The 57671-nt window shown below is 73.3% G+C and carries 48 protein-coding genes and 1 pseudogene (2 of these 49 only partly in view); 24 read left to right on the top strand and 25 right to left on the bottom strand.

The window, feature by feature from the left end; genetic code table 11:
* The 4 genes from ACFY93_RS10725 to ACFY93_RS10710 form a co-directional block, all read right to left on the bottom strand.
* Nucleotides 1-703, bottom strand: partial view of a GNAT family N-acetyltransferase gene (locus ACFY93_RS10725; RefSeq protein WP_391355943.1) — the 5' portion only. 89 nt of this gene lie to the left of the window's left edge; only the first 703 of its 792 coding nucleotides appear in the window; the start codon lies at nt 701-703; its stop codon lies off the left edge, out of view.
* A gap of 376 nt (nt 704-1079) precedes the next feature.
* The gene (locus ACFY93_RS10720; protein ID WP_391355939.1) at nt 1080-1265 is read right to left on the bottom strand and encodes a hypothetical protein; all 186 of its coding nucleotides are present in this window, start codon (nt 1263-1265) and stop codon (nt 1080-1082) included.
* Between the two features lie 66 nt (nt 1266-1331).
* Nucleotides 1332-1895 carry a cysteine dioxygenase gene (locus ACFY93_RS10715; protein WP_391355936.1) on the bottom strand — a complete coding sequence of 188 codons (564 nt, stop codon included), beginning with the start codon at nt 1893-1895 and terminating at the stop codon, nt 1332-1334.
* Between the two features lie 112 nt (nt 1896-2007).
* The gene (locus tag ACFY93_RS10710) at nt 2008-2913 is read right to left on the bottom strand and encodes a LysR substrate-binding domain-containing protein (RefSeq protein WP_391355934.1); all 906 of its coding nucleotides are present in this window, start codon (nt 2911-2913) and stop codon (nt 2008-2010) included.
* 470 nt (nt 2914-3383) lie between these two features.
* On the opposite strand from ACFY93_RS10710, the gene ACFY93_RS10705 reads away from it, so the two are divergent.
* From ACFY93_RS10705 to ACFY93_RS10685, 5 genes are all read left to right on the top strand, one after another.
* On the top strand, nt 3384-4724 hold the full coding sequence (locus ACFY93_RS10705; RefSeq protein WP_391355931.1) for an MFS transporter: 1341 nt from the start codon (nt 3384-3386) through the stop codon (nt 4722-4724).
* 183 nt (nt 4725-4907) lie between these two features.
* Nucleotides 4908-6203, top strand: a complete 1296-nt coding sequence (locus ACFY93_RS10700) for a condensation domain-containing protein (RefSeq protein ID WP_391355929.1) — start codon at nt 4908-4910, stop codon at nt 6201-6203.
* 229 nt (nt 6204-6432) lie between these two features.
* The gene (locus ACFY93_RS10695) at nt 6433-9651 is read left to right on the top strand and encodes an amino acid adenylation domain-containing protein (RefSeq protein ID WP_391355927.1); all 3219 of its coding nucleotides are present in this window, start codon (nt 6433-6435) and stop codon (nt 9649-9651) included.
* Nucleotides 9651-13493: an amino acid adenylation domain-containing protein gene (locus tag ACFY93_RS10690; protein ID WP_391355924.1), complete on the top strand. Its 3843-nt coding sequence runs from the start codon at nt 9651-9653 to the stop codon at nt 13491-13493. The genes ACFY93_RS10695 and ACFY93_RS10690 overlap by 1 nt, the downstream gene beginning before the upstream one ends.
* Nucleotides 13483-16533, top strand: a complete 3051-nt coding sequence (locus tag ACFY93_RS10685; RefSeq protein WP_391355922.1) for a condensation domain-containing protein — start codon at nt 13483-13485, stop codon at nt 16531-16533. Before ACFY93_RS10690 ends, ACFY93_RS10685 begins: the two co-directional genes overlap by 11 nt.
* Before the next feature lie 169 nt (nt 16534-16702).
* Here ACFY93_RS10685 and ACFY93_RS10680 read toward each other — a convergent pair whose 3' ends face one another.
* The gene (locus ACFY93_RS10680; RefSeq protein ID WP_391356238.1) at nt 16703-17344 is read right to left on the bottom strand and encodes an ankyrin repeat domain-containing protein; all 642 of its coding nucleotides are present in this window, start codon (nt 17342-17344) and stop codon (nt 16703-16705) included.
* Between the two features lie 420 nt (nt 17345-17764).
* On the opposite strand from ACFY93_RS10680, the gene rph reads away from it, so the two are divergent.
* Both rph and ACFY93_RS10670 read left to right on the top strand, forming a co-directional pair.
* On the top strand, nt 17765-20365 hold the full coding sequence (gene rph / locus ACFY93_RS10675) for a rifamycin-inactivating phosphotransferase (protein ID WP_391355920.1): 2601 nt from the start codon (nt 17765-17767) through the stop codon (nt 20363-20365).
* 143 nt (nt 20366-20508) lie between these two features.
* Nucleotides 20509-21705: an MFS transporter gene (locus tag ACFY93_RS10670; RefSeq protein ID WP_391355918.1), complete on the top strand. Its 1197-nt coding sequence runs from the start codon at nt 20509-20511 to the stop codon at nt 21703-21705.
* Between the two features lie 49 nt (nt 21706-21754).
* On the opposite strand, the gene ACFY93_RS10665 is transcribed toward ACFY93_RS10670, so the two are convergent.
* Complete coding sequence (locus tag ACFY93_RS10665) at nt 21755-22516, bottom strand: SDR family NAD(P)-dependent oxidoreductase (RefSeq protein WP_391355915.1); 762 nt, start codon at nt 22514-22516, stop codon at nt 21755-21757.
* 104 nt (nt 22517-22620) lie between these two features.
* Here ACFY93_RS10665 and ACFY93_RS10660 point away from each other — a divergent pair, with 104 nt between their 5' ends.
* Both ACFY93_RS10660 and ACFY93_RS10655 read left to right on the top strand, forming a co-directional pair.
* Nucleotides 22621-23469: a LysR family transcriptional regulator gene (locus tag ACFY93_RS10660; RefSeq protein WP_391355910.1), complete on the top strand. Its 849-nt coding sequence runs from the start codon at nt 22621-22623 to the stop codon at nt 23467-23469.
* Between the two features lie 163 nt (nt 23470-23632).
* Nucleotides 23633-25090 (top strand): FG-GAP-like repeat-containing protein, encoded by a 1458-nt coding sequence (locus ACFY93_RS10655; RefSeq protein WP_391355909.1) that lies wholly within the window; start codon nt 23633-23635, stop codon nt 25088-25090.
* A 91-nt stretch (nt 25091-25181) separates the two neighbouring features.
* Here the strand turns inward: ACFY93_RS10655 and ACFY93_RS10650 are convergent, their stop codons facing one another.
* From ACFY93_RS10650 to ACFY93_RS10640, 3 genes are all read right to left on the bottom strand, one after another.
* Complete coding sequence (locus ACFY93_RS10650; RefSeq protein WP_391355907.1) at nt 25182-26468, bottom strand: MFS transporter; 1287 nt, start codon at nt 26466-26468, stop codon at nt 25182-25184.
* Between the two features lie 66 nt (nt 26469-26534).
* Nucleotides 26535-27386 (bottom strand): methyltransferase, encoded by an 852-nt coding sequence (locus ACFY93_RS10645; RefSeq protein WP_391355904.1) that lies wholly within the window; start codon nt 27384-27386, stop codon nt 26535-26537.
* Nucleotides 27387-27500: 114 nt separating this feature from the next.
* A complete protein-coding gene (locus ACFY93_RS10640; RefSeq protein WP_391355902.1) occupies nt 27501-28109 on the bottom strand; it encodes a helix-turn-helix domain-containing protein in 609 nt (202 codons plus the stop codon).
* A 183-nt stretch (nt 28110-28292) separates the two neighbouring features.
* Between ACFY93_RS10640 and ACFY93_RS10635 the strand changes: the two genes are divergently transcribed.
* Nucleotides 28293-29210, top strand: a complete 918-nt coding sequence (locus ACFY93_RS10635) for a zinc-binding dehydrogenase (protein WP_391355899.1) — start codon at nt 28293-28295, stop codon at nt 29208-29210.
* 65 nt (nt 29211-29275) lie between these two features.
* Here the strand turns inward: ACFY93_RS10635 and ACFY93_RS10630 are convergent, their stop codons facing one another.
* The 5 genes from ACFY93_RS10630 to ACFY93_RS10610 form a co-directional block, all read right to left on the bottom strand.
* Nucleotides 29276-29860, bottom strand: a complete 585-nt coding sequence (locus ACFY93_RS10630; RefSeq protein WP_391355896.1) for a hypothetical protein — start codon at nt 29858-29860, stop codon at nt 29276-29278.
* 213 nt (nt 29861-30073) lie between these two features.
* Entirely contained in the window at nt 30074-31198 is a 1125-nt protein-coding gene (locus tag ACFY93_RS10625; protein ID WP_391355893.1) for an ATP-binding protein, read from the bottom strand.
* Nucleotides 31191-31886 carry a response regulator gene (locus tag ACFY93_RS10620; RefSeq protein WP_391355891.1) on the bottom strand — a complete coding sequence of 232 codons (696 nt, stop codon included), beginning with the start codon at nt 31884-31886 and terminating at the stop codon, nt 31191-31193. The genes ACFY93_RS10625 and ACFY93_RS10620 overlap by 8 nt, the downstream gene beginning before the upstream one ends.
* A 67-nt stretch (nt 31887-31953) precedes the next feature.
* Nucleotides 31954-32667 (bottom strand): VanZ family protein, encoded by a 714-nt coding sequence (locus ACFY93_RS10615; RefSeq protein ID WP_391355889.1) that lies wholly within the window; start codon nt 32665-32667, stop codon nt 31954-31956.
* A gap of 222 nt (nt 32668-32889) precedes the next feature.
* On the bottom strand, nt 32890-34149 hold the full coding sequence (locus ACFY93_RS10610) for a PAS domain S-box protein (RefSeq protein WP_391355888.1): 1260 nt from the start codon (nt 34147-34149) through the stop codon (nt 32890-32892).
* A 536-nt stretch (nt 34150-34685) separates the two neighbouring features.
* Between ACFY93_RS10610 and ACFY93_RS10605 the strand changes: the two genes are divergently transcribed.
* Genes ACFY93_RS10605 through ACFY93_RS10595 form a run of 3 tightly spaced genes read left to right on the top strand, consistent with a single transcriptional unit; the run spans nt 34686 to nt 39438 of the window.
* Complete coding sequence (locus ACFY93_RS10605) at nt 34686-36059, top strand: ATP-grasp domain-containing protein (RefSeq protein WP_391355886.1); 1374 nt, start codon at nt 34686-34688, stop codon at nt 36057-36059.
* Nucleotides 36056-38065 (top strand): PEP/pyruvate-binding domain-containing protein, encoded by a 2010-nt coding sequence (locus ACFY93_RS10600; protein WP_391355884.1) that lies wholly within the window; start codon nt 36056-36058, stop codon nt 38063-38065. Before ACFY93_RS10605 ends, ACFY93_RS10600 begins: the two co-directional genes overlap by 4 nt.
* The gene (locus ACFY93_RS10595; RefSeq protein WP_391355882.1) at nt 38062-39438 is read left to right on the top strand and encodes an MFS transporter; all 1377 of its coding nucleotides are present in this window, start codon (nt 38062-38064) and stop codon (nt 39436-39438) included. Before ACFY93_RS10600 ends, ACFY93_RS10595 begins: the two co-directional genes overlap by 4 nt.
* A gap of 74 nt (nt 39439-39512) precedes the next feature.
* Here the strand turns inward: ACFY93_RS10595 and ACFY93_RS10590 are convergent, their stop codons facing one another.
* Together ACFY93_RS10590 and ACFY93_RS10585 are read right to left on the bottom strand one after the other, a co-directional pair.
* Nucleotides 39513-40151 carry a hypothetical protein gene (locus tag ACFY93_RS10590; protein WP_391355880.1) on the bottom strand — a complete coding sequence of 213 codons (639 nt, stop codon included), beginning with the start codon at nt 40149-40151 and terminating at the stop codon, nt 39513-39515.
* Between the two features lie 164 nt (nt 40152-40315).
* Nucleotides 40316-40663: a VOC family protein gene (locus ACFY93_RS10585; RefSeq protein WP_391355877.1), complete on the bottom strand. Its 348-nt coding sequence runs from the start codon at nt 40661-40663 to the stop codon at nt 40316-40318.
* Nucleotides 40664-40831: 168 nt separating this feature from the next.
* Between ACFY93_RS10585 and ACFY93_RS10580 the strand changes: the two genes are divergently transcribed.
* Nucleotides 40832-41818, top strand: coding sequence for an Ig-like domain-containing protein (locus ACFY93_RS10580; RefSeq protein WP_391355875.1), 987 nt, complete (start codon nt 40832-40834; stop codon nt 41816-41818).
* A 20-nt stretch (nt 41819-41838) separates the two neighbouring features.
* Here the strand turns inward: ACFY93_RS10580 and ACFY93_RS10575 are convergent, their stop codons facing one another.
* The 3 genes from ACFY93_RS10575 to ACFY93_RS10565 all read right to left on the bottom strand — a co-directional run bounded on the left by ACFY93_RS10575 (nt 41839) and on the right by ACFY93_RS10565 (nt 43714).
* Complete coding sequence (locus ACFY93_RS10575) at nt 41839-42636, bottom strand: methyltransferase domain-containing protein (protein WP_391355872.1); 798 nt, start codon at nt 42634-42636, stop codon at nt 41839-41841.
* A gap of 69 nt (nt 42637-42705) precedes the next feature.
* Nucleotides 42706-43248, bottom strand: a complete 543-nt coding sequence (locus tag ACFY93_RS10570) for a GNAT family N-acetyltransferase (protein ID WP_391355869.1) — start codon at nt 43246-43248, stop codon at nt 42706-42708.
* Between the two features lie 91 nt (nt 43249-43339).
* On the bottom strand, nt 43340-43714 hold the full coding sequence (locus ACFY93_RS10565; protein ID WP_391355866.1) for a VOC family protein: 375 nt from the start codon (nt 43712-43714) through the stop codon (nt 43340-43342).
* 150 nt (nt 43715-43864) lie between these two features.
* On the opposite strand from ACFY93_RS10565, the gene ACFY93_RS10560 reads away from it, so the two are divergent.
* Nucleotides 43865-44428 (top strand): NAD(P)H-dependent oxidoreductase, encoded by a 564-nt coding sequence (locus tag ACFY93_RS10560; protein WP_391355863.1) that lies wholly within the window; start codon nt 43865-43867, stop codon nt 44426-44428.
* 44 nt (nt 44429-44472) lie between these two features.
* On the opposite strand, the gene ACFY93_RS10555 is transcribed toward ACFY93_RS10560, so the two are convergent.
* Together ACFY93_RS10555 and ACFY93_RS10550 are read right to left on the bottom strand one after the other, a co-directional pair.
* The gene (locus tag ACFY93_RS10555) at nt 44473-44673 is read right to left on the bottom strand and encodes a type II toxin-antitoxin system VapB family antitoxin (RefSeq protein ID WP_391356236.1); all 201 of its coding nucleotides are present in this window, start codon (nt 44671-44673) and stop codon (nt 44473-44475) included.
* 130 nt (nt 44674-44803) lie between these two features.
* Nucleotides 44804-45367: a hypothetical protein gene (locus ACFY93_RS10550; protein ID WP_391355860.1), complete on the bottom strand. Its 564-nt coding sequence runs from the start codon at nt 45365-45367 to the stop codon at nt 44804-44806.
* 36 nt (nt 45368-45403) lie between these two features.
* On the opposite strand from ACFY93_RS10550, the gene ACFY93_RS10545 reads away from it, so the two are divergent.
* The gene (locus ACFY93_RS10545; protein ID WP_391355857.1) at nt 45404-46093 is read left to right on the top strand and encodes a response regulator; all 690 of its coding nucleotides are present in this window, start codon (nt 45404-45406) and stop codon (nt 46091-46093) included.
* The gene (locus ACFY93_RS10540; protein ID WP_391355854.1) at nt 46090-47394 is read left to right on the top strand and encodes an ATP-binding protein; all 1305 of its coding nucleotides are present in this window, start codon (nt 46090-46092) and stop codon (nt 47392-47394) included. Before ACFY93_RS10545 ends, ACFY93_RS10540 begins: the two co-directional genes overlap by 4 nt.
* 6 nt (nt 47395-47400) lie before the next feature.
* On the opposite strand, the gene ACFY93_RS10535 is transcribed toward ACFY93_RS10540, so the two are convergent.
* The 3 genes from ACFY93_RS10535 to ACFY93_RS10525 form a co-directional block, all read right to left on the bottom strand.
* Nucleotides 47401-48219: a CAP domain-containing protein gene (locus tag ACFY93_RS10535; protein ID WP_391355852.1), complete on the bottom strand. Its 819-nt coding sequence runs from the start codon at nt 48217-48219 to the stop codon at nt 47401-47403.
* Nucleotides 48220-48365: 146 nt separating this feature from the next.
* On the bottom strand, nt 48366-49190 hold the full coding sequence (locus ACFY93_RS10530) for a hypothetical protein (protein WP_391355849.1): 825 nt from the start codon (nt 49188-49190) through the stop codon (nt 48366-48368).
* Nucleotides 49191-49690: 500 nt separating this feature from the next.
* Nucleotides 49691-50359, bottom strand: coding sequence for a maleylpyruvate isomerase N-terminal domain-containing protein (locus tag ACFY93_RS10525; protein WP_391355847.1), 669 nt, complete (start codon nt 50357-50359; stop codon nt 49691-49693).
* Between the two features lie 840 nt (nt 50360-51199).
* Here ACFY93_RS10525 and ACFY93_RS10520 point away from each other — a divergent pair.
* From ACFY93_RS10520 to ACFY93_RS10500, 5 genes and pseudogenes are all read left to right on the top strand, one after another.
* Nucleotides 51200-51775, top strand: coding sequence for a dihydrofolate reductase family protein (locus tag ACFY93_RS10520; protein ID WP_391355844.1), 576 nt, complete (start codon nt 51200-51202; stop codon nt 51773-51775).
* A gap of 116 nt (nt 51776-51891) precedes the next feature.
* On the top strand, nt 51892-52194 hold the full coding sequence (locus ACFY93_RS10515) for a hypothetical protein (RefSeq protein WP_391355842.1): 303 nt from the start codon (nt 51892-51894) through the stop codon (nt 52192-52194).
* Nucleotides 52195-52514: 320 nt separating this feature from the next.
* Complete coding sequence (locus ACFY93_RS10510) at nt 52515-52949, top strand: PGPGW domain-containing protein (protein WP_391355840.1); 435 nt, start codon at nt 52515-52517, stop codon at nt 52947-52949.
* Nucleotides 52950-53413: 464 nt separating this feature from the next.
* Nucleotides 53414-54619: an FAD-dependent oxidoreductase gene (locus ACFY93_RS10505; RefSeq protein WP_391355838.1), complete on the top strand. Its 1206-nt coding sequence runs from the start codon at nt 53414-53416 to the stop codon at nt 54617-54619.
* Nucleotides 54616-55537, top strand: a pseudogene (locus tag ACFY93_RS10500) (RNA polymerase sigma-70 factor). Before ACFY93_RS10505 ends, ACFY93_RS10500 begins: the two are co-directional and overlap by 4 nt.
* A gap of 7 nt (nt 55538-55544) precedes the next feature.
* On the opposite strand, the gene ACFY93_RS10495 reads toward ACFY93_RS10500, so the two are convergent.
* Complete coding sequence (locus ACFY93_RS10495; protein ID WP_391355836.1) at nt 55545-55952, bottom strand: DUF6463 family protein; 408 nt, start codon at nt 55950-55952, stop codon at nt 55545-55547.
* A 164-nt stretch (nt 55953-56116) separates the two neighbouring features.
* On the opposite strand from ACFY93_RS10495, the gene ACFY93_RS10490 reads away from it, so the two are divergent.
* Nucleotides 56117-57055: an alpha/beta hydrolase fold domain-containing protein gene (locus tag ACFY93_RS10490; protein WP_391355833.1), complete on the top strand. Its 939-nt coding sequence runs from the start codon at nt 56117-56119 to the stop codon at nt 57053-57055.
* A gap of 10 nt (nt 57056-57065) precedes the next feature.
* Nucleotides 57066-57671, top strand: the 5' portion of a protein-coding gene (locus ACFY93_RS10485; protein WP_391355830.1) for a WYL domain-containing protein. The gene runs 114 nt beyond the window's last position; 606 of the gene's 720 nt are visible here — the first part of the coding sequence; the start codon lies at nt 57066-57068; its stop codon lies beyond the right edge, outside the window.

Here is a 57671-nt window from a genome sequence, read left to right as displayed (position 1 = left end):
CGGTCCAGGCCTCGGCGAATCCGGCATGGTGCAGCGTCCCCAGCGCATGCGCGAGCAGCGCCCGCGCGATGCCGCGGCGCTGCTCTCCGGCCCGGACCGCGAGCAGCCCGATGCGCGGCCGCTTCGCCGTCACCACCCGGATCAGGCCCAGGTACCGGTCCGTTGCGGCGGCCACCGCGTACTTGGCCGGGTCGACGACGGTGTCGCCCTCGTCGCGGGGGATCACCTCCGCCGGCATCGAATGCCACCCGACGGTCGCCTCGACCTCGTCCCGGATCGCGCGGTCCACCGCCCGCAGCAGGCTCTCGTCCGCCCGGCCGGCGGGCACGATCGTCACGCCCGCGGGAAGCTGGACCGCTCCGAGTCCGGTGACCCCCGGGTCGGTCGGTACGACGTACTCCCACTCGCGGCGCCGGATCGCGAACCCCGCCCGTTGCCAGGCGGCCGTGAGTGCGACGTCGGCCTCGTCGACCACCGTGTACAGCGGCGGCGGCAGTTGTGCCGGCATCGCCTCGGCGAGCCGGTCGAAGGCGGCGTCGTGCCAGGCGTCGATGCTGACGAACAAGCGTCCGTCGGGCCGGCGCACCGCGTGTCCGCGTCCGACCACCAGGTCGTCGTCCAGTGCGTGCCATTGCCCGTCCGCGACGCGTGTGATCAGCACCGCGTCCTTGCCCGGGCCAGTGGTGAAAGGTGTTGTGTTCATCGGAGTCTCCCTCCAGGAGTGCCTCGTTCTCAGGCGCTCCTGGCGACACCGAACGTCAGCCGCCGGACCGTGACGGGTTGAGGGAGCACCCACGGGTAACTGCGTTCACGGGGCTCACCTCCATACGCCGACTTCACGGTCCGCCCCCGAAACTAGCAGTGGGGCCCCGCCCCGCTCCAGTCAATTCCTCCCGCACGACCGGACGCCAGCCGGGCCCGGACACCGGTGGTGGCGTGGCCGGATGTACGGAGCCGGTGGCACGGTGGCCGACGGTCGCCGGTCTGCCGGTCTGCCGGTCTGCCGGTCTGCCGGTCTGCCGTCAGGATGGGCCGGGCTCCCATCCCGCCTCGCGGGCCCGGAGTTCGGAGCGGACCAGTTACAGCAGGCGGCCAGTCCAGTTGCGGCCCCGGCCGCCCCCGTCGCCCCAGAAGCCGGAGCGGTCGTCGTAGATCAGGGTGGCGTCAAGAGATCTGCTGGAGCGCCGAAGGGTGAGCATCGCGGGCCAGCTCGGCGAACTGGTGCAGCGGATCGCCGTGGGGGAAGCGGCTCCCCTCGCGGACAATGGCGGGTGATGCCTCCCGGCGACCGGAACCGGAACCGGCTCAGTGGTGTTCTGGTGCGTGGCCGCTCAGTGCTCGCCCTGTGGTGGTTCGTAGACGCGCCTGATGCTGGTGCCCAGACGGGTGATGTCGGCTCCGTAGATGTGCAGGGAGATCGCCTTGTCCGAGCCCGCGTTCCAGACGCGGTGGATGTCGCCGGGCGGCGCGAAGCCGCACACGGCGCCCTGTTCGTTGACGACCTCCCGGGTGGCGACCAGGCGTGACGCGGTCCTTCCGGGCACCAGTTCGTAACGGCGTTCGTCCTCGCGTCCCGTATGCACACCCGTGACGCACCACGAGACGTGGTCGTGGATGGCGGTGCGCTGGCCCGGGAGCCATACCAGGGAGACGATCGAGAAGCTGCCGTCGTCCTCGGCGTGCAGGACGTGCTGGCGGTAGTGGCCGGGGTCGCCTTCGCTCTGATGCGCCGTCAGCAGGTCGCCGGCGCCGAGGTGCGGGGCGAGGCGCTCGCCGACCAGGCGGGCGGTGCGATGGTGGGGCAGGCCGCGCCCGACGATGTCCTTCACCTCGCCGACGAGACGGTCGAGGCGGGTGGTCGCTGCCGTACGTGTCGTGGTCCTGGAAGCGGTCATGACGGCAGCGTCCGGCCCTGCGAGCCCCCACGTCCAACGACGGTTGCTTTGGTCATGCGCAACGAACGCTTATGGAGGGCCGCGCGGCGCCGTGGGCGCGGGCGCGCGTGGATCAGCAGCCGACGCGTCGTTGCGCGACCGCCTTGATGGTGTCGACCACCAGCGCGGTCGCCGGGACCTTCAGGTGATCGCGCAGCACGTACGCCGAGATCCTGCGGCGCAGAGCCGGCTGCAGGGCGCGGCCGGCGACCCGGTCGAGACGGAGGAAGGACAGTACGAGGCCCGGCACCATGGCGACGCCCAGGCCTTCGGCGACCAGCGACTGCACGACGAGGCCGTCGTCGGTGGTGAAGGCGATGTCGGGGGCGAAGCCCAACTCGGCGCACTCGTGGAGGAAGTTGGTGCGGCAGCGTGTGCAGCCGGCGATCCAGCGTTCCCCGGCGAAGTCGGCCAGGCGCACGGCCCGCCGCCGGGCCTGCGGGTGACCGACCGGCATCAGGACCGTGAGCTGGTCCTCCAGCAGCGGGATCTCCACGACCTCGTCCGGCACCGTCTCGTGCGGTCCCGGATAGGTGAAGGCGAGCGTGACGTCGCACTCGCCGCGCGCCAGACGGCCGAGCGAGTCGGGCGGTTCGTCGTCGAGCAGGCTCACCCGTATCCCGGGGTGATCCGCGGCGAGTTGGGCCAGCGTCTCGGGGACGAGGGTGGCGTTGGCGCTGGGGAAACCGCAGAGCCTGACCCGGCCGTTGCGCAGCCGGGTGATCGCCGTGACCTGCTCCTCGGCCACGGACAGGCTCCCGAGGATGGCCTCGGCATGCCGGGCCAGGGTCTCGCCCGCCTCGGTCAGCCGCATCCGGCGGCCGACCCTCACGAACAGCGGGCTGCCCACGGAGCGCTCCAGCGCCTTCATCTGCTGGGTCACCGCCGGCTGCGTGTAGCCGAGAGCCGAGGCGGCCGCCGAGTACGTCCCGGCGTTCACCACCGCGTGGAAGGTCCTGATGTGCCGTGAATCGAACACGCGTCGAATCATAAGCAGAAGTTGGGCGACGGACCCGGAACCGCCGCCGGGCGCGACGACCACCGGGCACAAGGGCATCGGACCTGGACGGCTCCGGCGACCCGTCCGGGCCGTCGGAGCCGGGCCTGCTCCCTTCGCGGGTCCCCTCACGGCGGAGTGCACCGAAGCCGCTTACGTCCCATAGCCGACGGAAGGAACAACTCCGAACCGATGCGATCGCAGATAATTATTTTCGGTCAGGATCGAAGCGATCACTCTGTGTGCAGCACGGCGGCCGACGTCTCCCCTCCCTCTCCCAGGGCACTCGCACGGGCCTGTCCTGCGTCACGTGCCCGGTGACAGGCATTCATGCGGACGTATGCGGATCTGGCGAAAGTTTTCCCGTCTCGATGCCAAACCGACGCAAGATTCGGCCGAAACTGATGTGGATCTTTTGACTCCCGATCGGCCGCTCGGCGAATGTCGCCCACATGTCCGTCACATCCCGAGCCGCCACCGGTGGCCCGCTGCGCTCACGCGACTTCCGGCTGCTGCTCGCGGGAGCCGCCGCCGGGCAGCTCGGCGCCCAGGTCACGCTGGTGGCCCTGCCCCTGGTGGCCGTCCTCGAACTCGACGCCTCCGCCTTCCAGGTGGGCCTCGTCACCGCCGCGGAGACCGCCGGCTTCCTGCTCGTCGGGCTGCCGGCCGGGGCGCTGACCGACCGTATGCGCAAGCGCCCGTTGATGGTCCGCGCCGACCTGGTGCGCGCCGCGGCCATGGCGAGCGTCCCCACCGCCGCTCTCCTCGACGTCCTGACGATGGCTCAGCTCTACGCCGTCGCGCTCGTCACCGGCGTGGCGACCGTGTTCTTCGACGTCGCCCACCAGAGCTATCTGCCGCAGATCCTTCCCCTCGACCAGCTCGTGCCGGGCAACGGCGCGCTGGAGACGGTCCGTTCCACCGCGCAGGTGACCGGCCCCGGTCTCGGCGGCGGGCTGGTCCAGCTCGTCGGGGCGCACCTCGCCGTCGTCGCCGACGCCGTCGGCTACGCGCTCTCCGCCCTGTTCCTCCTGCGCATCGAGCAGCCCGAGGACCCGCCCGAGCCCACCCCCGGCGTCTCCCTGCGCAAGGACATCGGCGAGGGCATCCGCTTCGTCACCGGTCATCCGCTGCTCCGTGTCATCGCCCTCACCACCGCGCTCGCCAACCTCTGTGCGGCCGTGCTCATGGCGACGCAGACCGTTCATCTCGTCCGCGCCGTCGGACTGAGGCCGGGCGCGCTCGGGCTGGTGCTGTCCGCCTCAGCCGTCGGAGGACTCCTGGGCGCCGTGTGCGCCGGGCGCCTGGGCGCGCGGCTGGGACAGGCGCGGGTCATCCTCCTGTCCGTCCTCCTCACCGGGCCGTTCGCCGTGCTGTGGCCCCTGTCCGGTCACGGCGGCCTCGGCGCGGTGCTCTTCGCCACCGGGTCGGCGGTCGTCTCCTTCGGCGCCGTCGTCTACAACGTCGCCCAGGTCAGCTTCCGCCAGGCGCTGTGCCCGCCGCGGCTGCTCGGGCGGATGAACGCCACCCTGCGCTTCCTCATGTGGGGCACACTGCCGCTCGGCGCGCTGCTCGGCGGTGCGCTCGCCCAGTCCTACGGGCCGCGCACGGCACTCGCCTGGTGCGCCGCCGGCTTCCTCGCCGTACCTCTGCCGTTGCTGCTCTCCCCGCTGCGCCGGATGCGGGATCTGCCCGCCCCGGACCGCCTCCTCGCGGGCACCGGCCAGGAGCCACCGCGGGACGGCGCCCCCGCCGACGGCGGCGAGGCGCCCGATCCCGCGTCCGCCCGCTGAACCACCCGGCGGGCCGGGCCGAGGCCCTCGGCGGATCGAGCACCGCCCACAGCTGCCCACCCCACCCCACCGCACCACCACATCACCGCGCCCGTACGGCCGGAGACGCGTCACCCACGCACCCACGCACCCAGCTCGTCCCGCCCCGTCCCGCACGGTCGCGGCACCGACAGAGAGGACCACGTGCCCAGCATCACGAGCCAGTACCTGGCCCGCTACCGGCATCTCACCACCGATGACCGGTCCGGCGCCCTGCTGCCCGTCACCGGGGCACAGCGCCGCTTCGTGCTGGTGCGTTCACTGGACCCGTCGGGACGCCCCGACCTGGTGCCGATGTTCTTCGCCTTCCCGCACGACACCGTCGACCCCGAGCGGCTGCGGGCCGCCGCCCGCCGGCTCGCCGCGCGGCACACCGCCCTGCGCTCGCGGCCCACCGTCGTGCGCGGTACCCCCGTCCTGAGCGTCGGGGAACCGGACGGTCTGGTGATCCGGCCGGCCTCCGCCCCCGGCGAGCGGCCCGCCGACACGCTCCGCCGCGCGCTGGCCGCCTGGGACCCCGAGGGGCCGCCCGTGCGGCTGTTCCTCGTGCGCGACGACGAGGCCCGCGGGGAGGACATCCTCGCCGTCGTCCTGGACCACGCCGTCTGCGACGGCCGCTCGCTGGCCCGGATCGTCGGGGAACTCGCCACCGCGTACGCCGAGGACGCCACCGGGCCCGGTCCCTCGCCCGAGGAGACGGAAGCCGAGCGCGTCGCCTACCGGGAGGCCGTCCTCCTCCAACTCGCCGCCGAGGAACGGGCGGAGGCACCCGAGGCGGTCGCGTACTGGGCGGACCGGCTGCGCGCCGTACGCCCGCAGGCCCCGGCTCCCCGCCCGGATCGCGTACCCGGGGACACACTCCCCAGTGGCACCGCGCAGGCGCGGCTGCCCGGGCACGAGGGCGGCGTCCCCTTCACCGGACTGCTCGACGCCTGCCGTTCCGCGGCCCACGTGCTGTACGGGCCGGGCCGCGTCGTGCCGCTCGGCTACCCGTGGGGCGGCCGACCCGGCGGCGCTGAGCCGGTCGTGGGCTGCTTCCTCAACACCGTCGTCTTCCCGGCCGCCACCGGGCACGAGTCCGCCCCGGAGACGACGGCCGACACCTGGTGGGACGACCTCGACCGCGCCGACGCGCCCTTCGACGCGGTCGTCAACGCCGCCCGGACGGCCGGTTCGGACTGGACCGGCGGCCTCGACGGACTGCTGACGGTGGACGACGACAGCCGCCGCACCTGCCTCGACCTCGCCGGCGTCGAGGGACGGGAGATCCACGTCGACGGCAGACCTGTCCGCGGCCCCTTCGCCGTATCCGTCACCCAGGGGGCGGAGATCCGTCTCCGGATGGTATGGGACCGCGCCGTCCTCGACGACGACCTCGCACACCGGGCGTTCGACGCGCTCACCCGGACGCTGCGCCCACCGGAGCAGGCCGTGCACTGACACGCACCCACCCGAACGCGCCCACGCCGCCCGCTGCCCCGTACGCGCGCCGCCCCGCACCGGCGCACCGATCCGACCCGACCCCGCGCGACCCGCCGTGCCCAGGCACCGCCCGCGCCCCCGCGAAGCGTCACCGCGCGACCCGCGGAGCACGCCCGCACCACCGCCGCCGCCGGCAACGACCGTGACCGGCACCGGAAAACCGCCCCGACGACCTCAGGGATCGCCCATGCTTCCGCTCTCCTCCTCGCAGGAGATCGTCTGGCTGCACGAACAGATGCAGCCCGGCAGCCGCGCCTACAACTTCACCGCCGCACTCGACCTGTGGGGCACCCTCGACACCGAGGCGCTGCGCCAGGGCCTCGCCGCCACTCTGGCACGCCACCCCGGGCTACGGCTCGAACTCGTCGCCCGCAGCGGGTCCTCACCGGCGCAGCGGGTCGCGGAGCGGTGCGGGCCGAGGCTGCGCACCGTCGACCTCTCCGTGGAGGACGACCCCGAGGCGGCGTACGCGCGGCTGCTGCGCGACGAGGCAGAGACGCCCCTCGACACCTTCGAGGCGCCGCTGATCCGCTGGACGCTCGTGCGGCTCGCCGGGCGCCACCACCGGCTCATCCACGTGGAGCACCATCTGATCCACGACGGCCACTCGTTCGCGATCCTCCTCGACGACGTCTTCCGCGTCTACCGCGCTCATGTCCTCGGCGACACCCTCCAGTTGCCGCCCGCCCCGTCGTACGCGGACCACGTCCGGGCCCAGGCCGAGGCCGCGTACGCGCCGGAGTCCCTCGACTTCTGGCAGAACGAGCTGCGCGAGCTGCCCCACGATCTGCCGCTGCCCGGTCTCACCCGCCCCGGCGGCCGACGCAGGCACCACGGCGGCCAGTTGCGGCAGACGATCGGCGCCGATCTCGCCGAGCGGCTGCGCGGGCATGCCCGCTCGCGCGGCCTCACCCCGTTCGCCACGCTCCTCGGCCTGTTCGCCGAACTCCTGCGCCGGCACAGCGGCCGCTCCCGGATGGTCGTCGGCACCGCCGTCGGCAACCGTCCCCGCGGCTACGAGGACGCCGTCGGCATGTTCGTCAACACGATCCCGCTGCCCCTCGACCTGGACGCCGCCGCCCCCGCCCAGGACGCCATGGACGAGGTCACCGACACCCTCATCCGTGCCCTTCCGCACCAGGACGTGCCGGTCCAGGAGCTGACCCGGGCCCTCGGTATGCACACCTTCGGCGCCGACAACCCGCTGTTCTCCGTCATGTTCAGTGCCCACGACGCACCTCTGCCCGAGATCGACGTCCCCGGCCTCGACATCACTCTCTTCGAGGGATTCAACACCGGCACCACCCGCTTCGACCTCGACGTGGTGCTGCTTCCGGACGACCGGCGCGGCGTCACCCCGCGCCACGGCGCGGCCGGCATGACCCTCGTGTGGGACTACGACGCCGACCTCTTCGGCGAGGACGTCGCCCGGCTGCTCGCCGGCCGCTTCCTGCACCTCCTGCGCGCCTACCTGGACGCTCCCGGGGCCGCGCTGGCCGACCTGGCACCGGCGGCGGTGGAACCGGCCGCCGCGCCCGTGCCCGTCCCCCCCGACCGCGATCCGCTGGACCCGGTGCGCGCCCACGACCCGTCGCTGCCCGCCCTGCGGTGCGGCACACGCCACCTCACCTACGGGGAACTCGACGAGCGCGTGACATCGCTCGCGGGCCGGCTGCGCGACGCGGGCGTGGAACCCGGACAGCCGGTGGCCGTCGTCCTGCCCCGGGGGGCCGACGCGGTCGTCGCCCTGCTGGCGTGCCTGCGGACCGGCGCCGTTCACTGCCCGCTGTCCCCGTCCGACCCGCCGGCCCGTCTCGGACTGCTGCTGAAGCGGCTCGCCCCGGCGCTGGTCCTGACCGGCGAGGACGCCCCGGACCTCCCCGCCGGACTGCCCGCCGCCCGCGTCGACGCGCCGGTGCTGCCGCGCGTCCACGACGCCGCCGTACTGCCCGGCACCACCTACGTCATCCACACCTCCGGCTCCACCGGTACGCCGAAGCCGGTCGCCGTCGGCCGCGCGGCGCTGGTGCACCATCTGACCGCCGCCGCCGACCGGTTCGGTCTCACCGCCTCGGACCGGGTCCTCATGTTCGCCCAGCCGTCCTTCGACGTCGCGCTGGAGGAGGCGCTGCCGACCCTGCACGCCGGGGCCTGCCTGGTCCTCCCCGAGCACGAGGTGCCCACCGGCAGCGAACTCGCCGGCCTGCTCGCGTCCGCCCGGGTCACCGTCGCCAACCTGCCCACCAGCTACTTCCTCGCCACCCGGGACGACCTGCGGCCCGCGCTGCGCGACGGGAGCTGGACACCGAGGCTCCTGGTCCTCGGCGGCGAACGCCTTCCCGCGCGGGCGCTGCGCGGCGTCCTCGCCGACACGGACGCCACCGTCCTCAACGTGTACGGCGTCACGGAGGCGGCCATCAGCTCCACGGTCCACGAGATCTCCCGCGACACCCTCACCGACGACGCGGAGATCCCGCTCGGCACCGAACTGCCGGGCGAGCGCGTTCACGTCCTGGACGCCCACCACCGGCCGCTGCCGTCGGGCGGCGTCGGTGAGCTCGCCATTGCCGGGCCCGGCCTCGCCGAGGGGTACGCGGGCAACGCGGAGGCGACGGCCGCCCGGTTCGTCACCGTCGACGCGCTCGGCGGGGAACGCGTCTACCTCACCGGTGACCTGGGCTACCGCGGTCCGGACGGTCTGCTGTACTTCCTGGGGCGGCGTGACCACCAGATCAAACTGCGCGGTCACCGCATCGAGCTGGAGGAGATCGAGGCGGCGGCGTCCGCGGCGCTCGGCGGCCGCTCCTGCGCCGTCGTACTGGACCGCGAGAGTCCCGGCGGGCCCCGGCTCGTCGGCTTCCTCGAGGACGGGCCCGCCCACGCGGACCTCGACGAGAAGGCGCTCCACGCCGAGCTGAGCCGCCGTCTGCCCGGCCCCCTCGTGCCCGCCCGATGGGCGCGGCTGGACACCATGCCCAGCCTCGCCGGCGGCAAACCCGACCGTACGGCCCTGGCCCGCCGGGCGGCGGCGCTCGACCCCGTGGCGGACGCGGCGACGGCGACCGGCTCCGGGTCCGCGCCCATGGCCGCGCACTCGTCCACGTCCACGTCCGCGCCCACGTCCGGGTCCGGGTCCGGGTCCGGCCAAGCCACCGCCGAGCCGGACGACGCGATGACAGTCCTGCTCACGGAGGGCTGGCGCAAGGTCCTCGGCCACAGCCGCTTCGACGCCCGCTCGCACTTCTTCCGCAGCGGGGGCCATTCCCTGCTGGCCGCCGAGCTCGCGGCCTGGCTGGAGCCCCGGCTGGGCGCGCGCCCGCCGTTGAAGACGCTCTTCCGCAACCCCGTCCTCGCCGACCAGGCCGACGCCCTCGCGGCCACCGCCACCCTTTCCACGGAGTCGTGATGACCCAGCTCCCGCCCACCTCCGACACCGCGGTCACGCCCACCGGCACCGCGACCCCGTCCACCGGCACCGGCACCGGCACCGGCACGGCGCTGAGCATCGCCCATGGCCCCGCCGCCGAACCGACCGCCGTGCTCGCCCGCTTCGAGGACTGGGCCCGGCGCACCCCGCAGGCGCCCGCCGTGATCGACGGCGCACGGACCTGGACGTACCAGGACCTCGACACCGCGGCCGCGCGCGTCGCCGCCGCCCTGGGCGACCGCGTACGGCCCGGGGATCTGGTCGGCGTCTGCCTGGACCGCTCCACCGCCCTCGTGGTGACGGCCGTCGCGCTCGCCCGGATCGGCGCCGTCTACCTCCCCCTCGGCCCCCGCCCCGGCGAACGCCGCACCCAGGCGGTCACCGAGGACCTCGACGTCGTCTGCCTCATCGGGGACCCGGACGCCCTGCCCGGGAGCCACCGGACCGGCGAGGCGGCACCCCTGCCCCTGCCCACCGACGGCGTGAACGCCCCCGCCGCGGCGGTGGCGGCCTTCACGGCCGGCGGCCGCGGCACCCGGCGCGCGCCCGAGGGGGCCCTGTACGCCGTCCTCACCTCCGGGTCCACGGGCCGCCCCAAGGCGGTCGCCGTGGCCGAGGCCTCGCTGTCCGTCGCCCTCGACTGGTACCGGGCCGAGACCGGCCTGGCGCCGGGCGACCGCCAGTCCCTGGTCATCGGTGTCGCCTTCGACCCGCATCTGCTGGAACTGTGGGCCGCGCTCACCTCGGGGGCCGCCCTCGTCCCGGCGCCCGACGACACCCGCTGGGACTCGCGTCTGCTCACCGACTGGTGGCGCGACGCCGCCGTCACCGTGGCCGTGGCCGCCACGCCCACCGTCGAACCGCTCCTGGACCAGCCGTGGCCCGAGGACCTGAAACTGCGTCATCTGATCGTCGGCGGCGACCGGATGCGCCGCCACCCGGGCCCCGACGTCACCGCCACCGTCCACAACGCCTACGGGCCCGCCGAAGCCACCGTCGTCACCACCACCCACGCCATGCGCGGCGCCGACGCGCGTGCGGGCGAGCTGTCCCCGCCGCCCATCGGCACCCCGCTGCCGGGTGTCACCATCGTCGTCACCGGCGAGGACGGCCGGCCCGTCGCACGCGGGCAGGACGGCGAGCTGCGCGTCGGAGGGCACTGCCTGGCGCTCGGCTACCTCGACCCCGAGCTCACCGCACACCGCTTCACCGCCCCACCGGAGCACCCCGCGCTGTCCTCGGCCGACCGCCTGTACCGCACCGGCGACCGGGTGCGGATGAACGCCGACGGCAGCCTGGAGTTCCTCGGCCGCCTCGACGACCAGGTCAAGATCAGCGGGGTACGCATCGAACCGGCCGAGGTGGAGGCCGCCTTCGAGCAGGACCCCCGTGTGCGCAGTGCCGTCGTCACCGTGGCGCGCGACGACTCCGGTCACGCGCGTCTGGCCGCACACGTACGGCTCGCCGACGGCGCCGGGCCCACGGCCCGTGACCTGCTCGCCGCCGTCCGGGCGTGGCTCCCCGAGCAGGCGGTCCCCGCCACCGTACGGGTCGTCGACGGGTACCCCCTCGACGCCAACGGCAAGGTCGACCGGGCCGCTCTGGCGGCCCGCGCCTCCGGCCCCGCCTCCGCCGCGACGACCACGGACGACCTCGCCGGCGCCACCCCCACCGAGCGACTCGTCCTGACGGCCGTGCGCGACCTCCTCGGCCGGCCCGGCATCGTCCTCGATGACAACTTCGTCGACGCCGGCGGCACCTCCGTCGTCGCCGCCCGGCTCCTGGTGACCGTCGAGCGCGAGACCGGCGTACGCCCCCGCGCCCACGAACTGCTGCGCAGCACCGATCTGCGCGCCTTCGCCGCCCTCCTCGACCAGCGCCGGCCCCACGACCCTCAGGAGCCCGGCACGGCGCCCACGACCCCGCGCTCCGCCGCCCCGGCGGACCGCGCTCCCGCGGCGCCGGCCGGTGACCGGACCACCGCACCCGTCACGCCGCCCGCGCCCACTTCGGCGTCGGCACCCGCATCGGCTTCGGCGAAGGCCGTGACCGCGCTCGTCGCGCGGCACGCCGAACTCACCCCGGACGCCCTGGCCGTCGTCGACGGCGACACCACCCTCACCTACGGACGTCTCGTCCAGGCCGGCCGCGCCCTCGCCGCACGCCTGCGCGACCACCAGGTGGGCCGCGGCGACCGGGTGGCGCTGCTGACGACCCGGTCGGCCCGTACCGTCGTCGCCCAGCTCGCCCTGTGGTGGGCCGGAGCCGTGTGCGTGCCGCTGGACCCGGCCCAGCCGCGGCCCCGCACCGAGGCGATGATCGCCGACGCGGACGTGACGCTCACCCTCGGCGACGCGAAGCTGCTGGAGGCGGCCGGGCTCGCCGGACCCGTTCTCGCCCTGCCGGAGGAGCCGTTGACCGACGGCGGGTTCGTGGACGACGCCGACCCGGACAGTCCGGCGTTCATCATGTTCACCTCCGGCTCCACCGGCCGTCCCAAGGGCGTCGTCGTCCCGCACGCGGCGGTCGCCGAACTCGTCACCGCCCCGGACTACGTCACCGTCACCGCCCGCGACCGCATCCTCTTCCACTCCCCCATGACCTTCGACGCCTCGACGTTCGAGGTGTGGGGCGCGCTCGCCAACGGCGCCGCGGTCGTCGTCTGCACCGTGCAGCGCCCCTCCCTGGAGGACCTGGCCCGGCACGTCGAACGCCACGGCGTGACGGTGGCGTTCCTCACCACGGCCCTCTTCCACCAGCTCGCCTCGCGCCGCTCCCGCCTCTTCGCCCAGCTCCGCTCGGTCCTGGTGGGCGGCGAGGCGCTGGGGGCCGCGCAGGCACGCGAGGTGCTGACCGCCTTCCCCTGGCTGGAACTCGTCAACGTGTACGGGCCCACCGAGGCGACCACCTTCGCCACGGCCCACCGGGTCACCGAGCGCGACTGCGACGCGCCCATACCCATCGGCAGGCCCATCGCCGGGGCCACCGTGCACGTCCTGGACGCCGACGGCGCCCCCGTCCCGGACGGCGACCGGGGCGAACTGTGGATCGGCGGCAGCCGGCTCGCCCACGGATACACCGGCCGGCCCGACCTCACGGCCGAGCGGTTCGTCGAGCACCCCGCCGCCGGCCGGCTCTACCGCACGGGCGACATCGTCTCCTTCCGTCCCGACGGCGGCCTGGAGTTCCACGGCCGCAACGACGACCAGGTCAAGGTCCGCGGCTTCCGCATCGAACCCGCGGAGGTCGAGCACGCGCTGCGGCAGGAACCGGGCGTCGACGACGCCGCCGTCACCGCCGACCGCGCGGGCACACCCGACGCCCGCCTCGTCGCGTTCGTCGTCGCCGCGCCCGGGCCGGTGCCTCCTGCCCGAGCGCTGCGCGAACGGCTCACCGCCGTCCTGCCCGCGCACCTGGTGCCCGACGCGGTCACCATGGTGGAGCGGCTCCCCCTCACCCCGTCGGGCAAGGTCGACCGGCGTGCGCTGGCCGGCCTCGCCCGGGAGGCCGGGGACGACGCCGACGCAGCACCCGCGGCAGAGATGACGCCGCTGGAACAGGCCGTGGCCGAGGTGTGGAGCCGGGCGCTGGGCAGCGACGTCACGCGCGCCGACGCCGACTTCCTCGCCCTCGGCGGTCACTCCCTCCTCGCCCTCGCCGTCACCGACGACCTGCGCGAGGACCTCGGTGTCGAACTGGCCCTCGCCGACTTCTTCGCCGCCCCGACCGTCGCCGCACAGGCCGCTCTGGTCGAACGCGCCCTGCTGACCACCGACAGCGACCTCCACCCCGAGACCCCGGAGCACAGCGATGTCCACTGACGCCGACTCCACGGCGCGCCCCCGGCAGCGGGAACTCCAGCGGGAACTGCTGCGCCGGGCACGCGCCCGCGCCGGCGCCGCCCGGCGCACCACGGCCACCACCAGTGCCGGTGCCGGTACCGGTACCGGCACGGTCGAGGGCGACAGCGGCCACGTACCCGAGGGCGCGACCCCGCCCGACCGGGGGACGCGGCCCGGCCGCCTCCCGCTCTCGCGCGCCCAGCGCCGCATGTGGCTGACGGAACGGCTCGGCGGCGCCGGCGACTCCTACCACGTACCGTTCGCCACCCGCGTACGCGGCCCGTTCGACCCGGCAGCGTTCGCCGCCGCCCTCACCGCGCTGGTGACGCGGCACGAGATCCTGCGCACCCGCTACGCCGAACGGGACGGCGAGCCCTGCCAGGAGGTGCTTCCGGCGCCACGGATCGTCCCCGTACCCGTCGTGGACGCGGACGCCGCGCACGCCGCGGAGTTGCTGGGGCGGGAAGCCGCCCGGCCGTTCGATCTGGCGGCCGGCGAGGCGGTACGCGCGCTCGTCCTGCGTCACGGATCGCACGACCACACCGTGCTGCTGACGTTCCATCACATCGCTGTCGACGGTGGCTCGCTGCCGACCGTGGCCGCCGAGCTCGCCGCCCTTCACACGGCCGCCACCGGCACCCCCGGCCGGGACGCGCTCGCCGTACCGCCGCAGTACGCCGACCACGCGCGCCGCGAGCACGACGGGATCCCCGGCCTCGAAGCGGAGCTGACCCGTCTGAGCCGCGAGTTGGCCGATGTCGCCGCGCCCCGGCTGCCCGCCCCGGCGGCGGGCGCGCCGCACACCGCGCGGCCTGCGGCGGTGCACACCGTGCCCCTCGCGCCCACGCTGCCCGACGCCCTGAGGGCGCTGGGAACCGAGCGCCGCGCCACGCTCTTCGCGGTGTCGCTGACGGCGGCCTTCGCGGCGCTGCACCGCCTCACCGGCGACGACGACCTCGTCATCGGTGTGGCCGGCACGCATCGCAGCGGCACCGCCATGCGCGGCCTGGTCGGTCTGTGCGTCAACACCCTGCCCGTACGGGTCGACGCCTCGGGCGACCCGTCGTTCGCCCAGCTGCTGCGACGGGTGCGCGACGCGCTGCTGGAGGCCCAGCGGCACCGGCACATCCCCTTCGACCTCCTCCTCGAACGCCTCGGTGCCACAGCACGCGGCACGGACGGCACCGCCCTGGTCCGTGTCACGTCCGACGTCCTCGGCGAACCCACGGTGCTGCGACTGCCCGGGACATCGGCCGAGTACGTCGACGTGCCCACCGGCGGCGCGAAGTTCCCCGTGTCCTACTGCCTGGACCTGGGTGACACCGCGCACCCCGTGGCGCTGGTCCAGTACGACCGGAACGCGCTGGACGACGCCGTGGCGGAGGCGACGGCACGGGACTACGCGGCCCTGCTCGACGCCGCTGCGGCCGACCCGGAACGCGCGCTGAGCGCGCTGCCCGGCCCCGGCGCGCTCCCCGGCGAGCGGCCCGGTTCCGACGCGCGGCCCGGTTCTGGCGGATCGCCTGACCCGCGCGCGTCGCGTCTCCCCGGCGCACAAGACGACCCACGCGGCCTCCCCGACGCTGAGTGCCCGGCGGCACAGGCTCTGCGCGCCCACCCGCAGGTCGTCGAAGCCGCGGTGCTCCAGGGCGCGTCGGGGCCGCCCATGGCCTTTGCGGTGCTGCGCGACGGTGTCGGTCCGTCCGGTCACGAGCTGCTGGGTCTGCTGCGCAGGTCGCTCCCGCCCGAGGCCGTACCCGCCTCCGTCACCCTGCTCGACGCGCTGCCGCGCACGGCGGACGGTGCCCCCGACGGCGCCCGGCTGCCCGGGGCGCCCTCACCCGGCGCCGCGTCCGGGTCGCGGGCCGAGGCCGTCATCGGGGCCTTCGCCGCGCTGCTCGGTCCGGTCCCGTCACCTGATGACGACTTCTTCGACCTCGGTGGTCAGTCCCTGATCGCCGTGCGGCTCGCCGAACGGCTGCGCACGGAGCTGGGACTGCCGCTCACGGGCCTCGACGTGCTCCAGGCCCGTACACCCCGCGCGCTCACCGCGCTGCTCGACGAACGCGCGGAGCGGCAGACCGCCGCGAAGGCCGCGCGCAAGCCGGTCCGGTCCCGGAGCGTCCGGCCGGGCACGGTGCTGGTGACCGGCGCGACGGGCGGCGTGGGCGCGTTCGTCCTGCGGGAACTGGCCGCCCAGGGACGGCCCGTACGGGCGCTGGCGCGACCCGAGTCCGCGCATCTGCTCGCCGCCGAAGGCGTGGACGTCGTCGAGGGCGACCTGAGCGACCTGGCCGGACTGCGGGACGCGGTCACGGACGTGGACGCGATCGTGCACGCCGCCTGCACCTTCACCAGGCCGGAGGTGGACCTGGCCGCCATGGAGGCGCTGACCGGGGCGTGGCGGCGCGGACCGTTCGTCTTCGTCAGCAGCGTCGACGCCTTCGGACACCCCGACACGGACCGGGTCACCGAGCGGACCTCGCCCTCCGAGCCGGTCAGCCCGTACGGGAGGGCCAAGCTCGACTGCGAGGCGCTGGTGCTGCGTGCCGCCGGAACCGAGGGGCGCGGCGGTGCGAGCGCCGTGCGGTCGCCCCTCGTCTGGGGCGCGCACGAGCGGCTGCGGGAACAGTTGCGCTGGGGCGCCCTCGGCGGGCTCTACCGGGCCGCCCGCGACGGCGGCCGGATCGAACTGCCCCGTCCCGGCGCCGGTGGACACGACTGGTACGGGGCCGCGTGGGTGCACGCGGCGGCCCTGGCCCGCGCGGTCGTCGCCTGCGTGGACCGCCCCGTCCACGGTGTCGCCAACGCCTGCGGCGGTCACGTGTCCTGGCACGACCTCGCGCTCGACCTCACGGAACTCCTCGGTGTCCGGGGCGACTTCCACGAGACCGACGAGGTGTCCCGGGACCTCGACCACCGCTGGCACTACGACAGCGCGACCCTGGCCGGTCCGCTCCGGGCGCGGCCGGGCGAGGACCGGCGCACCGTGCTGGCCGAGATGATCGACGGCATGTGACAGGACCCGCGTGACACGCCGACGGGCGCTCGGACCCCTGGGGAGCCGGGCGCCCGTCGGCGCCCTCGTCCCAAACCGGCTGCGGCCGGACCACAGCCCGGGCCGGCGGCCGGCGAGACTCCTGACGGGCGAGACCGCCGCGCGCCGCGCCGCACCGGTGGAACTCGCCTTACTGCTGCGGCGAGTTGTCGATCTCCGCCCATCCCTCCGGGGTCACGCGGTAGTGCTGGCCGTCGCCGTAGTCCATGCGCGAGCCGGCGTTCACCCGCACGTGGTCGTCCTCCAGGTGGTAGAAGACGCCGCCCATCATGCCGATCACCTGAAAGAAGATCTTCAAGGACAGCGTCTCCGTGAGCGGGGACAGCGGCGGCAGCAGGTGCTCGGTCTTCTCGAGGCAGCGGCCGGTCGACTCCCGCAGCAGCGCGTGGAAGTGGTGCTCCAGCGCGTCCGCAGGGGCCGGAAGCGGCCGTACCACGACCGGTTCCAGCAGCTCCAGCAGACGCGTGTGCCCTCGCTCCCGGGCGACGTCGACGGCGCGCCTGCCGTCTCGCGTGCGCTGCGTGCGCCAGGCGCCGTGCGCTATCAGCCGTGAGACGACGGGGAAGTCGGCGCCGTGCCACGCCGCCTGATGCAGCGCGGTGAAGCCGCTGCGGTTGCCGGGTCTGCTGAGGTTGACCCACTCCGGGTGCTTGCCCAGCGCGTGGAAGAGGCCGTGCCAGTCGGCGTCCCGGGCCATGTCCGCGAACCGGTCCCGCTCGGCCAGATACCAGCCGCTGAACTGTTCGCGGTCGGTGATGCCGTCCCACTTCATGGTGATCACCTCTGCACGCTAGCCGACCCGGTCGTGCGCCCCGGGGCCGGTGCTGGCGGGCGAGCGAACCCGGAGGGCGCCCTGACGGACGGGCGGCCCGGGCGGTCGGCGGTCGGGGCAAAAGAGAAGGCGGGGAGAATCTCTTCTCCTCGCCGTACTCAACGTATAGCGCACCGGGGGGCTTGCCGCAAGGCCCCTGTCGTGGCGCAGAATCGTCGGCCGAGGCCACGACCTGCGTCAACGAGGTGTGTGGCGTACGCAGGTGCGCGCCGCCCGACCGGGCGGCGCGGCCGGCGATGTCAGGGGGAAGGCAATCAGGGATGCGTACGTGCGCGACAAGTGGTTCGACGGAGTGGGAGGCCCTGGTGAGCCGATCGGCCACGCGGTGTCAGGGAGTACGGCCGCCTCGGGGGTGTCGCCGTGACTGAGCGGTACGTGCTGGATCTCCAGGAGACCGACGAGGACCAGGCGGCGGTCGTCGGCGGCAAGGGCGCGCACCTGGGCGGGCTGTCGCGGATCGAAGGCGTCCGTGTGCCGGGTGGGTTCTGCGTGACGACGGACGCCTTCCGGCGGACCCTCGCGCACGTGCCGTCGATCGACGGGCTGCTCGATCAGCTGTCGCGGGTGGACCCGGACGACCGGGAGGCGATCCGTACGCTCAGCGCGCGGATTCGCCGCACGATCGAGGAGACCGCCGTCCCTGGCGATGTCGCGGCGGCGATCACCCGGGCCCACGCCCGGCTCGGCGAGCGAGGGGCCTACGCCGTCCGGTCCAGCGCGACGGCGGAGGACCTGCCGACGGCCTCCTTCGCCGGTCAGCAGGACACGTACCTGAACGTGGTGGGGCCGGCGGCGCTCCTCGAGCACGTCAGCCGGTGCTGGGCCTCGCTGTTCACCGAGCGGGCCGTGACCTACCGCCGCCGCCAGGGCATCGACCACCGCACGGTCCACATGGCGGTGGTCGTGCAGCGGATGGTCCTCCCCCGCGCGGCCGGCGTCCTGTTCACGGCCGACCCCGTGACGGGCGACCGGAAGGCCGCCACCGTGGACGCCGGGTTCGGTCTCGGCGAGGCGCTCGTCTCCGGGCTGGTGAACCCGGACGTCTTCACCGTGCGCGACGGCGAAGTCGTCAGCAGGGCGATCGCCGTCAAGGAGCGTGCCGTCCAGGCCCTGCCCGGCGGCGGTACGCGGCAGGTGGCGGTCGACCCGCGGCTGCGGGAGCAGCCGGCGCTGACGGACGCGCAGGTCGTGCGGCTGGTGCGGCTCGGGCGGCGGATCGAAGCGCGCTTCGGCCACCCGCAGGACATCGAATGGTGCCTGGACGACGACGGCTTCCAGATCGTGCAGAGCCGGCCGATCACGACGCTGTTCCCCGTCCCCGAGAGCGACGACGAGGACAATCACGTCTACGTCTCCGTCGGTCACCAGCAGATGATGACCGACCCCATGAAGCCCCTGGGCCTCTCCCTGTGGCGGCTGACGGCCATCGCGCCGATGCGGGAGGCCGGCGGGCGGCTGTTCGTCGATGTCACCCGGCGCCTGGCCTCGCCCGCGAGCCGGGCCGGTCTGCTGGACCTCATGGGGAGAGGAGATCCGCTGGTCAGGGACGCCCTGGAGACCGTCCTCGACCGCGACGGCTTCGTCCCGTCGCTCCCGGACGCGGGTCCCGGCGGGCCGCCGGCCCGTGGCGCGTCCGCCACGGTCGAGACCGATCCGGCGATCGTCACGGAACTGATCGAGCGCAGTGAGGCGTCCGTCGCCGCGCTGGAGCGCGACATCCGGACGAAGACCGGGACGGCCCTGTTCGACTTCCTGCTGGACGCCTTCGCCGAGCACAAGCGGGTTCTCTGCGACCCGTTGAGCATGCAGGTGATCATGGCGGGGATGGAGGCCACCTGGTGGCTCAACGACAACCTGCGGGAGTGGCTGGGTGAGAAGAACGCGGCCGACACACTCACCCTGTCGGCCCCCGGCAACATCACCTCGGAGATGGGACTGGCGCTGCTCGATGTCGCGGACGTGATCCGGACGCGGCCTGAGGTGATGGCGTTCCTGGAGGGCGGCGTCGAGGACGAGGGCTTCCTGGACGCGCTGGGGAAGCTTCCGGGCGGGGTCGAGGCGCGCGACGCCGTGGAGGCCTACCTCGACCGGTACGGCATGCGCTGCGTCGGCGAGATCGACATCACGAGGCCGCGTTGGCACGAGCGGCCCACCACGCTGGTGCCCGTGATCCTCGACAACGTGAGGAACTTCGAGCCGGGCGCCGCCGGGCGGCGCTTCGAGCAGGGGCGGCAGAAGGCGCGGAAGAAGGAGGAGGAGGTGCTGTCACGCCTGCGGGCCCTGCCGGACGGGGACCGGAAGGCCGACGAGACCAAGCGGATGATCGACCGCGTCAGGACCTTCATCGGATACCGGGAGTACCCGAAGTACGGCATCATCAGCCGCTACCTCGTGTACAAGCAGGCCCTGCTGGAGGAGGCCGGGCGCCTCGTGCGGGCCGGCGTGCTCGCCGACCGCGAGGACGTCTTCCACCTCACGTTCCAGGAGTTCCACGACGTCGTGCGCACGAGACAGGTGGACGACCGGCTCATCCGGCGGCGCGAGGAGGCGTTCCGGTCGTACCACGCGCTCACACCGCCCCGGGTGCTCACCTCGGACGGCGAGGCCCTCACGGGCGCGTACCGGCGCGACGACGTGCCGGCCGGTGCCCTGACGGGCGTGCCGGTCTCCGCGGGGACCGTCGAGGGGCGGGCCCGGGTCATCCTGGACATGGCGGAGGCCGACCTCGAGGCGGGCGACATCCTGGTCACGACGTTCACCGACCCCAGCTGGTCGCCGCTGTTCGTCGCCGTCGCCGGTCTGGTGACGGAGGTGGGCGGCCTGATGACCCATGGCGCGGTGATCGCCCGGGAGTACGGCCTTCCGGCCGTCGTCGGCGTGGACCGGGCCACCCGGCTGATCCGGGACGGGCAGAGGATCCGGGTGCACGGAAGCGACGGGTACGTCGAGATCCTGTCCTGACCGATCACGCCGGAGGCCTCCCGCCCCGCCGGGAGACCTCCGGCTCGGCGGGGACGCGATATCCGGGGCCGACGGGTGCGGGCGGTCGGCCTGCGCCTACCGTATGCGTCCGGTGGAACAATGACGGGACGCGGGGAGCATCTTTGAACGTCGGTGTGCAGCGCGGTGCGATCGCGGCCGTGCAGGTGCTCGGTCTCGCCGTCTGGTTCTCCATGTCGGCCGTGGTGCCGAGTCTGCGGGCCGAGTGGGGGCTGACCGCCGGCGGTGCCGTATGGCTGACCGCCTCCGTACAGTTCGGCTTCGTCGCGGGGGCGCTCGCGTCGACCGCTCTGAACCTGGCGGACCGGGTCGCCTCCCCGCGTCTGCTGTCCGTCAGCGCGGCTGCGGCCGCCGCCTGCACGGTGGTGCTGGCCGTCTTCGTCGACGGGTTCGCCCAGGCCGTCCCGCTGCGCTTCCTGACCGGCGTGTTCCTGGCCGGTGTCTACCCCGTGGGCATGAAGCTGATGGCCTCCTGGGCCGGACGCTCCAGGCGGGGCCTGACGATGGGCGTCCTCATCGCCGCGCTCACCCTCGGCTCCACCCTCCCCCACCTCATCGCCGGGGTGGGCTCCCTGCCCTGGCGGGGCGTCCTGCTCGCCGCCGCGACGTGCGGGTTCCTGGGCTCCGCCGTCTCGTCGCTCTTCGTCCGGCCCGGTCCCCACGCGGCGCCGGCCGTCGCCGTCCGCAACCCGCGTTACGCGCTCACGATGTTCACCGAGCGCGGGCCGCGTCTGGCCAACCTCGGCTACTTCGGGCACATGTGGGAGCTCTACGCGCTGTGGACGTGGATCCCGTCCTTCCTGTCGGCCACCGCCGCGGCCGACGAGCTGCCCGGCTCGGTGGAGGTCGCGGTGTTCCTCACCATGGGCATGGGCGGAGCGATCGGCTGTCTGCTCGGCGGCTGGGGCGCCGACCGCTTCGGCCGTCCGCCCGCCGCCCTGACGGCACTTCTGGTCAGCGGCGTGTGCTGCCTGCTCTCCCCTTTCCTGTTCCACGCCGGGCCCCTGCTCCTGCTGGCCTTCTGCACGGTCTGGGGCGCCGCCGTGATCGCGGACTCCGGCGTCTTCTCGACCACCCTCAGCGAGGTCGCCGACCAGCGCTACGTGGGAACCGCGCTCACCGCGCAGACGGCGATCGGTTTCGCCCTCACCGTCGTCACCATCCAGCTCACGCCCCTCCTGGCCGACGCCGTCGACTGGCGTTACGCCTTCCTCCTGCTCGCCCCGGGTCCTCTCGCCGGCGCCGTCGCGATGCGCGCCCTCGGCCGCCGTACGGGGTCCACCGCACCCCGGGGACGGTGAGCGCCGGCCTCCCCCGCGCCTCCCCGGGGTTCGGCAGCCCGGACGCCCGTCACCAGGGCACCTCTCCCTCGTCGTCGAAGAAGCGGCCCGTCGGCCCGTCGGCCGGCACGGTGGCCAGCCGTATCGCGCAGGCCGCGCCCTGCTGCGGGGTGCGCACTCCCCGGAAGCCGTTCAGGTCGGTCGCCGTGTAGCCGGGGCAGACGGCGTTGATCAGGATGTCCGTGCCGGCGAGTTCCTTGGCGTACTGCACGGTGACGGCGTTGAGGAACGTCTTCGACGGCGCGTAGGCGACGGCGATCGGGCCCGTCTCGGCGCCCGGCGTGCTCTGGAGCGTCAGGGAGCCGACGCTGCTGGAGACGTTCACGATGCGCGGCGACGGCGAGCGGCGCAGCAGCGGCAGGAGGGCGTTGGTGACGCGGATGACGCCGATCACGTTGGTCTCCATGACCGTCCGGACCCGGTCCACGTCGACCGTGGTGGGCTCCTGCGGCCCGCCGCCGGTGATCCCCGCGTTGTTGACCAGCGCGTCGAGCCGCCCGGCCCGCTCCTCCACCAGGCGGGCCGCCGCCGCCACGCTCTCGTCGTCGGTGACGTCCAGCGGCACGCCGAACGCGTCGGCCCCGGCCGCGCGCAGCTTCTCCACCGCGGCCTCGCGCCGCTGGCCGTCCCGCGCGCCGACCCCCACGGACCAGCCGAGGGCGCCGAGCCCGGCGGCGATCTCGTACCCGATGCCCTTGTTGGCCCCGGTCACCAGCGCGACGTGCTGTCCGTTCACGATGTCCCGTCCGTTCACGATGTTCGTATCCGTCATGACCTCGATCCTTCTCCCGGGCCCGGCCGGGCGTCCAAGACCGATCGGGTGGGCGGCGATACCGGCCGGGTATCGCGCCTGGCCGGCCCGGTTACGCTGACACCGTGGAGACACGTGAACTGCGGTACTTCGTCGCGGTCGCCGAGGAGTTGCACTTCGGCCGGGCCGCGCGGCGCCTCGGGATCGCCCAGCCCCCGCTGTCGCGGGCGATCGGCGGGCTCGAACGGCGTCTGGGCGCCGCCCTGCTGGAGCGCGGCAGCCGTGGCGTCACGCTGACCGGGGCCGGGGCGGTGCTGCTGCGGGAGGCGCGGGCGGCGCTGGACGCCGTCGAGGCCGCCGAGCGGCGCACCCGTCGGGCCGCCCTCGCCACGGCCGGCCGGCCCGCGGTGGTCCTCGCCGCGAAGGCCGGGGCCTGTGACGAACTGCTGGCGAAACTCCTCGACGCCTACTCCGCCGAGCCGGGCGCCGCGGAGGTCGACGTCGTACTGTGCGGGCCGGGCGAGCAGGCACGGGTGCTGCGCGACGGCCGCGCCGACGTGGCCCTGCTGCACCGGCCGTTCGACGACACGGCCGGTTTCGACACCGAGGACCTGTACACCGAGGGACAGGTGGCGATCCTCCCGGCGGCCCACCCTCTCGGTGTCCGCCCCCATCTGCTGCTCGCCGAGGTCACCGGCCTGGCCGACCTGCCCCTGCCCCGCTGGCCGGGTCCCGACGGCGCCTTCCCCGACGGTCCGGGTCCGCAGGTGCGCGACCACACGCAGCTCACCCAGCTCATCGCCCTCGGCCGCGCCTGCGCGGTCGTCCCGGAGTCGGGCCGCACCGGCCTCCGCGAGGGTCTCACCGCCGTCCCGGTTCTCGACGCCCCCCGCGTCACCACGGTCATCGCCTGGCCCCCGCACAGCCGCTCGACCGCGGTCGCCGGGCTGGTCCGCGCCGCCACCTCACTGTGACCGGCAGCCGGCCCGACGATCACCTCCTCGACGCGCCGGACGTGCCCCGATAGACGCCGGGCGCCGCCTCGTCGGCCTCAGGGGCCACTCCTCTCCCGTACAACCCTTCTGCCTCACCGGACGTCATGAAGTGAGCCAGTAGGTATGTCTCGGAGAGGAACTCATGTCCCCGTCGCGCCACAAGCGTTCCCGGCGTTCCACCGTCCTGGGCGCCACCGTCGTCGCGGCCGCCCTGGCCGGTGGCCTGCTCATCACCCTGCCCGGCGGCGCGAGTGCCGCCACGTCGGGCCTCGCCGACGATTTCAACGGTGACGGCTACCGCGATCTGGCGACCGGCGCCCCCGGTGCTGTCGCGAACGGGCAGGCGAAGGCCGGCGCCGTGGTCGTCAACTACGGGTCGTCGAGCGGTATCAGCGCCGGGCGTCACAAGATCACCTCGCAGAGCTCCTCCGGCGTGCCGGGCGCCTCGGAGGCCTCGGACCGCTTCGGTACCGAGCTCGCGCACGGCGACCTCGACGACGACGGCTACGGCGATCTCGTCGTGGGCACGCCGCTGGAGGATGTCAGCGGCGATGTCGACGGCGGTTCCGTCACGATCCTGTGGGGCGGCTCGTCCGGCCTGTCGGGCGGCACGACGATCAGTGACCCGAACCCGTCGGGCCACGACCGGTTCGGCCAGTCCCTCGCTGTCGGTGACTTCACCGGGGACGGGAAGACCGATCTGGCGGTCGGTTCCACCGGCAAGGACGTGTGGGTCTTCAAGGGCGGGTTCACCCAGTCCGGCGGCGAGGCCGGGAAACTGCGCTTCGACGCGCAGATCGAGTCCGGCGCGTATCCCGACGGCGCCGTCCAGCTGGCCGCCGGGGACTTCGACGACGACGGGGCGGACGACGTGGTCGTGGGAAGCTCCGCGGGCAACTTCGTCTACCGGGGCTCCTCGGCCGGGCCCACTCCGCAGACGGAGGCGGGCTCGGGCTTCGCGGGGGCGTTCGCCGTGGCCGACTTCGACCGCGACGGGCACGACGACCTGGTCGTCGGCAACGACTTCCCCGACATCCTCGAGAGCGCGGCGAAGGGCGGTTCCGTCACCGTCTTCTACGGCGGCGCGGCGGGCGTGGACACCGCGCGCAGCGCCGTCCTCAGCCAGGACACCGAGGGCGTGCCGGGTGCGGACGAGTACAACGACTCGTTCGGTGGCGCGCTGGCCGCGGGTGACGTGGACGGTGACGGCTATCCGGACCTGGCGGTCGGCGCGAACTTCGAGACCATCGGATCCGCGGCCCAGGTGGGCAACGTCTGGGTGGTTCGCGGCGGCCCCTCGGGCCTGACGGGAACGGGTGCCCAGTCCTTCAACCAGGGCACCCCCGACGTCCCCGGCGCCAACGAGTCGTCGGACCTGTTCGGCGACGCCGTCCACCTCGCCGACCACGACAAGGACGGCCGCGCCGATCTGTCGGTGGGCGCGGGCGGCGAGAACAGCGACGACGGCGCGGTGTGGGTGCTGCGCGGATCCACCGGCGGCGTCACGGCCACCGGCTCGGTGAGCTTCGGCGCGACGACCGTGGGCATCGAGAAGTCGGGGGACGACCCCATGTTCGGCGACTCCATGTCGGGCTTGTGAGCGTGTAGGCGGACCCGGCCGGGCGACCGCCGGGGCGGCACCGCGCAACCGCGGCGCCGCCCCCGCCGTCCTCGCGGGCGGGCCCGGCGCCTCACCCGGCCGGTGCTTCGTCGGCCTGGTACTCCGCGGCCTTCGCCGGGGATGCCGTGCCGCTGGGGGCCTCGGCGCCGTGGCTCAGGCCGCGCACCTGCGGTGAGAGCAGGGCGGCCGTGGTGGCCAGGACGAGCAGGGCCGCACAGCCGGCGAGGGCGGTACCGGTGCCCACGGCGCCGGCGACGGGTCCGGCGGCCAGCAGGCCCAGCGGCGCCAAGGCGAGGGAGCCGAACCAGTCGTAGGAGCTGACGCGGGAGAGGGCTTCCTCCGGCACCTCCCGCTGCATGGTGGTGGTCCACAGCACGCCGAAGACATCGCTCGCGACCCCCGCGCCGAACATGGCCGCGGCGATCAGCCACACCGGCGCCGAGGCACTGAGCAGAGCGAGTGGCAGGGCGGCCGGAAACGTGCACAGCACGGCCACCAGGATGGGACGTCTCACCCGCACGCGCGCGGCGAGGCCCGCGCCGGCGATCGTACCCACGGCCTGCGCGGCCACGATGACCGACCAGGCCCGCGCTCCTCCCAGGTGCTGCTCGGCCGTCAGCGGGCCCAGTACGCCGACGTTGGCATTGAGGACGGCGACCACGACCGCGTACTGCGCGACCACCACCCACAGCCACTGCCGCGAGCTGAACTCCCGCCAGCCTTCCCGCAGGTCGGCCCAGCCCGACGCCTTCTCACGCGGCCGCGAGACCACCCGCAGCCGGACCGTCAGCGCCGCGCTGACCACGAAGGACGCGGCGTTGAGCGCGAGCGCCCAGCCGGCCCCCACCAGCGCCACCGTCACCCCGGATGACGCCAGTCCGAGCAGCAGGGAGCTGTTGATGCCCACCCGCATCAGCCCGTTGGCCCGCTGCAGCTGTCCGGAGGGCACGATGAGCGGCACCAGACCGTCCATCGCCGGAGCGAACATGGCCGTCGCCGTGCCGGCCGTCACCGCCAGCAGACACATCGCCGGCAGCGGAGCATGGCCTGTCAGGACCATGGCGGCCAGCCCCGCGTACGCCCCGGCCCCCAGCACATCGGCCACAGCCATCAGCTTCGACCGGGACATCCGGTCCGCGATGACACCACCGACCAGGATGAACAGCAGCTGCGGCGCCGCCTGGCAGGCCAGCACCAGCGAGAGCCTCCCCGGACCGGCTCCGGGAAGCGCGAGTACGGCGAACGCCAGCGCCACTCGCGCGAATCCGTTGCCCAGTACGGAGATCACCCGGGCGGAGAAGAGCAGAACGAACTGCCGGTCCCGCCACAGCGGCACACGGTCCAAGGAGGCTGTCACGACCACGCACCCTAGAGATTCCGGGCGGCGCGGGCCACTTGGGTACGAGGGGATCGGGTGGCCGGGTCAGTTCCTGCGGCGTGCGGCCCAGACGGTGCGTTCGGTGCGCACGGTGAGGTCGTCGCGGCGCAGGACGCCGTGCGGGCTGTCGGTGTCGAGCAGCCGGTCGAGGGCGGCGACGTCCTCGGCCGGCAGGGTGTCCACCGCGGTCTGGCGCAGGCGTTGCAGAGTGCCGAGCGCGTAGGCACCGATCGCCGGGCTGCCGGAGCCCTCGATGTGCACGGTGACGGTGCGCTTGTCCTCGAGGGCGAATCCGGCGGAGGTCAGCATCGGCCCCCAGTCGGCGCCGCGGTGCGGGACGTGCTCGGCGTGGAACCGGCGGCTCGCGGCATGGCATCGCTCCTCTAGGCCGGGCCGGTCCCGCGGTGCGTCCTCCGGCAGGAAACGCGGGAATCCCGCCAGCTCCACCACGGCGAAGAGTCCGCCGGGGGCGAGCAGATCGTACACGTGGCGCAGCGCCTGCTCGGGCCGGGCCATGTGGTGCATCGAGGCGGACGCCCACACCAGGTCCGGGCTGCCGAGGTCGGGCCAGTCGGCTTCGTCGAGATCCGCCGGCACCGTGCGTACGCGATCGTCCACGCCCAGGGCGCGGCTCTTGTCCCGCAGACGCTGAAGGTGACCCGGGGAGGCGTCGGCCGCCGTGATCCGTGCCGTGGGAAACCGGTCGAGCAGTGCGAAGGTGCCCGTGCCGGTACCGCAGCCGAGGTCGACGATCTCGTGTGGGGATGTCCCGACGGGCAGCCATCGGGTGATGTCGGCGATGTGTTCGGCCAGTACGTCCGCGTCGAGGTCGAGGATCTCCGCCTGAGCGTCGGCGTCGGTCCGCTGGTGGGGGCCGTGCACGTGTGCGTGGTTCATTCCGTCACCGTAGGACGGTCATGCGCGGTGGGCACGTGCCCTCCCGGTTCACGCAAGAAGGTGGCCGCGCGCCGTGCCGGACACGCAAGACGCCCCCCGGCGGGCCTACGCCGATCATGTGTCCGGACCGCCCGCATCGATGCCGTCGGCGCGCCGGCCGCCGCTGTCGCGCTGGTGACCGCGGCGGGCGTCCCGGTCGAAGATGCCGAGGATCTCGCACGGTCCTCCCTCCGCGCCGATGGCGTGCGGCAGCATGGTGGGGAACTCGGCGGCCTGGTTGGTCTCGACGCGGAAGCGGCGGTGACCCAGCATGAGGACGGCGGTGCCGGACAGGACGACGAGCCATTCGCGCCCGGGGTGCGCGCGCATCCGGGCGGAATTGTCCGGCGGTGGCTCGGTCATCCTCTGCCGTACGACACTCATCCCGGGGTCGCTCCTGACGGGCCAGCGCATGAGTCCGTGCGCGCTGTCGATCATCGGGCTGGTGACGACGTCGTCCGACGCGGTCTCCACGAGCTGGTCCAGGGTCGTGTCCAGAGCGCGGGCGAGGATGACCAGCTGATCCAGCGCGAGGCGGCGCCGGCCGTTCTCGATGCGGCTCAGTGAGGACTGGCTGAGATTCGCACGGCCGGCCAGCTCCTCGAGCGACCAGCCCTGCGCCACCCGCAGAGCGCGGATCCGTTTGCGTACGAGGCTGTCCAGATCGCCGTCGTCTTGCGTCATGGGCAATATTGTATGCCTCTGCTGCAGTGGGCTGGCTCGGCGCCGTGGGGGCGCGCCCGGGTGGGTTGCACGGGAAGAAGGGGCGTACCCCGCGCGGTTGAGGGCGGTGGCGCGGCCGGTGTGCGGGAACCGATGCGTGGCAGTCCGAGGCTTGTCCGAACGACGAGATGCGGTGATCACTCCGTGAGGGCAGTGCGGTTGCACGAGTACGGCGGGATCGATGTGCTGCGGGTCGAGGAGGTGGAACGCCCGGTGCCCGGCCCCGGACAGGTACTGGTCGAGGTCCGCGCGGCCGGGATCCAGCCCGGTGAGGTGATGATCCGCGAGGGCGAGCGGCACGACCGCTGGCCGGCGACGTTCCCCTCCGGGCAGGGCAGCGATCTGGCGGGCGTGGTGGTGGAGACCGGGCCGCGGGCGCGCGGCTTCGCGGTGGGTGACGAGGTACTGGGCTTCACGCACGGCAGGGCGAGCCACGCGGAGTTCGTCGTGGTCGACGACGTGGCGCTGGCCGCGCTTCCCCGGGGGCTGTCCTGGGACGTGGCCGGCTCGTTGTACGTGGCCGGGACGACCGCGTACGCCACGGTGTTCGCGGTGGACCCGGTGCCCGGCGAAACGGTCGTGGTGTCCGGCGCGGCGGGCGGCGTCGGATCCCTTGCCGTGCAGCTCGCACGGCGGCGCGGCGCCCTGGTGATCGGGCTGGCGAGCGAACGCAACCATGTCTGGCTGAAAGACCGCGGTGTCGTCCCGGTCGCGTACGGGCAGGGCGTGGCCGAGCGGATCCGGCAGGTCTCCGGCGGCGAAGTCGACGCGTTCATCGACACGTTCGGCGACGGTTACGTGGACCTGGCGGTTCAGCTGGGGGTACGGCCCGAGCGGATCAACACGATCCGCGACTGGCAGGCCGCGGCCAGGGTCGGAGCGCGGACCTACGGAGAGGGCGCGGCGGCGTGCGCGGTCGTCGTCGGCGAGCTCGCCCGCCTCGCCGCACGCGGGGAGCTGGAGGTGCCGATCGCCCGCACCTATCCGCTGGAGCGGGTGCGAGACGCCTTCCGCGAACTGGAACAGGGACACACCCACGGCAAGATCGTGCTCCGTCCATAGCCCCGCACCGCCACGCCGCCTCGGCTCCTGCCCGGCCGCACACCGGGCAGGGGCCGCCGGACCGATCAGGTGGGGAAGTAATCGCTCAGGACGCAGCCCTCGACGAGCGCGTCCTCCGTCCGGTGACCGCTCGGCGGCGAGAAGTCGGGGTCGCAGGTCAGCAGGGCGAGCCCGGAAGGGGACAGCGCCTCGATCTGGTCGTCGCCGACGGGCACGACCGCGTAGTTCTTGCCGACGGCGAAGAGGTCGCCGCTCTTCTTGGCCGCGGTCTGGAACTTCCGCATGTCCGAGATCAGGAGCAGCGCAATGGGGTGTCGCGAGTCGTTGCAGACGGCGCGTTCCTTGATTCCCCATGACGGGTCCGCCACTTCACGCGCGCCCCAGGCGGCGGCCGAATCGTCGTGCGAGGCGTCGTACTCGGATCCCGGCTGCACGTCCTTGCAGGAGGTGAAGAGGTCGACGTTGCGGGCGAGGGCGTCCATGTCCGACGCCTCGGGCAGGTCGCCACCGAAGCCCTGCTCGGTCGTACCGGCGCCCGATCCGGCCTCGCCGGCCGGGGCGGGCGAAGCCGGGCCGTCGGCCCTCGACGCGGAACTGCCGCCATGACCGGCGGAGTCGTCGTTGTCGTCACATCCCGCCGAGACCGTCAAGGCTACGAGTGTGGCACCCATCACGAGGGCGCGCTTGAGGTGCATGATGTCCGTTCACTTGTCGGTAGCATGATCGAAAAGACCCTACTCGAACGAACCACGGACGCCGTCGGCGGCTCCACGCCCGTCAGGCGCATCGCCGTCCGACGCCGCCCCTCCTCCCCCGGCCTCCGATCACGTCTCCGGAGGCTGACCTGATCCCGGCTCACCTCGCTACGGCGGCACGTCGCGACGGGCTGCCCCGCGCCGGGACGGTGTCCACGGCCTGCCGGGAAGCCGGACCGTGACGCGGAGGCCGCCGGTGGGGCGGGGGGCGAGGTCGAGGGTTCCGTCGTGGGCGCGGACGATCCCGTGGACGATGGCCAGGCCGAGACCGACGCCGGCGTGCTCGTCGGCGCGTACGCGCCGCGTGCCGCGCTGGAACGGTTCGATGAGTGTGGGCACCAGTTCCGGTGGGAGCGGATGACCCGTGTTCTCGACCCGTACGACGCTCGCGCCGCCCTGTACCCCGGTGTGGACCGTCACGGTGCCGCCGGTGGGGAGGTTGTGGACGACGGCGTTCTGGACGAGGTTCGTCACCATCCGCAGCAGGAGTTCCCCGGAGCCGCTGGTCCATGTCGCCTCGCCGGTGACGTCGAGCGTGATCCCGCGCTGTTCGGCGAGAGGGAGCAGGGTCTCGGCCGCCTCCTCGGCGACGAGGGACAGGTCGACGCTGTCGCGGGTGAAGTTCCCGCGGTCGCTGCGACTCAGCAGGAGCAGTGCCTCGGTGAGGCCGATCGCGCGGGCGTTCACGCTCCGCAGGCGGTCGAACAGTTCGCCCCGGTCTCGCGCGGGGTCCCCGCGGGCGACGTCGAGCAGCGCCTGCGAGATCGCCAGCGGCGTGCGCAGTTCGTGGGAGGCGTTCGCGGCGAACCTCCGCTGTTCGGCGACGTGCGACTCGAGTTGTCCGAGCATGGTGTCGAACGCGTCGGCGAGTTCACGGAATTCGTCCTGGCGGCCCTCCAGGCGGATCCGGTGGGACAGCGATCCGCTCCCGGCCATCCGCACCGCGGCAGTGATCGGGGTGAGTGGTGCGAGCATCCGGCCGGCGAGGATCCATCCCCCGACGAGGCCGAACACGAGCAGGAAGGCCATCGCCGCGGCCGCGGCGGGGGCGAAGGTGTGGACGAGGAGGTAGCGGTTGGGCGAGATGCCGAGGAGGCCCTGGGAATTGTCCGGTACGTAGCGCAGCAGGAACACCCACACCACGGACAGCAGGAGAGCTCCGGCGACGGCGAGGAACCCGGCGTAGCTGAGGGTGAGCTTGAGCCGGACGCTGAGGCCCGGGCGTCTAGCCATGTGTGCCGCCGGGACGAGTGCTGCCGGGGCCGGTGTCGATGCGGTAGCCCACGCCCGGCACCGTGACGATGATCCGTGGTTCACCGAGCCGTTTGCGCAGGGCGGAGACGGTGATGCGGACGGCGTTGGTGAAGGGATCGGCGTTCTCGTCCCAGGCCCGTTCCAGCAGTTCCTCGCTGCCGACGACCCCGCCTTCGGCGGCCACGAGGACTTCGAGGACGGCGAACTGCTTGCGGGTGAGCGCGACGTAGCACCCGTCGCGGAAGACCTCCCGGCGGAAGGGGTCGAGGCGCAGGCCCGCGATCTCGCGGACCGGGGGCCGGGCGTACGCCCGCCTGCGGTCGAGCGCCCGCAGCCTCAGGACCAGTTCACGCAGTTCGAACGGTTTGGTGAGGTAGTCGTCGGCCCCGAGTCCGAACCCGGACGCCTTGTCGTCGATCCGGTCGGCGGCGGTGAGCATGAGGATCGGGATGCCGCTGCCGGAGGCGACGATGCGCCGGGCGACCTCGTCCCCGGAGGGGCCCGGGATGTCACGGTCGAGGACGGCGAGGTCGTAGGAGTTGACGCTCAGCAGCCGGAGCGCGCAGTCGCCGTCACCTGCGATGTCGGCAGCGATCGCCTCCAGACGGAGACCGTCACGGACGGCTTCCGCCAGGTACGGCTCGTCCTCCACGATCAGTACACGCATGGCTGCAGCCTAAGCAACCGAGGTGTCCCCGACATGTGCGGAGAGCGCCGCGGACGGGACACGCGGCTCAGCCTGCCGGTGCCGGCACGGGGCGGCGCTGGTCCGACGGCTCCCGCGCCGCGGTCCGCCACCGGCGGCGCGACGCCAGCGCGGCCAGTACGGCACCGGAGGCGTTGACCAGTACGTCGTCCACGGAGGACACCCGGTCCAGCCGCAGGACGTACTGCGCGGTCTCCACCAGGACCGAGCAGCCCGCCCCGAGCGCCAGGACCCGCGGCACGGAGGCCACCGCCGCGAACCTCATCGGGGCGAAGAACCCCAGCGCCGCGAACACCAGCAGGTTGCCCACGATCCCGAGCGCCCCCATGGTGACCAGGTCCCGCAGCGGTACGAGGCTCACCCGGGCGGGGGCGGTACCGGCGGCGCCGCCCGGCATCAGGGTCAGCCAGAGGAACGGCACCGTCCCGTGGACCAGGCCCACCTCGGCCAGCGACGTCCGCCACGCCCGGGCGGCGCCCGCGGCACGCCTGCGGTACGCCAGGGCGCACACCGTCAGCGCGGCCAACGGCAGCGTGATCAGCGTCATGAGCACCACGCCGTTGAACGTACCGAGGCAGCCCTGCCACTGCCCGGTCATGCACATCGGAGCGGACATCATCAGCGGCCGCCGCACGACGAACACGGCGTAGGCGAGGACGGGGACCGCCAGGCAGAGACGCACTATGCGGCGCTTGCGGCGGGGCCGAGCCGCCAGGGGCGTGTTGTGGTTCGTCTCCTTCATGTTCCCATTGCATACGGCGGGCCGTTGCGGTGGCGTATCCGGTTTTCGATACGCCCGCGATACACGGGCTCGCAGGCGGTCAGGCTCCGGCCGCCCGCGCATGCGGCCCGCCCCCGGTGTCTGCCCGCGAACCAGCGGCGCACGGTGCCTGGTCCGCGACAGGACGGCGGGCGTCGGCCAGGAATGCCTGTGCCGCGCGGAGGACGCTTCGGGCCGGGACTGTCAGGCGGTCCTCAGCGGATGGGTCTCCAGGGCGGAGCGCGGAGGCCACGCATGGGGCGCGAGGATGCCGAGGACATAGGCGCGGGCGACGAGGGCGGGGCGCGTCGCGGCGCCCAGCAGGTGTCGCAGGCGGCTGAGGTGGTAGTCCACCGTCTGCCGGGACAGTTGGAGCGAGGAGGCGATGTCGCCGTTGCTGCTTCCCGCCGCCAGCAGGGACAGGATGCGGATCTGCGCGGCGGTCAGTGGTGGCAGAGCCTCGTAGGCGACGCTGTGCTGCGTGACCACGGCCCAGACGTGCCGGGCCCGGGTGCGGGAATGGCCGACCGTCGTCAGGTGGAGTCGGGCGCGGCGCAGTGATCCCTCGGCGTCGACGAACACGGCGGACGTCTCGACGCGTCTGGTGCGGCGGGCTATCAGGCTGCCCCACCGGCGGTGCAGCAGGTCCAGGTCCGGTGCGGGCGCGAGGAGGGTGTGCGCGCGGCGGCCGACCAGGTCGGGCAGGCCGAGGTGGAGGAGTTCGGCGGCCGCCGCGCTCGCCTCGATCACGCGCCCGTTCGCCGACAGCAGGGCGCAGGCCAGTCCGCTGTGGTCACGCAGCGCCCGCAGCCTGTCCTCGGCCTCCAGCCGCTGCTCGGTGGCGTGCAGGTGGTCGGTGACGTCCACGTAGATCCCGGCGACACAGGTGCGGGCGTCCTCCCGTACGGGGAAGCGGTGGCCCACCGCGCTGCCCGTGCTGCCGTCCGGGCGCCGGTAGCCCAGGGTGTGGCGCACCGGTGTGCCCCGGGCGAGTATCTGCTGGTCGAGGGCGCGGAACCGTTCCGCTTCGGCAGGGGTGTCGAAGTCCTCGATGTACTTTCCGACGAGTTGCCGCGGGACGGTCCCGTAGAGGTGCGCGTAGGCGTGGTTGGCCCACAGGTAGCGGCCCTGGCGGTCCCGGATGAAGGCGGCGGCGGGGGCGAGGTCCACGAGGTCCGCGAAGGCCTCGGCGTGGGTGCCGGCCTCCGTCGCGGGGCCGCGCGTACGGCTTCGGGCGCGGTGTTCGTGACGCAGGCGTCCGGCGTCGACCGTGCTGCCGTCGATCCGTGGCGGCCGGTGGCCGGGAGCGGGGGGTTCCTGACGTGTCTGTTCCGGGAGGCGCTGCCCGGCGCCCGTCCCGGTGAGGTCGCCGCCGCCCCGCCCCAGCACCTGCCACGGCTCGTCCACTTCCCACCAGAACACGGGGAGGTGCTCGAGCAGTGCGGGGAGGCTGGGATCGACCACGATGGTTTCCGTCCGTAGAAGCGTAACTGACAAACAGTCACATTGTGTGGGGTATCCCGTCCCGGTCCGGCACATGCCCGACACCGGCCGAAGTGCCGGATCAAGCACCTGATATTCAGCCGGTTCCGCTCCCGCCGGGAACCAGCCGGCCACAAGTCCCTCGCGCGGCCGCGACGTTGTCACGGATTCCCGGCGCGGTCCGCAGCCCATGCACCCGCCCGGCCTGCGACACGAACGCCGCGCGTCGGCGGCACGACGTGGTCCGCCAGTGGCACAACACGGCCTGTTCACGGCACAAACACCGTCCCTTCATGGCACAACACGGTCTGTCTGTGGCAAAAAGGTCGGCTACTCAGGCATTTGCCTGAACCGCGGGCGGCCGCCGCGGCATCGAGGGCGGTCGCCGCCTGCTCTCCTTGAGTGTGCGGGTGAACACGCCCCGGCACGGTTCCCCCGAGCGATGGCCTCCGGGGCCATCACGCATCACCGGCGCGGACGACGATCCGTACCGACCCGACCAATGGAGGCGAACGTCAGTGAGCACGGTGCTGTTAGTGCATGCCAAGGGCGGTCCGCCGCTCGGCCACGTCCTGTCCCGGACGGCCGCGAAGGCGGATGTGCACCTGCTGGCTCTCAGCGAACTCCCTCCCGCCGTGGCGGGCTCCGCCCGGAAGCTGTGCGCCTCGGTCGTGACGCCTGCCGACGCGCCGCGCTCCGACCTGGTGGCCCTGATCGTCGCGCGGGCCGAGGCCGTGGGCGCGGACGCGGTGCTCACCTTCTCCGAGTACGCGGTCGTGGCCGTCGCCGCGGCCTGCGAGGCGCTCGGTCTCCGGGGGCCGGGCAGTGCCGCCACGCTCGCCCGCGACAAGCGCCTGATGCGCGACACCTGGCAGCGGTACGGCCTGCCCCAGCCCGCGTTCCGTCCCGTCACCACTGAGGCGGACCTGCACGCGGCGGTGAACGCGCTGTCCTGCCCGCTGCTCCTCAAGGCGGCGTGGAGCGCGGGGTCCACCGCTCACCAGATCATCCGTTCCCCGCACGAGGCGTCCGCCGCCTGGGCCCGCTCCCGTGACGTCATGGCCGAGTCGGCGCAGCTGGGGTACGCGGAGCTTCATGTCGCCGAGGCCGACGCGGACTTCGTGGTCGAGGAGATCGTGACGGGCACGGCGTCGGACTGGTTCGACGAGCGCGGCTGGGGCGACTACCTGAGCGTCGAGGGTGTCGTGGCGGACGGTGTCTTCCACCCCGTCTGCCTCAGCGGGCGGATGCCCACGGTCGAGCCGTTCACCGAGCGCGCCGGCATCACCCCGGCCCTGCTGCCCCAGGACGCCCAGGACCGTGTGGTGGACCTCGCCCGCCGTGCCGTGGACGCCCTCGGGCTGCGGGACTGCGGGACGCACACCGAGATCAAGCTCGGTCCGGACGGCAGCATGTGGCTGATCGAGACGGCCGCCCGGTTCGGCGGCGCCATGACGGTGCCGCAGGTCGAGGAGGTCTTCGCGCTCGACCTCGTCGGCATGCTCGTCGACCACCTCCTGGGGCGCCCGGTCCCGTGGCCCGAACAGGCCCTCACGCCGGCGCAGGCGCGGGGCGCGGCAGGCTCCCTGGTCGTCCTCGCGGTCGACGGCCGCGGCGAGGCCTGGCGGGACCGCAGGGTCTGGGACTTCCCCGTGGTCTCGGCGGACGTGCCCCTGAGCCGGGGCAGCGAGCTGTCGGTGGTGGCGGAGAGCTCACTCGCCGACGGCAGCGTCGTGCCGGTCTACGACCCGGCCGCGGGCGCCAACACCATGGCGGCCCTGTGCCTGCTGTCCGCCACCGACCCCGGGACGGTGCTCCACGACTTCGAGACGCTGGTGGACGCCCTGCCCCGGGTACTGCCCGCCGCGCGGCCCGAGGAGGTCCCGGCATGACCGCCGCCCGCCTCACCGCCGCCGCCGAACCGGCCACCGACCGCACGGTCGTCGGAGAGAACCTCTCCCTGCCGCTCTTCCGGACGCTCTCCGGTGTCCTGGCCGGTCACCCCTATCTCAAGGTCGTCGTCGACCGTGCCGAGAACACCTGGCACCTGCTCGACACCGGCGCTCACCCCTTCCACGTCGACTACGTCGCCACCCGCGTCCTGGGCATGGACCTCACCGCGCTCGACGCGGAACTGGACACGTTCAACGCCTCCGTCTACATGGACCCGGAACGCCGCTTCCTGCTGGGCGTGCTGTCCCTGCACACCGGCGAGGACACCGACGGCCGCGAACGCACCTTCCTCGTCCTGGAGACGACCGAGGCCGACACCATGCACGGCGAACTCCTGACGTACTTCTACGAGTTCGTCCGGGCGCGGGTCGACGGCAGTCTGCCGCTGCTGCTCAAGCCCGCCAACCACGGCCAGGAGGAGGAGCTGTCGACGATCAGCGAACTGCGCGTGCCGCGCATCCTGAGCCACGAGCTCTTCGGCTCCAGGACCCGCACCCCGCTGAACCCGGGTGAGGCCACGGGGCGGCTGCGGTACTTCCGTACGCACGAGGAGTACGCGGCGGAGGAGGCCGGACTCGGCTGGGCGGACATCGTGGCCATGCCCTGCCTGCCCGACGACGTGCCCCGGGTCGCCGGATTCCTCAACACCGCGCCGATCACGCCGCTCTCGCACACCAACGTCCTCGCCTCCGGCTGGGGCATCCCCAACGCGATCGTGCGCGACCTGGAGCAGCTCGTCGAGAAGGACGGCCTGGACGGCGCATGGGTCCGCTACCTGGTCGGCGAGGACCGGATCTCACTGGAGCGACTGGACCACGAACCCGACCTGCGGGCCCCGGCCTGGCACCAGCAGCGCATACGCCTGGAGCCGCCCCTGCTGGAAGACGCCCCCGTGCTGTCCCTGCACCGGCTCCGCGGCGCCGACCGCGACCGCTACGGCACCAAGGCGGCCAACCTCGGCGAGCTGCACCACGTGCTGGACAGCCGCACGGCCGACCTGACCGTCTTCTATGGGCGGCCCCGCCCGCCACGCGACGACCTCTACGGGCACCTCGCGGCCCGCCTCGGCCTGACCTCGCCCTCCGTCGGCGAACTCCGCGCCAAAGCAGCCGAGTTCGTGGCCGCCGCGGTCGGCGCCCCGGAAGGCGTCGCTCTCCCCTTCGCGCTCCAGCAGCGCTTCCTCGCCTCCTCCCCCGCTCTCCAGCAGGGCATCGGCAAGCTCAAGATGGCCCTCGAACTCGACGCCACCGACGTCCTGGACTCGCTCTGCCTGCAACTCCAGCACCTGATCAGGCACACGCCCGTCCCGGATTCGGTCACCCGGCAGATCGACCAGGCCTTTCCCGCCTCCGCGCCTGCGCGCGGGCGCCTGGTGGTGCGCTCCTCGTCCAACGCCGAGGACCTCCCCGGGTTCTCCGCGGCGGGCGTCTACGACTCCGTCACCACCGTCCACGGCACCGGCGAACTCCTGGACGCCGTACGCCAGGTGTGGGCCTCCCTGGTGTCCCCCCGCAGCGTGCGGCTGCGCCACCAGGTCGGCATCTCCCTCGACGACACCTACATGGGCGTCATCATCCAGGAGTACGTGCCCGCCAGTCTCGGCGGCGTCCTGGTGACCTGCGACCCGACCCGCCGGGAGGACTTCCGCAACGTCTACCTCAACTGCTCCCCCGGCTCCCCCGAGCAGGTGGTGGACGGTTCGGTCCTCCCCCAGCAATACCTCTACAACACCGTGGAGGGCGGCGGCCGTACCGTCGCCCTGGGCTCCTGGGGCGACGGGCTGTCCGCCGCCACCCGCTCCCGGCTCGCCGACCTTTCCCTGACCGGCCGGCTCCTGCAGTCCCACTTCAGCGCGGCCGACGTGGACCGGCCACTGGACATCGAGTGGCTCATGACCGAGCGGGGCGACTTCCGGCTGGTCCAGATCCGCCCGTACGCGCTGTGAGGCCGCGTCCTCGCGGGCCGCGCCCCGGCAAACGGAGGGGCACCGGCCTGACGGACACCGCACGCCGCATCATCCGGCTCAACTACGGCTTCCAGCTGCTGTTCAACCTGCTGTGGTGGATGCCGGTGTTCTACGCCTACCAGAAGACGGCCGGGCTCTCGGACGGACAGATCTTCGGCATCCAGAGCATCTACTACGTGGCCTTCTGCCTGTTCGAGATCCCCACCGGGCTGATCGCCGACCGGATCGGCACCCGCAACTGCCTGCGGGCCGGAGCGGTGGTCATGACGGCGGCGAACCTGGCCCCGGTGGTCAGCGCCTCGTACACCGGCTTCCTCGTCCACTTCCTGGCCATCGCCGCGGGCCGTTCGCTCACCTCAGGGGCGGCGAGCGCCTACCTGTACGACGGGCTGCGGGCCGAGAAGTGCGACGAGCACTACCTGAGGGCGGAGGGCACCGCGCGTGCCATGGGGCTCGCGGCGAAGGTCGTGTGCTGGCCCCTGGTGGGACCGTTGATGGCCGTCGTCCACGCGGCCCCGTACGTGCTCAGCGCGGCGAGCGCGGCAGGGTCCCTGGCCTGCGCCGTGCTGCTGCCCCGGGTCGCGGGGGCCGGCGACGGCACGGGCAAGGGGGACGGCGGGCGCAGGGGCGGCGCGTTCCTGCGGGACGCGGGCTCCGCACTGCGCTGCGTCGCCTCCTCGCGGTGGCTGGCCCTGGTGATGGTGCAGGGTGTGGCGGTCTTCACGCTGTCCCGGATCTGCCAGGTCAACCTCTTCCAGCCGATCCTGCTGGACCACGGCATCGCCGAGTCCTCGCACGGCGGGGTACTGGCCGCGATGACGGTGGCGGAGGCGGTGGCCTCGGCCCGCCCGCAGTGGCTGAGCCGCCGGCTGCCACCGGTCGCCTGGGTGTCGGTCCTCAGCCTCGCGCTCGCGGGCACCCTTGCGGCCATGACGTTCGGCGGACCGTGGGCCGTCGTCACGCTGCTCTGTCTGTTCGCCGCGGCGACCGGCTTCGCGTTCCCCGTCCAGCGCAAGCTGGTGAACGACGCGGTGCCGGCAGACGCCCCGCGGGCCACGCTGCTGTCGGTCGAGAGCATCGTGGACCGCGCCGCCTGCGCGCTGGCCGCGATCGCGGCGGGCGCGTACCTCTCGGCCGGGCATCTGGACGCCCTGCTGTGGCACAGCGCGCTCGCGACAGCGGTGCTGCTGGGGGGCTTCCAACTGCTCCTGCGCAGCGGTGCGGTCGCTCGGGAGAGGGACGGGACGAGGAAGGCGGCGAGCCCGGAGGCATCCCGCGCGAACGCCGGGGTTCCCCGGGCCGGGGACGCGGGCGCGGTCGACCCCGAGGCCGCCGACCGGCTGACCGGCTGACCGGCTGACCGGGCGCCGTACGCCCGGCGTGCCCCGACGCGTACGGCAGCGGGCCCGGCGGACGCCGGGACCGGTCAGAGGTGCCGACGGCCGAGCAGTCCGACCAGCCCGGCCGGCAGGTACGCGGGCCGGTGGGGACGGCCGATCTGGTACGGCACGAAGCCCAGCGTGGCGGCGACGGCGACCTCCTCGGCCGTCTCCGCCTGGTAGACGACGCGGCAGCGGCCCGAATCGGCCTTCGCGCGTTCCCACAGAACCGGGGCCGGCTTGCGTTCGGCCTCGGTGCGCGGCGTGCGGATCCGGTCCCCGAAGTCCTTCCAGGCGAAGGGGACCGGACCTCGCCACTCGGCGTCGACCTCCTTCTTCAGCCGGGCGGCACGCTCGGCGTCGGTCGCACCCCAGGAGGACGGAACGTTGGTGATCAGACCGACCCGGATGTGGCGTTCGCGCAGGGCGCGCAGATAGGTGGCCGCGCCGCGCCGGTAGTCGGTGCCGCCGTCGTCGGCGGTGTGCACGAGCGTCTCGCCCAGGTCGAAGTACACGACGGGACAGGCGCGTTCGCCTCTCGCTGGGGCGGCGGAGGCGACCGGTGCGCCTCCGCCCGCCTCCGCGGGAGCAGCCGTGCCGGACGCGGCGCAGAGCAGGGTCGACGCGAGGGCCAGGCCCAGCGCAAGGCCCGCACGGACCGGTCCCTCGGCAACAGATCTGTTCACGGCGTCATCGCCCTTCTCACGTCCTGTTCCACTGGTCTACCGCGCTCTACCCCCGAACAACGCCCGGCACTCGGGCCCCAGGAGGGCGTCCGCCCCCGCCCGGACGGCGACCGGGTGGGCCGCCCGGGTCCCGGGGCCCGTCCGCCGGGTCGCGGCCGGGGCCGTCAGCGGTGCCCCAGCACGTTGACCACCCGTCCGCCGGGGTCACGGACGAAGAACCGCCGCACGCCCCATTCCTCGTCCTGCAGGGGGTGGACGATCTCCGCACCGCTCTCCCGCATGACCGCATAGGCCGCGTCCACGTCGTCCACCTCGATGCTCATGTCGGCGTCGACAGGCGCGGTCCTGTCCCCGGTCGTGACGCTGATCTGCGCCGCCGGGACGGCCGGGGAGGCGAGTGTCATGATCCAGCCGTGGTTCATCACCTCCTCGAAGCCGAGCAGGCCGTAGAACTCCCGGCTCTCCCGCACGGCCTCCGAGCGGATGTTGGGTACGACACGACGCACAGTCATCGACGACTCCGAACACGCGAGGACGACGGGCACCACACGGACGGAATCCGGACCCGACGTACCGTGGACAACGACAAATCTGTGAACCACACAACTGCGCCCCGGCTGTCGCCGTCTGACAAGAGGTCGGGTCCGTCGGGGCCGGGGAGCGAGAGAGCGGGGCAGGTCGTGGGACGGCGCAGGCGCGGCATAGGGATCGTACTTGGCACGGTGACGCTGCTGGTGGGCGTGAGCGCCTGCGGCGGGGGCGGCGGTGACAAGGCGGGCGGGGACCAACCGAAGGCGTCGAAGAAGGAGAGCGCGAGCGCCTCCCCGTCGCCGGCGAAGCCCAAGGGCCCGCCCATGCTGCTCGACACGATAACGCCGCAGTCCGGGACCACGGTCGGCGTGGCCATGCCCATCTCGGTGGTCTTCACGAACCCGGTGGCGGCCAAGGCGCGGGCCACGGTCGAGAAGCACCTGAAGGTGGGCACCTCCCAGCCGGTGACCGGCGCCTGGCACTGGATGGGCGACCGGCGCGCCGACTGGCGGCCGAAGACGTACTGGCCCTCCGGCACGAAGGTCAAGATCAACGCCGACATGAAGGACGTCGGCAACGGACACGGCCGCTACGGCGTGCACGGCTACACGCACACCTTCACGATCGGCGACGACGTCCGCGCCGACGTCTCCGTGACCGGCCACACGATGAAGGTGACCCGGAACGGCAAGACGACCCGCACCCTGTCGATCAACGCGGGCAGCGCCCAGTACCCGACGTGGAACGGCACGATGGCCGTCATCGACAAGCAGGAGAAGGTGCACATGACCTCCTGCAGCGTCGGCATCAGCTGCGACAAGGGCAGCCCCAACTACTACGACCTCACCCTGCCCTGGGACGTGCACCTCACCCAGTCCGGCACGTACGTGCACTACTCGACCGGTGACCCCAACCCGGGCAGCGGCAGCGCCCGCGGTTCGCACGGCTGTGTCCACCTGTCCATGTCGGACGCCAAGTGGTTCTACGGTCAGGTCAAGCAGGGCGACCCGGTCACCATCACGGGATCGCCCCGTGCGAAGGCCGCGGCCGACAACGGCTACGCCGCCTTCAACCTGAGCTGGGACCAGTGGCTCGCGGGCAGCGCGTCCGGGGAGCGGACGACCGGGCGGCTGTGAAGAAGGCCAGGAGGTAACCGTCAGCACCGGCCCGAGGCCAGCACTGCCACGGCGGGAAGGTCGATCAGGCCGTCCTCCGCCACGCGCTCGGCCACCAGCCGGTCGTAGGCGGCCTTGATCCGGGCGGACATCTCCGGTGTCTGCCCGGTCACCACCTGACCGATGCCGGCCACTCCTCCGGCGGGCCCGGACCACCAGACCTCCGGGTCCGCCCGATGCGTCCAGGCAATCTCACCGCCGGCCACCCCGGCCCACCCCGTCTGCTCCAGCAGACCACACAGGCCCTCGGCGGACCGGGGGAAGGGCAACGGCGCCGGATACACCGGGCGTACCACACCGGCCTCGTCCAGCGCCTCGTCGAACAGGGACATCGCCTTGTTGCCGGCGTCGTCCCAGACCGTGACCGCGAGCCGGCCGCCCGGACGGACCACGCGGCGCACCTCGGTCAGGGCGGCCCACGGGTCCTCGACGTGGTTGAGCACGAAGTTGGCCACCACGGCGTCGAACGAGCCGTCGGAGAACGGCAGCTCGGGAAGCACGGCGTGCCGCACATCCGCCCCGGGAGCGTTCGCGGCCGCCAGCGCCACCATGCCCGGCTCCGCGTCCACTGCCACGACCTCGGCGCCCCGGGCCAGCGCCGCCGCCGCCACGGTGCCCGGCCCGGTGCCCACGTCCAGGACCCGTGGACCGGCGCCGACCTCGGCCGCGTCCAGCAGTGCCCCGGCCGTCGCTCCGCACAGGGCGGCGAAGCTCCCCGCGTATGCCTGGGCCGCCCCTGTCCACATACGCCGCTCGTGCGCGTCGAACTCGCCGCTCACAGTCCGCCTCCCCCGATCCGGGTCCCTCCGGGAGCCTCACAGGTGTCCCGGGCAACAACTTCCAGGATCCTAGGCCTTCGGGTCCGGCTTCCAGTCCTGGGCGAGGAGGCCGAGCAGCACCTCGTCCAGGAACTCACCCATCACCCAGGCCGACGAACGCAGCACGCCCTCGCGGACGAAGCCGTTGCGTTCGGCGGAGCGCAGCATCGCGGCGTTGTCCGCCAGCGTCTCGATCTGCAGCCGCTGCAGGCCGCGCACGATGAAGCCGTAGTGGCACAGCACCGCGACCACGTCGGTGCCGTAGCCCTTGCCGCGGGAGGCGGGGAGCAGCCCCAGCCCGATGTGGGCGGACCGGTTGTGGGTGTCGATGCCCCACAGCGTCGCGGTGCCGACCAGCGTGCCGGCGTCCAGCTCCACCACGGAGAACGGCACGCTCCCCTGTTCCTTGTCGTCCACCACGAGCCGGGGGTCCTTCGAGCCGGGCGTGGTCGGCCGCCACGGCCCTGCCTCGGCCCGCGAGGCGTTGACCACGTCGTCGTAGAGCTCGGTCCGCAGGATCGGGATGTCCGTCTCGTGGCGAGCCCTCAGCCCGACCTTGTCGCCCTTCAGCATGCAGGCTTCCTATCCGACCGGGCCGGCCCGCGGCAACCGAATTGAGGGCCGGCCCGGTCGGGTACGCCGCGGTCCCGCGGTCCCTACGGCCTCAGTGGAGGCACAGACAGAACGGGTGGCCGGCCGGGTCGGCGTAGACCCGCCAGTTGGCGTCCGGGCGAAGCTGGTCCGTCCGCTCCAGCACGGTCGCCCCGAGGGCGAGTGCCCGCTTTTCCTCTCCTTCGAGGTCGTCCACGTCGAAGTCCAGGTGGAGCTGCTGCGGGCGCTCCTGGCTCGGCCATTCGGGCGGCCGGTAGCCGTCCACCCGCTGACAGGCCAGCGGCGTCCCTTCGAATCCCCGCACCTCGATCCAGTCGGTGTCCTCGGGGTCCGCGACCACCTGGCCGCCGAGCAGCTCCGCGTAGAACTCCGCGAGCCGCACCGGATCGGCGCAGTCCAGCGCGACCGCCTGCAGTTTCCGAATCACTTGCGACACCTCTCGTTGGTCGGCCGCTCACGCGACGCCCGTGTACGGGAGGGGAGGTACCCGCCACCCCGACGGCCATGCGCGGCGCTACGCCGGCCTGCCGCCGGACTCCACCCGAAGGAGGCGTGGGCGTACCGGTAGGTTGAGCGGGTGTCTACGCCACCCGTGATTCTGCTGCTGTCCGGGAGCCTGCGGAGCGGTTCCTCCAACGAGTCCGTCCTGCGCACCGCGCAGGCCGTGGCCTCCGCGCAGGTGCGCACCGTCCTCTATGCCGGGCTGGCGGCGCTGCCGCACTTCAACCCCGATGACGACGCCGCCCCGCTGCCCGCCCCGGTGGACGCGCTGCGCGCGGCGATCGGCGAGGCGGCGGCGGTGCTCATCTGCACCCCCGAGTACGCCGGCACCCTGCCGGGGTCGTTCAAGAACCTGCTGGACTGGACGGTCGGCGGCACCGAGATCTGCGACAAGCCCGTGGCCTGGGTCAACGCGGCCGCCCCCGGCCGCGGCCAGGGCGCGGAGGCGACCCTGCGGACGGTGCTCGGCTACACGGGCGCCCACATCGTGGAGCCGGCCTGTGTGAGGGTCCCGGTGGACCGCCGGATGGTGGGGGCGGACGGGATCATCACCGACGCAGGAGTGCGTGAGCGGCTCGGCGGCGTGCTGAAACTGCTCGCGGAGTCCCACCGGCGGGCGTCCGAGGGCGACCTGGTCTAGCGGTGCGGGGCAGGACCGGTGGACGGGCGGGCCGGCGGGCCCGCTCAGCCCTGAGGCTCCTGCGGCCTGGCGTCGACTTCGCGCAGGCCCTGGTCCTTGAGTTCGGTGCGCGCCTCGGTGCGGTGGCCACGGGCGATGTAGTCCCGTACGACCGCCTCGATCGCGTCCTGCGCCGAGCCGATCCCGGCCAGGACCATCACTTCCACCACGAGTTCGGCGTCGAGACCGATATTGACCTTGGCCACGGTGTCCCCCTCATCGCGTCGCATGCGCACCCTAGCCTGTGCTCGCGGCCACCGACCGGTCTTCGCGCGCTCCGGTCCGCCCGTCCGCCGGCTGAGGCGCCCGGCTCCTGTCCGGGCACCGGTCGCCGTGTCAGAACGAGACCTCGCGGACGCCGACCTGGCTGCGCGGCTGTGTGGTCGCCGTGATCTCCGACCGGTGGCGGCTGCCCGAGAACGTCACCGTCAGCGTCTGCGGCGCGGTCTGCTCCGTACTCACCGTGAATCCCTGCCCGGGCACCGCCGAGACGAGGCACACGCCGCCGCTGCCGAACCGCACCGTCGCCTTGCCGCCCTCGGACGGCACCGTGTACACGCCGGAGCCGTCCTCCTCGCATCCCGGGGAGCCCGCGCCCGCCCGCGACTGCCGGGGCGTCGGGTCGGCCGTCTGCGCGTGACTGGGCCTGTGTGTCCCCCCGCTCGTCCGGGAGGGCGTCGGGCTGGGCTTCGCGGCGCTGCGCGACGGGCTCGGAGAGGGCTTCTCGCTCGGCGAGGGCGCGGGCCGCGGCGACGCGGGGAACTCCTTCGGCACCGACTGCGCGACCGGCGCGGTCGGCCGTGTCGAACCCACCACGAAATGGATCGTGATGATGACGGCCGTGACACTGGCGGCGGTGCACGACAGCCAGATGAGCAGGTAGCGCAGGAGGCGGGACACGACACCATAGTGACGGACCGGCTAACGTGCCTGCCCATGGCCTCCGTACTTGTCGTCGAGGACGACCCTGTGATCCGGGCCGCGCTGATCGAGGTCCTGTCCGGGCACGGCTACGCGGTGAAGACCGCTCACCAGGGCTTCGAGGCGTTGCGCGAGGTCACCCAGAGCCCTCCGGACATCGTGGTGCTCGACCTCGGGCTGCCGGATCTCGACGGTCTGGACGTGCTCCGGATGATCCGGGGCGTCTCCCGCGTCCCGGTGCTGGTCGCCACCGCCCGCGACGACGACACCGAGATCATCCGGCTGCTCAACGCGGGCGCCGACGACTACATGGTCAAGCCGTTCTCCGGGGGGCAGCTCGCGGCCCGTCTCGCCGCCGTGCTGCGCCGTTCCGTGCCCGCCGACGTGCGGGACGCACGCCGGCCGGCCCTTCGGGTCGCCGACCTGCACATCGACCCCACCGCCCGCACCGCGCATCTCGACGGGCGAGAACTGCCGCTCACCCGGCGCGAGTTCGACCTGCTCGCCTACCTGGCCGCCAACGCCGACCAGGTCATCTCGCGGCAGCGGATACTCACCGAGGTGTGGCAGCAGCCGTATCTGGAGGACCAGACGGTGGACGTCCACCTCTCCGCGCTCCGCCGCAAAATGGGCGAGAAGGCGCGTACGCCCCGCTATCTGCACACCGTGCGCGGCATCGGCATCAAGCTGGTCAGCTCGCCATGAGACGTGCGCTCGCCGGCATAGCCCTGGCCGTCACCTCGATGGTCGCCCTGTCCTTCCTCATCCCGCTCGCCCTCCTCGTCCGCGAGGAGGCCCGGGACCGGGCCACCACCACCGCCGAGCAGCGGGCCGCCGCCCTCTCCCCGGTGCTCGCCCTCACCACCCGGCGCGCCGACGTGCAGCAGGCCGTCACCGAACTCGGCTCCTCGGACCAGCTCGTCGTACGGCTGCCCGACGGCGGCTTCGTCGGGTCGCCGCACGCCCCCCATGACGCTCTCGACCGGGCCGTACGGGGCCGGGAGACGCTCGCCGTGGACACCGCCGACGGCTGGGTCTACCTCCAGCCCGTCGTCCTGCGCGGCGACCGGGTCGCCGTCGTCGAGGCCTACGTGCCCGCCGCGGACCTCTCCCGGGGTGTGGCCACGTCGTGGGGTGTCATGGCGCTGCTCGCGCTGGGCCTGGTGGGTGGCTCGGTGCTGGTCGCCGACCGGCTCGGCGCCCGCGTCGTCCGCTCCTCCCGCAGCCTCGAGCGGGCCTCGCTCGCCCTCGGCTCCGGCGACCTCGACGTACGGGTGGAGCCCGCCGGTCCACCCGAACTGCAGGAGGCGGGGGCGGCGTTCAACACCATGGCCGACCGGGTCGTGGACCTCCTCGCCGTCGAGCGCGAACTCGTCGCCGACCTCTCCCACCGGCTGCGTACACCGCTGACCGCTCTCTATCTGGAGGCGGACCGGATGGGCGCGACCCCGAGCGCCCGGCGGGTCACCGAGGCGGCCGGCCAGCTCGAGAGCGAACTCGACTCGATCATCGCGGCGGCACGCACCCCGCTGGCCGCCGCGCAGCCCGGCGGTGCGGGCACCGCGAAACCGTGTGACGCGGCCGAGGTGGTCGCCATGCGCCTGGAGTTCTGGTCGGTACTCGCCACTCAGCAGGACCGGCCCTACGAGCGTTCCCTCTCCCCGCGCCCCACTCCCGTCGCCTTCTCCGAGGACGACCTCGCGGCCGTCGTGGACGCCCTGATCGGCAACGTCTTCCGGCACACCCCGCACGGCACCGGCTTCGCCGTCCGCGTGGAACGGAAGGACGGGCACGTGCTGCTCACCGTCGACGACGCCGGGCCGGGCGTCGCGGATCCCGAGGCGGCCCTCACCCGGGGCGTCAGCGTCGGTGGTTCCACGGGCCTCGGCCTGGACATCGTGGCCCGGGCGGCCCGCGCGGCGGAGGGTGAACTGACGATCAGCCGCGCGCCGTTGGGCGGGGCGCGGGTGCGGGTGTCGTTCGCCCTCGCCGGCGGGGGACGCTGAGGGGCCTCAGCGGCCCGCGCCGAAGTCCTGCGTCCACCAGGGGCCGCCGTCGCCGAAGTGCACGCCGACGCCCAGCTCCGTGAAGGAGCAGTTGAGGATGTTCGCCCGGTGGCCGGGGCTGTTCATCCAGGAGTCCATCACCGAGGCGGCGTCGCCCTGCCCCCGGGCGATGTTCTCGCCGAGCGTGGACCACGCGTATCCGGCGGCCTCGACCCGGGTCGTCATCGTGGAGCCGTCTGGACCCGTGTGGGACATCACTCCGCTGCCGGCCATGACGTCGCTGTAGCCGTCGGCGGCGCGGGTCAGCCGGTCGTTCGCCGTGACCGGTGAACAGCCGGCGGCGGCCCGTTCCTTGTTGACCAGGGCGATGACCTGGCCTTCGATCCCGTTCGCCCCGCCGCTGTCCGACTGCGGCTTCGGAGCCGTCGCGGCGCCCGTTCCCGTGCCGCCGTCGCCCGTCCGGTCGCCGCCGACCCTCCTCGCCGTCTTCGCGGACGGCTCGGAGCCGGGCGCCGCCGTCTTCGACGGGCCGGCCGTACGCGCCGTCCGCTTCGGCTTCGCGTGGGGGGAGGCGCTCGCGCTCACCGACGGCGAGGTGTCCGGCGCCGCACCGCCCGCCTCCTCGATGCCGGACGCCTCGTCGGCGGCGCTGGTGGCGACCCGGTCCGCGGAGCCCCCGTCCTCTCCCCCGGCGAACACCAGCGTGATCCCCACTCCCGCCGTCACGGTCGCGACACCGAGCACCAGCGCGGTGCGCCGTACCCGGGAACCGCTGTCGCGGCGGGCGTGGGAGCGGGACGGGCGGGCGGCTCGGTGGGAACCCATACGGAGGACACCTCGGTCTGTCGGTCGGCGGTGTGTGACCCGGCGGACGCGACCGCGGCGTACGCGGGCCGCGCCCACCGGGACTGTGGGGGGATGCCGAGAGCGTAGGACCGGGGCGCGCGGAAACGGCCCTTCGAAGGTCATCTTCAGAAAACCTTAAAAGAGCCGCCAAAGTCCGTTGAGGAAACCACCGGCCCGACGACGCGGGCCCGCGAAAGGTAGGGCGGGGAGGCGGCCGGGACCATGGGGACGGCTGGGACCAGCCCCGATGCCATAGCCGGCGAGCGGCGCCAACTGCTGGATGCCGCCCACCGGTTGCTCGGCTCGCTGGCCGAGGCCGAGGCCGAGGGCGCGGTCCAGGAGGCCTGCGTACCGTCGTGGGAGTCCTCGGCGGGCTCGTTCCCCGACCGGGCACGATCGATGGACCACGCGCCCAGCGCCACCAGTACCGCGGCACCGGCCGCGTAGACCGGCAACCACAGGGTGGTGGTGGAGGACAGGCAATCGGCGACGGCGTCATGGCTCTGGACGTCCTGTGCGCGGACCAGGGCGGCGCGGTCGCGACCGGCCAGGCCCGCCAGCGCCGCCTCCGTCCGGATGCTCTCGTAGGCACCCAGCGCGGGGCAGCGGTCACGGGCGCCCGGCATTGGAAACAACCAGGCCCATCGTTGCAGCATGGGGGCCAGTGCGATCGCGGTGCACAGGCCGACGACCAGTGAGTAGGCCGTCAGATTCGCCATGTAGGCGGTTCGGAGGCCGGGCGTCCAGGGCGGCAGACGGTAGAAGGAGAAGATCACCGCAAGAAGCGTCACGCCGATGTAGGTCGCGAACCACTGCCACGAACCCTGCGTGAGCGCGAACGTCAGTACGGCGGCGAGACCGATGCCGATGACCCCCGCCTGACCCGCGGCATCACGGCCCGCGCTGGTGGACGCCGCGCTCCGGGCCTCTCGGGGGCTGGTCTCGTCCACGGTCGACTCCTGCCTGATCGGCCACCAGCATCCAGGCGCGTCGCACCGTCGGCCTGCTGCCATGCCGGGCCGCCCCCAGAGCCTGGTCCGGTTGGCGGAGCCACCGCGCCCCGTCGGGCCCGCCCCGCCCCGGCCGCCGGATCCGTCTCCCACGTCCGCGGCGCGCGTCGACGGGAGAGCCGGCGCCGCCGGTGTCAGGTAGCGGGCGGCGTCGCTGAGCCTGCCGCCGAGCACGAAGGCGCCGCGCCGGACCGGCAGTCCGCGGAAGCGGTCGAAGGCACCGCTGCGCATGTCCTGGGCCGGCCGGGCACCGCCGCCACGGCCCTGTGCGGATCGGCGGCGGTGTCCCGTACGAGGAGCTGCAGTCGCCTCCCGCCGATCCTGACGATGTGTTCTCGGACCCGACCGGTCACCGGGTGGCGGTGGCAGGGCTCGGTGGGGGCCTCGGTCGTGCGGTCAGGACGTCTCATGGCTGAAGGCCGGTGGATCGGGACAGCGGCTCACGTACCGTCGTCCGCCCGGGGTCTGCCGTCCCAGCGCCACGTGGTGAGGCGCGGACGTCCGGGCAGTTCGGCGCGGCCGGTGGCCCACAGGAGCGTGGGCCAGCTGTCCGTGGCCGACGGTGCGTCCGGGAACAGCCGGGCGAGGACGCGGGAGCACAGGTCGGCGGGCGGCCGCCATACGAGACCGAGTCCTTGCGCCAGGTCGTACGTGTGCACCAGGGTCTCCACGATCCCCATGGCGGCGAAGCCCTCGGCGTCCGAGGCGCCGAAGCCGTGGTGGGCGCGGGTCTCCGGAGGCGTCGTGCGCACCATGGCGACCAGCAGCGCGCCGCTCGCCTCCAGGACCTGCAACAGGCCGTCGGGTCCCGCCTCGCGGTCCGCGTGGATGGCGTTCGCCGGGCCGCCGGGCCGTCTGCTCTCCCAGAGGAAGGGCACCTCGCCGTCCAGGGGCGGTGTTCTGGGACCCAACTGCGCGGCGTAGGCGAAGAGATCGTCGCTGAGGTGCTCGACGGTCTCCCAGCAGTCCCACTCCAGCGAACCGGCCTTGCCCTCCCACGCGGTCGCGGGCGCCTCACAAAGCAGTTCCACGGCACGCTGCACGGCACCGTCGAGGTCGTCCGCCGTGACGGGTGGCCGGGAGTGACCGGCATCGGCTGATCGGCTCATGGCAGGACCGTACCGCGATCCGAACCGGCACCGTCCGGCGTCCGGCGGACCGGTCCGCACGACATGCCGCCAGCCGTCCCACCACCCGCCCGAAGACCCCGCCGGCCGTCGGCGCCATGTCCCTCGGCGCCTCCCGGGCCAGACGGAGATGGGTGCGGCTCGCCCGCGAGAACCGGAACGAGAGAGACGCGACGGTGGCCAGGGCGAGAGTGAGGAAGGGCATGACGATGCCCTGCAGAATGCCGCAGGCGAACTGGCCCTCACCGTGGCACTGACGCTCGATCCAGCGGAACGGGGCGTGGAACGGCGTATCACCCACCAGCCTGGCCACGGCCATGACGATGAGGAACACCTCGGCGACGGCGACCAGGAACGTGAGCCCCAGGACCGGGAAGTATCAACGGCTCTTGCGCACCCGCCAGGTGCGGGCGCGGCCGTAGCCCTGCTGCGTCAGCCGGGAGGTGGAAGGCCTGCGGAGGTTCACTTGACGGTGGTTCCTCGCCGGCCGGACGGAGATGCCCGTCGGACGGGCGGTTCGTTCTCCATGCCGGGACATTCACCCGACCGGAGCCGCCCGGGCGGGTGGGGTGTGCCATGAACCCGCCGGTCTGCCGGCCCCCTGTCCGAGCGGCATCGCCCAGGCAGCACGCGCCGGCCCTGACACGCTCGGCGGTGAGTTCCGCGTCTCCGGACCGTCCACGTCTCCGGGACACTTCCACCTGCTGCGCCGCCGCACCGGAGCCGGTTCCGGTCGCGGCACGGGCGACACGCCCCGGCCCGCATCCGTACCCGCACCCGCACCCGCACCCGCACCGATCAACAGCACTCGAGGAGTCCGACATGACCGCGACCTACACCTTCGACGTCTTCTCCAGCCTCGACGGTTACGGCTCCGCCGGCGCCGACTGGACCGGTTACTGGGGCAAGCAGGGCCCCGAACTGCTCGACCACCGCCTCGCCCAGTACGCCACGGAGCAGCGGATGGTCTTCGGGGCCAACACATTCCGGGCCTTCGCACGGATGCTGGCCTCCAGTACCGAGAACTCCGATGTGCGTGACCCGTGGGTCACCCGAATGCGGAACCTGCCGACAACGGTGGTGTCCACGACCCTGGAAGGCCCCCTCGACTGGCCGGACGCGACCCTCGTGAGCGGTGACGCCGTCGAGGTCGTCGCCCGGCTGAAGGAGGAGTCCGACGTGCCGTTGCGCTCGCACGGCAGTCTCTCCCTCAACCGCGCGTTGATGGCCGCCGGCCTGGTCGACCGCGTACAGGTCACGCTCTTCCCGGTCATCACCGGTCAAAGCGGGCTGGAGCCGGTCTTCCGGGGAGCGGCCGACTTCGACCTGGAACTGATCGGGAACCGGACGCTCGACGGTCGCACGCAGGAACTCGTCTACCGGCCCACCCTCCACTGACCACCACGGATCAGCCTCCGGTACCGAGGCGCCGGCCGCCTGCCCGACTGGCAGGCGGATGGGGCCCGTAGCAGCCTGGGAACGGAGGCTTGCCACTTTTCCCCAGGGAGACTGCCGTGACCGCTGCCGCATACGACACCGAATCGGACGCCGCGTTCTTCGCCGACATCACGGAGGTGTTCGGCAGGCATCCTCGAGCCGCGGAGAGGTACGCGCTGGCGAGTCTCGACCTCGAACGCGAACTGGGTATCGATCTGACACAGAAGTTCGGTGTCTCCAGGATCGAGGACGGCCGGATCGTCACCGAGTTCCACGACCGGAAGACCGAGCCCCCTGAGCGCCGCCTCCAACTCTGCGTCAAGTACGAGATGCGGGGCGGGGAACTGGTGTGCGTGGACTGGCGAGAGGCCGAGGAGTGAACGGCGGCAGCGCGGCGACCACACCCCGGAATCAAAGCAGGCGTGGCCCTGTCCCGGTGAGGGGTGATCAGCGCCACGCACGCCGGGATGCCGGGTGCCGGTAGCGCACCGCCGATGCGGTGCGCGGCGGCCCGGGACATATCCACCCTCCTCCGGGAGGCGTCCACTACGGCTCCCCGTGAGCGCCTGAGGGCATCGGGCGCGGTGTCGCCCCTCCGTGCCCGGGCGGTCGGCGGCTCGGCGACCCGGCCGCAGGAGCGGGCCACAGCACCCGGTGGCGCACCCGCGTTCACCCGCACGACGAGGGAAGGCTGGGACCCATGGCGCGAGGCACGGAATCGGTTCGGCGCGCCGCGCTGGGGATCCTCGGCGGGGCCCTGGTGGTGATCGGCGCCGGCCTGCTGGTACTGCCCGGGCCCGGCCTGCTGCTGGTGCTCGCCGGCATGGTGCTGCTGTCCCGTGCGGTACCGGCGCTGGACCGGTACGTCGGCCCCGTGCGCAGGCGGGCGATGCGGGCCGCCGACGAGAGCGTCGCCTCACCGTGGCGCATCGCCGGTTCGACGCTGGTGGGGCTGTTCCTGATCGGCGCGGGCCTGGTGTGGGGCCTTCTTCGCCAGCTGCCGTACTCCGGATGGGGCACGGGAGCGAGCCTGATCATCTCCGGCCTTGTCGTCCTCGCCCTGCTCGTCTGGAGCTACCGTCGCGTCCACGGCCCACGGCACGTCTCCCCGACGGTTCCCTCACCGCGCCGCTAGCAGGCAAGCAGGCAGGCAGCCCCTCCCCCGAGGCGAGCCGGCGACGGGCACACCGGCGGGTTCGCGCCCTCCGCTGCCGCCACGGCGGGCGACGAACGCGTCGTGCACTGCCGCCACGGCCGGCACGTGACGATCGGCCCGCACGGCGAGCCACCCGTGTCACGTGACGCGATGGCACGCCGAAGCCACGCCGAGGAGGCGGCGCACGGGTTACCGACTCCCTCGGGCGGCGCCCCGGGTCGCTCGGGGCCCCCAGGTCGCTCGGGGGGCGGCCCTGGCTCCGCTCGGGCCCCCGGGTCGCTCGGGGGGGGCTCCCTGACCCCCTGGCGGTCCCCTCCGGCTCCGGCCGGCTGTCGGCGCGCCCCCGCCAGGGCTGTGTCGCGCGTCACATCCCTCCCATGTCACGAACGAGCGGTCCTCTTCCATCTGGTGGTCGTCAGCAGCGAGTGGAGGAGGACGGAACGATGAGCGCACGGCAGACGGACGGCGGAACGGTCACCCACCGTGTGGTGATCCTGGGAGCCGGGTACGCGGGCATGTCCGCGGCCGTTCAGCTCGCGGCCAGGACCAAGCGGCACGAGCGCGTAGAGGTGACCCTCGTGAACGCGCGGGACCGGTTCACCGAGCGCATGCGTCTGCACATGACGGCGACCGGCCGGCGCCTCGCCGAGCTGAGCATCCCGGAGATGCTGGAGGGCACGGGGGCCCGGTTCGTGCGCGGCTGGGTGACAGCGGTGGACGCCGACGCTCGCACGGTGCGGATCGAGGACGGCCAGGTCCTGCACTACGACACGCTGGTGTACGGCTTGGGCAGTGTGGCCGACACTCCGGCTGTGCCCGGGGCCGAGGACCACGCGTTCACCCTGAGCAGCGCCCAGGACGCGAAGCGGCTTGCCGACCGGCTGCGGCGGCTCGAGAGCGGCACGGTGGTGGTCGCCGGCAGCGGACTGACCGGCGTCGAGGCTGCCGCGGAGATCGCCGAGCGGCGCCCGGAGCTGAACGTGGTGCTGCTGGGCCGAGCCGAACCCGGTGCCGCGATGAACCCCAGGGCCAAGGCGTACATGCGCGCCGCGCTCGACCGGCTGGGCGTTCAGGTGCGCTGCGGTGCCGAGGTGGTGAAGGTGCTGCCGGACGCGGTGCGACTGGCGGACGGCGAGAGCGTCGCCGCCGACGCGGTCCTCTGGACGAGCGGCACGCGCGTGTCACCGCTGGCGGTCGCCGCCGGACTGGCCGTGGACGAGCGCGGGCGCGTCGTCACCGACGAAGCGCTGCGGTCGGTGTCCGACCCCCACGTGTACGCGATCGGTGACGCGGCCGCCGTCCGCCAGAAGTACGGCGTCATGCACGGCACCTGCCAGGGCGGCATGCCGACCGGTGTGCACGTCGCGCTGTCGATCGACCGCGTGCTCAGGGGCAAGCGGCCCAAGCCGTTCCGCTTCGGCTACTACCACACGCCGGTGAGCCTGGGGCGGGGCGACGCGGTGGTGCAGTTCACCCACCCCGATGACAGCCCGCGCCGGATCTGCCTGACGGGCCGGATGGCGGTGCGGTACAAGGAGACCGTGACCGCCTCTCCCTGGCCGACCTACGGCCGTATGAAGAAGATGCCCGCCTCGGGCGCCTTCTGGCCTCGCGGGGGCCGCTTCACCCGCGTCCGGGAGGCCCGGTGACCGAGCCGCTCGCCCACCCCGGCCATCAGGTCTTCCAGGAACACCGCAACCTGCTGTTCTCCGTGGCCTACCGGCTCCTCGGCAGCGCGGCCGACGCCGAGGACACGGTCCAGGACGCCTGGATCAAGTGGTCCGCCGCGGACCGTTCGCGGGTGGCCGCCCCCCAAGGCGTACCTGACGCGCATCGTCTCGAACCTGGCACTGGAACGGCTGCGGTCCACCCGGCACAAGCGGGAGACGTACGTCGGACCGTGGCTGCCGGAACCGATCCTCACCGGCGGGGACGCCTCCGAGTCCGTCACGGACGCGGAGTCGGTGTCGATGGCCATGCTGGTGGTGCTGGAGACACTCAGCCCGCTGGAGCGGGCGGTGTTCGTGCTGAAGGAGGTCTTCGACTTCAGCCACGCCGAGATCGCGGAGGCGGTGGAGCGTTCCGAGGCCGCGGTGCGGCAGGCCTCGCACCGGGCCCGCGAGCACGTGCGGGCCCGGCGGCCCCGCTTCGCCGCGGACCGGTCGCGGCAACGTGAGGTCACCGAGCGGTTCTTCGCCGCCGCGACCGGTGGTGACGTCAACGCCCTGATGGAACTGCTCTCCCCCGACGTCACCCTGTGGACCGACGGCGGCGGCAAGGTGCGCCAGGCCCTGCGCCCGGTCGTGGGCGCGACCACGGTGGCCGGCTGGTTCGCGGCCATCGGCACCGTCACCTACCAGGGCGTCGAGCCCGCCGACATGAAGGCCGAGCTCGTCGAACTCAACGGCGGGCCGGGCATGGTGTTCAGCGGGCCGGGACGCGTCATCGCCACCGTCACCTTCGATTTCGGCGCCGACGGCCGCATCACCGCGCTCCACAACGTGGCCAACCCGGACAAGCTCCGGGCCGTGGCCGACGGCACCGCCTACGACATGGGGCAGCGATGAGCGTTCCTCACCCCTTCTCCCGCCGACCGGGGGCAGGCCGACGGGCCGAGGCCACGGCCCTGCCGCGCCGGGACCGGCCCAGCAGGAGGCCACCGATGCCTATGAGAGCGGGAAAGCCGCTCTTCGGCATCACCGCTGTGCCCGTCACCCCGACGGCGGTCAGGACGGCACCCGCCGCACGCTGGGCCGGGACGTCCTCGTGCTCCTCCGCGGACCGCAGCAGCCGGCCGCCCATCCAGAGGGCGGGCGCGGCGACCATGAACCAGAAGGCGGCGGCCCGGTCGCCCCGGCGAGGCACGGAGCCGAACCCGTCGCAGGCCACGCCGGTGAGTACGTCGCGGTAGATCACCGCCCCGATCGCACCATGACCGATACCGACCAACTGGAGCCATTGTCCGGCTGATTGTCGCTTCATAAGCTCATCGTACGTACGACGCTCCGTACGCCCGTGGTGGGCCCGTCGCGCGAGTCGGTGGCGGACAACGGGCGAGAGGGCCGGCCGTTGAAGACAGGCACGTGACGCAGGTCACGGGCAAAGGGTGACAGGGCGGTGTCGCGGACGGCTGCGACTGTCGGCGCATGACGATCACCGATGAGGACTGCCTCGCCGAGACCCTGGCGTTCAACGCCCACTTCGAAGCCACGGCCGCGAGCCGTCCGTCTCGTGGGCAGGCCCCGGACGCGGAGGTCCTGGCGCTTCTGCGGCGCAACCGGCTCGGTGGCGACACGCCACCGGTGCGACTGCCGCAGGCCCAGGACCGCGTCGTCGCGAGCGGAGTGAAGGTCCGGGTGTTCGTGCCGGATCAGGTCGACGGCGTGTACCTGCATATCCACGGCGGCGGTTGGGTGTTCGGTTCGGCGGACGGGCAGGACGAGGGACTGTGGCGGCTCGCCGTCGAAGCCCGGCTGGCCGTGGTGAGCGTGGACTACCGGCTGGCGCCGGAACACCCCTTCCCCGCCGGTCCCGACGACTGCGAAGCGGCCGCCCGGTGGCTGGTGGCCCACGCCCGGGCCGAGTTCGGTACGCGACGGCTGCTGATCGGCGGCGAGTCGGCCGGTGCCCACCTGAGCGTCCTGACCCTGCTGCGGCTTCGCGACCGGCACGGCATCACCGGCCCGTTCCACGCCGCCCACCTGGCCTTCGGCCCGTACGACCTGTCGATGACACCGAGTCAGCGGCTGTTCGGCTCCCGGCGGTTGCTGAGCGACTCCGACTCGCTGCGCGGCAGTTACGAGCTCTTCACTCCCGGCATGGCGCCGGAAGAGCGCCGCGACCCGGAGGTCTCGCCGCTGTTCGCCGATCTGACCGGCCTGCCGGCCGCCCGGATCGTCGTCGGCACCCAGGACCCGCTGCTGGACGACTCACTCTTCCTGGCCCAGCGCTGGTCGGCGGCGGGGGCGCCCGTGCGGCTCGAAGTCGTCGCGGGCGCGATGCACGGCTTCACGCTGTTCCCCCTGACCGTGACCGCGCGCGAACAGCGGCGGCAGCGGGACTTCCTGTCCGGCGCGTGCCGGTAGCGTCGGCCCCATGAACCGCACTCCCCGGCTCTACGCACTCGTGGAAGAGCTGCGCGCGGCGGCACCGCGATCGCTCACGGTCGCCGCGCTCGCCGCGCGGTTCGAGGTGAGCACGCGCACGGTGCAGCGCGATCTCCAGGCGCTGATGGAGGCGGGGGTCCCGGTGCGCGCCACGACCGGGCGGGGCGGCGGCTGGTCGATCGACCCGGAGATGACGCTCCCGCCGATCCGCTTCACCGCCGAGGAGGCCGCGGCGCTGGTCGCCGCACTCGCCGCCGCCGACGCTTCGGCCCCCTACGCCGGCGCGGTCCGCGCGGCGTCCCAGAAGCTCGCGGCCTCGATGTCCGGTCCCGCCTCGGAGGCGGCCCGGGAAGTCGCCGCGCGGATCGTCGCTCTGCCGGCGCGGACCGCGGAGTCGGTCCGTAGCGCGGTGGAGCAGGCTCTCACCGGCAACGTCGTACTGCGGCTGTCCTACGTCGACGCGACGGGACAGGAGAGCCACCGCGCCGTCGAACCGGCCGGACTGCTCACCGCCGACGGCAAGTGGTACCTCATCGCCTGGTGCCGGACCCGGCAGGCCGGCCGGGGCTTCCGGCTGGACCGCATCACCGCGGCA

Source organism: Streptomyces sp. NPDC008313, from assembly GCF_042956125.1.
Taxonomy (GTDB): Bacteria; Actinomycetota; Actinomycetes; order Streptomycetales; family Streptomycetaceae; genus Streptomyces.
This window is presented reverse-complemented; position numbering and strand designations above follow the sequence as displayed.

Bases quoted from the DNA above. Each gene is read 5' to 3' on its own strand.
- ACFY93_RS10615 (WP_391355889.1), bottom strand. From the start codon at position 32,667: ATGAAGGAGACGAACCACAACACGCCCCTGGCGGCTCGGCCCCGCCGC.
- ACFY93_RS10545 (WP_391355857.1), top strand. From the start codon at position 45,404: ATGGCCTCCGTACTTGTCGTCGAGGACGACCCTGTGATCCGGGCCGCG.
- ACFY93_RS10510 (WP_391355840.1), top strand. From the start codon at position 52,515: ATGGCGCGAGGCACGGAATCGGTTCGGCGCGCCGCGCTGGGGATCCTC.
- ACFY93_RS10495 (WP_391355836.1), bottom strand. From the start codon at position 55,952: ATGAAGCGACAATCAGCCGGACAATGGCTCCAGTTGGTCGGTATCGGT.
- ACFY93_RS10520 (WP_391355844.1), top strand. From the start codon at position 51,200: ATGACCGCGACCTACACCTTCGACGTCTTCTCCAGCCTCGACGGTTAC.
- ACFY93_RS10715 (WP_391355936.1), bottom strand. From the start codon at position 1,895: ATGACCGCTTCCAGGACCACGACACGTACGGCAGCGACCACCCGCCTC.
- ACFY93_RS10695 (WP_391355927.1), top strand. From the start codon at position 6,433: ATGCTTCCGCTCTCCTCCTCGCAGGAGATCGTCTGGCTGCACGAACAG.
- ACFY93_RS10585 (WP_391355877.1), bottom strand. From the start codon at position 40,663: ATGACTGTGCGTCGTGTCGTACCCAACATCCGCTCGGAGGCCGTGCGG.
- ACFY93_RS10625 (WP_391355893.1), bottom strand. From the start codon at position 31,198: ATGGCTAGACGCCCGGGCCTCAGCGTCCGGCTCAAGCTCACCCTCAGC.
- ACFY93_RS10490 (WP_391355833.1), top strand. From the start codon at position 56,117: ATGACGATCACCGATGAGGACTGCCTCGCCGAGACCCTGGCGTTCAAC.
- ACFY93_RS10705 (WP_391355931.1), top strand. From the start codon at position 3,384: ATGTCCGTCACATCCCGAGCCGCCACCGGTGGCCCGCTGCGCTCACGC.
- ACFY93_RS10620 (WP_391355891.1), bottom strand. From the start codon at position 31,886: ATGCGTGTACTGATCGTGGAGGACGAGCCGTACCTGGCGGAAGCCGTC.
- ACFY93_RS10570 (WP_391355869.1), bottom strand. From the start codon at position 43,248: ATGCTGAAGGGCGACAAGGTCGGGCTGAGGGCTCGCCACGAGACGGAC.
- ACFY93_RS10525 (WP_391355847.1), bottom strand. From the start codon at position 50,359: ATGAGCCGATCAGCCGATGCCGGTCACTCCCGGCCACCCGTCACGGCG.
- ACFY93_RS10655 (WP_391355909.1), top strand. From the start codon at position 23,633: ATGTCCCCGTCGCGCCACAAGCGTTCCCGGCGTTCCACCGTCCTGGGC.
- ACFY93_RS10540 (WP_391355854.1), top strand. From the start codon at position 46,090: ATGAGACGTGCGCTCGCCGGCATAGCCCTGGCCGTCACCTCGATGGTC.
- ACFY93_RS10680 (WP_391356238.1), bottom strand. From the start codon at position 17,344: ATGAAGTGGGACGGCATCACCGACCGCGAACAGTTCAGCGGCTGGTAT.
- ACFY93_RS10640 (WP_391355902.1), bottom strand. From the start codon at position 28,109: ATGACGCAAGACGACGGCGATCTGGACAGCCTCGTACGCAAACGGATC.
- ACFY93_RS10535 (WP_391355852.1), bottom strand. From the start codon at position 48,219: ATGGGTTCCCACCGAGCCGCCCGCCCGTCCCGCTCCCACGCCCGCCGC.
- ACFY93_RS10690 (WP_391355924.1), top strand. From the start codon at position 9,651: ATGACCCAGCTCCCGCCCACCTCCGACACCGCGGTCACGCCCACCGGC.
- ACFY93_RS10505 (WP_391355838.1), top strand. From the start codon at position 53,414: ATGAGCGCACGGCAGACGGACGGCGGAACGGTCACCCACCGTGTGGTG.
- ACFY93_RS10600 (WP_391355884.1), top strand. From the start codon at position 36,056: ATGACCGCCGCCCGCCTCACCGCCGCCGCCGAACCGGCCACCGACCGC.
- ACFY93_RS10685 (WP_391355922.1), top strand. From the start codon at position 13,483: ATGTCCACTGACGCCGACTCCACGGCGCGCCCCCGGCAGCGGGAACTC.
- ACFY93_RS10665 (WP_391355915.1), bottom strand. From the start codon at position 22,516: ATGACGGATACGAACATCGTGAACGGACGGGACATCGTGAACGGACAG.
- ACFY93_RS10645 (WP_391355904.1), bottom strand. From the start codon at position 27,386: ATGAACCACGCACACGTGCACGGCCCCCACCAGCGGACCGACGCCGAC.